Below are 57,671 nucleotides of genomic sequence, written 5' to 3'. Positions count from 1 at the left end.
AACAGGTGTCGGAGACTGGTTCAGTGATCTGGGTACAGGACTGGTAGAAGGAGCCGTAAATGGTGTAGTTGGCTTAGGTGAAACACTTTATCAGGTTGGCCAGGATCCCGTAGGCACTGCTGAAGCATTGGGCGGAATGGTAAGTGACGGATGGAACGCAGCTACCGAAGGGGTCGGAAATGCATGGGATTGGGCCAGCAAGGGAGACAACTGGAGCAATGCTGCTGAAGGAGCCTGGAACTGGGCCAGTGACGGACAAAACTGGGCAGATGCAGGAAGCGCAGCCTGGGAAGGCACCAAAGATGCTGCAAGCTGGGTAGCTGAAAACCCAAGAAAGATAGGAACCACTGTTGGAGAATTTATTCCGGATGCAGTAGCTGCGGTATATTCTGGGGGAACTTCATTAGCTGCAACTGCAGGAAAAACAGTTCTAAAAGAGGGAGGTGAAGCGGTTGTAGAACAAACCGTTAAAAATGTTGCAGAGGAAGCTGTAGAGCAAGGTGTAAAAAAAGGAGCAGATGATGTAGTAGAAGCTGGAGCCAAAAGAGGAATTGCGGAAACCATGGAACAGCTAGCCAAAAAAGAAGGTGGTGATATTGCTAAGGTTACAGATGGTGTTGCAGATGATATAATAGAGTTAGCGCCAGGTTCTAAAGGAAATTGGAATAAAGCATTAAACGGAACGTTAAAACCAAATTCTAAATATAAAGTTGGAGATAAAATTTATGAAACGGATGAACTTGGAAGGGTAAATAGAGTTTCTGGAAATTTAGAACTAGGAAAAATTGGTAGAAATGAATATCAACAAGGAAAATCCGTAACTTTAAAAGATGGAACAAAAGGAGTTGATGAGGGTGGACATTTAGTAGGTCATCAATTTAAAGGAGCTGGGGAACAAATTAATTATGTGCCTATGAAAGGATCACTAAACCAAGGCGCATGGAAACAAATGGAACAAGATTGGGCAAAAGCTCTAAGAGATGGAAAAAAAGTAGAAATTGATATAAATCCTATATATGAGGGCGTAAGTAAAAGACCCTCTGAAATTGAAGTTTTTTATAAAATAGATGGTAAAGAATATATAAAAACTTTCCCAAATAACTAAATTTAAAATATTATGACAGTAGATGAAATTTATTTAAACATTGGACAAAGCATAGTAAATGCTATTGAGGATGAAAGTTGGAGTGAAGCAAAATTAAATATCGAAGTTGTAGGAACAGGTGTGGTAAGCTACAATGGAGAATATATCACGGATAATAATGAAACAAAAAACATATCTGTCAGGAATATTTCCAGAGATATTCGAAATTGGATCAGAGAATTACATGATATTACGACAGAAGGAGATAATAATAAATGGAATAAAGCCATTTTTAATCTAAATGCACAAGGCAAATTTAATATGGAATTTATTTGGGATCAGGAGCTGCACGATGAAATAGTAAGATTATCAAAAGAATAAAATAATATATAAAGGGGTTTCAAATTGAAACCCCTTTTTAAGTTTAGCAAACAATTGCTGAAGGCCTAGACAAAAAGACGGTAAAAACCTCACAACAAATTATTCTTCATTAAAAATTCAAATTTTATGATAGTAGATGAAATTTACAGCTCAAAATATAAGGTTTCATATTGAAACCTTTTTTTATTCATGATTCAAAAGCCATCTTCATTATCCGGCCTAAAACTCATTAATCATCACATAAAAATGCCCGGAATACAAACTTTCAGGTCCGCCTGAGATATTTGTGAGATTAATTGTAACACTTGTAGTAGAAGTCATTCTTGGATTGGATACCGAAAAAGAAGTATTGCCTGCAAAATCGCCCGCCGGAGAAACTACAATTGCTGCTCTTACAGAACCCGGCTGCATATTCACAGGAACAGGAATTTCGAGCGTAACAGATTTTCCGGGAGGCAGATTATTCACAGAAACCGATGGCCAGGATTCAAAACTGATCTGGTTTTTTTGTACACTCCCCTTTTCCCCCAGTTTGTATCCACCATTTACATCCAATTTAGCAGATGTGTTAGGGAATCCTGTACCTATTCCAACATTAGCATTATTATTTCCAATGACAATTGCATTAGCTTGGGAAGTCGCCGCTCCATATCCAATCGCTGAAGAAAACTGCCCCAAAGCATTCGCTCCCGATCCTATTGCCGTAGAATTCTGATTATTGGTCACTGTATTATATCCTACAGCCGTTTCACTGTTAGAACTTGTTTTTGCATTATATCCTATTGCAGTAGACTGAAAGCCTGATGCTGTTGAATTTTTACCTAAAGCCGTCGCATCATTTGTTGTTGTTTTGGCATTATACCCTGCTGCGATCGATTGAAAGCCTGATGCTTCCGCATTATTTCCTATTGCTGTAGCTTCATTCATTGTTACTTTGGCATTGAATCCTACTGCTGTTGACTGATAACCGGAAATTTTAGTATTGCCTCCCAAGGCTACCGATTCATTGGCCGTAACAGATGTATTTGTTCCGATGGCAATTCCCTGGTAAGCACTGCTGGAATTACCCAGAGCAATACCATTCTGATCTGCATGAGCTGCCATACCAAAACTTATTGAGTTATTTACACCCAAATGTCCTACTGTGGTAGAATTTACTTTAAAAATAAGATCATCTGAAGTATTGGTCCCTAAAGAAAGATTGGTATTAGCTCCAGCCGAATTACCACTGTTTGTTGCCGAGCTATTCCATGCTGAAAATGGAGCGACACTTCCTCCACCTGCTCCGTTTCCGTTCGTTCCTGAAATGGTGGCAAGCATATTCCATTTGCCCTTATTCCAGTAATAAAACCCGGTCTCCGTTAAACTTCCTTGTCCATTATTCCAAACAATGAGCCCTTCAGCCGGATTTCGAATAGTTAGCTGATCTATATTGGATGCTAAAGACACACTTGGAAAAAGCACTCCTTTATTTTTTGAACTGATGTGCAGCATAGCAGAAGAATCAGGCTCAGGTAAACCAATCCCCACCTGTGCGATAATAAAATTATTAATCAGTAAAAAAAGAAGAAAGAGCTGAAGTTTGAATTTGCTTTGCATCGCCTTATTGCTATAGTTTATTTTTTGAGGATGCAAATATACGAATTTAAAACAAAATGGCCCTATTTTTTATCAAATCAATAAATATACACTTAATAGTGATTAAATCCACCGTTAATCACTTATAATTGAAACATTATCATGAATTAAAAAGCATAAAACCTAATAACAACACAGTTCCAAAGGCATTATATCTTCTATCATATAAAAAATTAAATTACATTATATATAAAAAAATCACGTAAAAATGAATAAAATAAAATTTATTTTTGTCTTACGAAGCAGCTTTCAATATGATCGTTCACCATTCCGGTAGCCTGCATATGAGCATAAACCACTGTAGATCCCACAAATTTAAAACCTCTTTTCTTCAGATCTTTAGATAAAATATCAGAAATATCTGTTACAGCCGGAACATCACCTAAAGTTTTGGGACAGTTATCCACCGGCTTTCCACCTACAAAACCCCATATATATTCTGAAAAGCTTCCAAACTCTTTCCGAACTTCCAGAAACTTCTGCGCATTGGTTACTGTAGCCATTATCTTAAGCCGGTTTCTTATAATGCCGGGATCGTTCATAAGCTCCTCCATTTTCTCTTCCGTATAAGCTGCAATTTTTTTATAATTGAAATCATCAAAAGCTTTTCTGAAATTCTCTCTTTTAGAAAGGATCGTATACCAGCTCAGTCCCGCCTGAAAACTTTCAAGGATCAGAAATTCAAAAATAGTTTCATCATCGTATACGGGCCTTCCCCATTCCTCATCATGATATTTTCGGTACAGATCGTCTTTCTCACACCAGCCACATCGTATTTTTTCCATAATAGTAATTTTTTATACTGTACTAAAGATAATACTGATTTGAAAAGTATAACAAAAGATTAAGAAAAGTTTAACAGCATTTCTGGGTTTTAGGAATAGTTATTGTTTATTTACGTATACACAACAATAAAATATTATATATTATGAACAATTCAGAATACAACAAAGCGGAAAATGCAGTAAATAACACAGAAAACTCTTTAAAGAATGCAGCAGACAATGCTAAATGGAAAATCGATGACCTGGCAGCCAAAGCAAAAGATTACATCAATGAAAAGAGGAATAATGATGAAGAGGCACAGCAGGAAGACTGGTTTGAAAGAGTAAAGAATAATGCTGCAGATGCATGGGATGACATAAAAGATAAAGCAAACGAAGCTTGGGAAAAAACTAAAGATGCTGCGGAAGATGCAAAAGCAGAATGGAATAAGAAAACCAATTAAAATTTCAGTCATATAAATATTTCAAGAAAATGGAGTCTTAAATCAATAAGGCTCCATTTTTATGATGTTACAAACACAAATTATTGCTACATTTGTATTCAAATAAACATTAAAAAATTATGTCATACGGTTTACTTAAAGGCAAAAAGGGAATTATTTTTGGAGCCCTTAATGAGCAATCAATCGCATGGAAAGTTGCAGAAAGATGTCATGAAGAAGGTGCTGAATTTATCTTATCAAATGCCCCTATTGCTTTGAGAATGGGAGAACTTAATGGTTTAGCAGAAAAAACAGGTTCTGAGGTGATTGCTGCAGATGCTACTTCTATAGAAGATCTTGAAAAACTTTTTGATGCTGCGACAGCAAAATTCGGGAAAATAGATTTTATCCTTCACTCTATAGGCATGTCCGTAAATGTAAGAAAAGGAAAGCATTACACTGAAATGAATTATGACTGGTTGGAAAAAGGCTGGGATATTTCAGCGGTTTCTTTCCACAAGGTAATGCGTGTGGCTTGGGAGAAAGACTGCATGAATGAGTGGGGAAGTATTTTAGCACTGACTTATATTGCAGCTCAGAGAACTTTCCCTGACTATAATGATATGTCTGATAACAAGGCTTACCTAGAAAGTATTGCAAGAACATTCGGAAATTACTGGGGTGAGAGAAAAGTACGTGTCAACACGGTTTCCCAATCTCCTACACCTACTACAGCAGGTAGCGGTGTGAAGGGTTTCGGCGGCTTCCTTGGATACGCTGAAGATATGTCTCCGCTTGGAAATGCTACAGCTCTTGACTGTGCCAACTATTGTGTAACTTTATTCTCTGATCTTACTAAGAAAGTGACGATGCAGAACTTATTCCATGATGGTGGTTTCAGCAGCTCAGGAGTTACTCAGAAAGTAATCAGCAAATATGATGTTGAATAACAGCATTAAAAATATACTGTAAACATAAACCGGCGGCCTCTACGAGGCCGCCGGTTCTATAAAAATGTTAATATGAAGTTACAGTATAACAGTCTGTATAGAATGGGCCGGCGCAGATAATTTCGCAGCCATTCCTTCGATCCACAGATTTGTTTCAATATCATTCCCGGAATCATTCATAATCACAGTAACCAGCTGGCCGTTTTCATTCATGAAAGTGGTAGATGTAAGAGCCGCTCTGTTTGAAGAACTTCCGATTCTCTGGGCATTAGGCTTGATAAATTTTGAAACATGGCCTACATAATAATATTCATAAGTATAATGTACCTCTCCTGTTTTGGTATCAGCAATGATAGGGGCAAAACAGAAGTTTCCGACATGGTTTGGGCCTCCGGTTTCATCCAGCAACACATTCCAGTCTGTCCATAAAGCTGTTCCTTTATTGAAATCATTAAGCATATTTCTTCCATAAAGTTCACCAAGACTCACATCATAAATTCCGGACATATTGAACTGTTCTTTACAACCTTCGGTAAAAGCCAGGAACTTATCCGGGAAAGCTCTCTGCGTTTCAGATAAATTATCGAAAAGCTGCGTTTTATTATTCCAGGTTTCATACCAGTGATACCCAATTCCGCTGGCATATTTCGAGGTTTCAGGATCGCTTAAAGTAGTAGTGGCTCTCTGGTAGATTAAATCCCGGTTGTGATCCCAGATCATTACTTTTTTGTCTTTGTAACCATTTTTCCAAAGTGTCGGCCCAAGGTTATTCTTAAGAAATTCGCCTTCCTCTTCAGCTGAATAAATGCAGGACTCCCAGGTCTGTGTCGCCATAGGCTCATTCTGTACAGTCAGACCCCAGATGTTGATTCCTCTTTTTTCATATTCTTTGATGAATTTAATGTAATAATCTGCCCAGGTCTGATAAAATGCATTTTCCAACCGCCCTCCTTTCAGCATACTTTTATTAGATTTCATCCATGCTGGCGGACTCCATGGGGAGAAGTAAAATGTGAAATCTTTCCCTATCGCTTTCTGAGCTTCTTTAATCATCGGGATCTTATACTTTTCGTCATGGGCAATATTGAAAGTCTTCAAAGCCGTATCATTATCTTCCACATAAGTATAAGAATCACTGGAAAAATCGCAGGAGTTCATATTGGTACGGACTACGGTGTATCCCAATCCGTTTTTTCCAAAGTAAGCCTCTATAATCTCTTTCTGCTTGTCCTTCGGCATTTTATAAAAGGTTTCTGCAGACGCATCAGTGATGGCCCCACCAATTCCGATCAGCTTCTGATATTTAAAATCAGGATCTACAAAAATACAGGCATCGGTTTCTTTGGGCTGTCCAAACTTCTCAAACTTAACCATTCCTTTATCTGCCATTTTCTCATTGGCCTTGGAATTGGTAAGAATAACCTTTGCTGTTTTCCCTGCGTTCTTTTTCCAATAGTTCTGTGCATTAGCATTCAGAAACGCTCCTACTGCCAAACAGCTTACAATTAGTTTTTTCATAATTTTTTCTTTCTGTTTTTGGACGTAACTGCCCTCTCTTCATTATTTATTTTGATAAACCCTTACATAGTCTATATAATATTTTTGCGGAAATATGCTGTCATCTATTCCTTCTTTTCCGCCCCAGAAACCGCCTACTGCCAGATTTAAAATAATAAAATAAGGCTGATCGAAAGGCCATGCTTCATAAGTTTTTTCTTTATTTTCATACGTGAAAAACTTTTTATCATCAATATAGACATCAATTTTTTCCGGCGTCCAGTCTACTTTATATACATGGAATTTTTCACTGGCATCTTTTACAATCAGAGTATCCGTTTTCTGTGTTCCCTGAATATGATTATACTTTTTGGTATGAACCGAAGCATGGATATACCCCTGATTGAAACCTACATGTTCCATGATATCCAGTTCGCCGTCATCCGGCCATTTTTTCATATTCTCACTCATCATCCAGACGGCTGGCCATGTTCCCCTGCCTTTGGGAAGTTTTGCCTTTACTTCTACTGTTCCGTATTGGAAAGAGAATTTCCCCTTGGTCAAAAGCCTTGCAGAAGTATACTTATTCTTATCCCAGTTTTCTTTTCTGGCCTCAATAACAAGATTTCCACCTTCCATTCTGCCATTTTCAATTCTTTTCTTTGTATAAAACTGAGCTTCCTGGTTTCCGTATCCGTCTCCACCTACATCATAATTCCACTTTAATGAATCAGGAAGACCTTTCCCATTAAATTCATCGCTCCAGACCAGTTTTCTGCCGGAGCCTGCTTTGTTTGAGGCGCAGCTTGCCACAGAAAGAACTAATATTCCGGCCGCACAGAGTTGAATGATATTTCTAAATTTGATTTTCATGAATGTGGTTATAATCTAAGTCGTTTCCTATTTTATTATGTTAAACAGGCTAAAGCCCCCGCTTGTATTGAATATTTTATTTACTCCATGTGATTCTTTTCGTCTGAACATCCTGAGAGTTGGTTCCAACCATAATATCGAATTCTCCACTTTCCCAATCATAATTCAGATCATTATCAAAAAATTTCAGGTCTTCCGGAGTCAGTTTGAAGTCTACTTTTTTGCTTTCTCCTTTTTTAATGGATATTTTTTGGAAACCTTTCAGTTCTTTCACAGGCCGTACTACTTTCCCAAAAAGATCTCTGATGTAAAGCTGTACGACTTCTTCTCCGTCAAATTTTCCTGTATTGGAAACCGTTACGCTGATATTTAAAGTCTGGTTTCCTTTAAGACTGGTTGAACTTAAGACCATGTCAGAATATTTAAAATCCGTATAGCTTAATCCGTAACCAAATGGAAATTTTGGATCATTATCCAGATCAATATAAGCTGAAACATAATTTCTATCTGTGTTATTTTTCGCAGGTCTTCCTGTATTGTAATGATTATAATAAATAGGAATTTGTCCTTCGGTTCTTGGGAAGCTCATTGGAAGTTTTCCTCCGGGATTTACTGCACCGAACAGAACATCGGCAATAGAATTTCCTGCTTCGGTTCCCAGCCACCAGTTATAGGTGATGGCAGGAATATGATCTGCTGCCCAATTAAAGATCAAAGGTCTTCCAGCGTTAATCATTAAAACAACAGGTTTTCCCGTTTTAGCTATTTCTTTCAATAAATCTTCCTGTACGCCGGAAAAACCGATACTGCTTCTGCTTTTGGCTTCACCGCTCATCGCATGGCCTTCTCCTAACGTCATGATTACCACATCAGCTTTTTTCGCAGTTTCCACTGCTTCCGCAAACATAGATCTGTCCTGATCGTCTACATTACATCCTTTTGCATATAATAAGGTAGAATTTTTATCGAGCTGATTTTTAATTCCGTCAAACTGAGAAACGATTCTTTGGTTATCGTCTTTAAATGCAATGGACCAAAATCCGTGGTTAGCAACTGTTTCTTTCCCGAAAGGTCCGATCAGTGCGACTGTTTTCACTGTTTTTGAAAGTGGAAGAATATTTCCTTTATTTTTCAGAAGAACAATACTTTTTGAACCGAATGCTCTGCCGAATTTCCGGTGTTCCTGATTGTCGGTCTGTTCTGTCTGTCTTTTTTCATTGCTGAATCTGTAAGGATCATCAAAAAGCCCCATTTCGAATTTCTTGGTTAAAATTCTTCCTGCGGCATCATCTACTAATTGTATATCAACTTTTCCTTCTTTAACCAATTTTGGAAGTTCTGCCATATAAACGCGGCTTTCCATATCCATATCACTTCCACCTGATATAGCTTTTTCAGCGGCCTCGTTAGCGTCTTTGGTATAACCATGAGGAATCATTTCCCCGATGCTTCCCCAGTCTGACACCACAAAACCTTTGTAATTCCATTTTCCTTTTAAAAGTTCTCTTTGAATATATTGATTGGCTGTAGCAGGAATTCCGTTGATATCGTTAAAAGAATTCATGAATGTGGCTACTCCAGCCTCAGCTGCAGCTTTAAACGGAGGCAGATAGGTTTCATTGAGCTGTCGTAAGCTCATATCTACAGAATTGTAATCTCTTCCGCCGACAGCTGCTCCATAGGCCGCAAAATGCTTGGCACAGGCCATTACCGCATCAAGGCTTCCTAAGCCCTTTCCCTGGAATCCTTTAATTCTTGCCAGACCAATCTGCGTTCCCAGGTAAGTATCTTCTCCGGAACCTTCCATTACCCTTCCCCATCTCGGATCTCTTGCTATATCTACCATAGGTGCAAAGGTCCAGTGGATCCCATAAGCAGAAGCTTCTGTGGCTGCAATTCTCTCAGACTTTTCAATCATTGCCAGGTCCCAGCTTGCTGCCTGACCCAGGTTAACAGGAAAAGTCGTCCGATAGCCATGGATAACATCCTGTCCGAACAGTAAAGGTATTTTCAGCCTTGATTGCTGAGCGAGTTTCTGAAAAGCCCTGGTTTCATCAGCGCCCGCTACATTGAGCATGGAGCCTACTTTCCCTTTCTTTATTTCTTCCAGTACTGCTGCTGAATTGGATTGCTGAGGCCCTGTGGCATATTCAAATCCGCTATACTGAACCATCTGTCCTACTTTTTCTTCGAGTGTCATTTTAGACAGCAGTTCCGCTACTTTCTGATCAATCGTTTTCTGCCCGTGGATATTGATACCTAATGCTGTAATTGCAAGTAAGAAATAAGTTTTTTTCATGATATTAAATTAAAAAACATAAGTCGCTGCCGAGTGTCCTGAAAGGGTAACCGGAGCAGTCTTTCCGTTATATTTGATATTAAAACTTTCATCTGTACTGTTTCCGTTCTGGATAATAAGTACAGTTTTTCCGGCAGGGGTTTTAAAGGCTGCCGTAGAAAGTGTTTCTGTCTGTGAGGAGGCAATACGCCGGGAACCTGCAGGTACAAATTTGGAAGCGTGTGCAATAATGTAGTAGGAGACATTTCTGGTGAAGTTTTCACTGTCCGAAACTGTTATTGCCCCTTTACATTCTGTACATCCTCCGTCTGTATGCGGTTTGTACTGCGGATCATTTGCTATATTCCATTCCAAAGCAATTTTGCTCCAGTTTCTCATGGAACCGATGATTACATTTTTAACATGCCAGTTCAGGTCTTCATTAAAAGTTCCCTTCGATCCCGTCCACTGCTCGGTAAAATACAAATTTTTATCGGGAAATGCGTTGTGAACCGTGCTTAACGCCGAAATGTCTCCTTCATACAAATGGAAAGCCGAGCCGTCAATATATTGATACGCCTCCGGATCTTTCAGAATATCAAGGGCATATTCCGGTTTGTTGCAGTTATGATCGTAAACAACAATTTTTGTTTTGATGTTGTTGGCTTTAAAAACAGGACCCAAATGACTTTTGATAAAGTTTTTCTGTTGCTCAGACGGCATATACAGGCTCGGGTTGTTTCCGGGATGGAGAGGTTCGTTCTGAGGCGTAATGGCATCAATGGTAATCCCTTCCTTTTGCATTCCCTGAATATATTTTACAAAATATTCTGCATAGACTTTATAAAATTCAGGTTTTAAGCTTCCTCCTTTGGATTTTCCGTTGTCCTTCATCCAAACCGGAGACGACCATGGAGCGGCAATAATTTTGATACCGGGATTGATGGCCAAAATCTCTTTCAGCATCGCAATCAGATCTTTATCCTTTACCAGGCTGAATTTTGAAAGTGTCGGATCTGTCTGGCCTTCCGGAAGATCGTCGTAAGAGAAAACTTCACCATCGAGATCGGAAGCTCCAATACTTAACCGCAGATAGCTTATGGAAATTGAATTTTTATCTTTCCCAAAAAGTTCATCCAGAAGCGCTTTCCGTTTTGAAGATGAAAGCCTGTTGATCACCTCAACACTTCCTCCTGTCAGGGTATAGCCAAAACCGTCAACATATTGAAATTTCTGGGTATCATCAATTTCAATATTCTGCCAGTTATTGACATTTGCTGTAAACCTAACCGGACTCTGCTGCTGTAATTTTACACTTCCATTTCCTTTCGTCAGCCAAGATTGAACACTTTCTTTATCATTATTTACTGACGCACATGATACAGGAAAAAGTACCACGCCGCAAAGCAGCGCAGTACCTTTAAAAAAGAAACTATATAAACTGTGAAACTTCATGTTTTAGTAGCCTGGGTTTTGTTTTAAAGCAGTATTTGGCAATTCATTGAACGGAATTGGAAGAATTTCATTTTTATTTGCTTTAAATCCTTTAGAGGCAAGCTTAGAAGGAGCATCTCCCCATCTGACAAGATCGAACCATCTGTGTCCTTCTCCGGCAAGCTCTCTTCTTCTTTCGTCTTTAATAGCCTGTAGAGAGACAGGAACTGATGCTAAACCTACTCTTGCTCTCACGGCATCCAACAGAGCCTGTGCTCTACCTCCGGCACCGCCTAAGGCTTCTGCTTCCATCAGGTAAGTATCTGCCAGTCTTATGGCTACATAATTTTGTCTGAAATTCAATTCAGCCGGTCCTGGAAGTGAGCTTTTCAAATCGTTCGTAGGTAAATATTTGTTTAAGAAATATCCTGTATCTGCAAAGGCAGGGCTGTAAGAAATTTTACCATCAGCGACCAATTGTTTCGCATTGAAAACGGTTACATTTAATCTGGGATCCCCCTGCATGAAATTAACGAAGTCATTCGTTACTGTATTAAAAGCCCATCCGGAATAAATATCCGGTGCATTATTATTCGGAACATTTTTTAAAGAATAAGAACGCGGTCCTACCATTACGTTGATAGAGTTACCTTCATCTTTTCCCTGTCCCCAGAATCCCCAGTCGGAGTTTCCTTTGTTGGTATGCATAACTTCCAGAATTGATTCTGTTGAAAATTTATATGGATCTGCAGTTTCCGGTCCCACTTTGAATAGATCGGCATAGTTGGCCACAAGTTTATATCCATATTGGCTGGTTCCTCCCGGTGTACCATTCACTGCTGCCAACTGTGTTGCCGCTTCGGGCATTTTTTTATCGTAAAGATAAATTTTACCTAATATTGCCCTGGCTGTTCCTTGTGTAATTCTACCCTTGTCATTGCCGCTAGATGTCATCATTAAATCTGGAATGGCCGCATTGATGTCACTTTCTATCTGCGCATATACATCACTTGGTTTCGCCTGTGGTATATTCCAGTAATCATCACCGAACTGAATAGTTTTGAGCACTAACGGAATATTTCCAAACATTCTTACCAATTCGAAATAATATAAGGACCGGAGTACTTTGGCCTCTGCAATATATCTCTTTTTAATATCTTCACCCATAGTAGCTCCCGGAACTTTTTCTATTAAGAGATTAGCACGTGCTATCCCTTGATAAAAATCTTTCCAGTAACTCGCAGGCATGGTATTGGGATTAATTGTAAAATTATTCATTCCCTGGATTCCTGCTCCATCATTGGAGTTTCCACCTCCGGAATAAAAGTCATCAGATCCTGCATTAAAAAAAGTGACCGTATTCTCGAATCCTCCGGAATATTTTCTTAAAATATCATATACGGAAACCAATGCACTGAAAGACTGTTGTTCATTCTGAAAATACAGATCGGTATTAAAAGACCCTGAATTCTTTACGTCATCCAGATATGAATCACTACAGGCAATATTACTAAAACTCAGGCCTGTAAGAAACGTAATGGCAAGCCCTTTATATAAAAAATTCTTATTTTTCATTTTGTTCATTATTAAAATTGGATATTAGCACCTAACAAAAATGTTCTGGCTTGTGGATAGTAAGCTCTGTCAACTCCTATTATATCTTGTTCGGAATTGTTTCTTCCTGCGATTTCCGGATCGTAGCCCGTATATTTCGTAAAAGTAAAGACATTTTCTCCCGTTACGTACAGTCTTACTTTGCTCATCCCAAAACGGTTTGTAACATCCTGAGGAAGTGTATAACCTAACTGGATGATTTTTAAACGGACATAATCTCCTTTTTGAAGATAATAATTTGACATCCAGGAATAGTTATGGTTAGGATCATCCCTTGTAACTCTAGGGTTACTATTGGTGGAACCTTCCCCTGTCCATCGATCTAAAACCCTTGTCTGATAATTAGCATCAAGCATATCTAATCTTCTTAAACCCTGGAAAATTTTATTCCCTGCTTGTCCTTGTGCAAACATCATAAAATCGAAATTTTTATAATTTAAATTGACGGTCAGTCCAAAAGTATATTTCGGGATAGAGCTTCCTAAGTTTACTTTATCATTGTCATCAATTTTACCGTCGCCATTATTGTCCTGCCATATAAAATCTCCTGGTTTCGCATTAGGTAATAACTTGTTTCCAGTTGCATTGACGTAGGAATCAACCTGTGTCTGATTCTGGAAAACACCACTATATGTGTATCCGTAAAATGATCCGTAAGGCTGCCCTACTGCTACTCTGGATACCGCTCCCATGGTCTGAAAAGAGGCAAGGTTGAAATAATCTATATCATCTTCCAATCGTAAAACTTTGTTTTTAATAGTAGCAAAGTTACCGTTAACCGAAATGCTAAAATCTTCCCAGTTCTTTTTGTAACCTAGCTCAAGTTCTAATCCTGAGTTTTCCATATCTCCAACGTTTGCCCAAGGCAAATTAGGAACACCTACATAACCAGGGATATTCACCTGTCTTAAGATATCAGATGTTTTCTTTTTGTACCAGTCTGCTGTAAAAGTGAAGTTGTTGAAAAGTTTCAAATCCGCTGCAATATTCAGCTGGCTGGTCTCTTCCCACTTCAGGTTCGGATTTTCCAGTGTACTTGGTGCATATCCTATGATAATATTATTTCCGGCAGTGGTATAGTTGCTTCCGGAAACCATGAAACTTGCAAATCTGAAGTTATCCATTTCATCATTTCCTAAAACTCCGTACCCTCCTCTTAATTTCAAATTATTGATCACTTTATTTTGAGGCCAGAAGTTTTCTTTATGAACATTCCATCCTAATGACATGGAAGGGAAAGTTCCCCAATGCTGATTCGTGGCAAATTTTGAAGAACCGTCTCTACGGATAGTTCCAGTAAATAGATATTTATCTGCATAATCGTAAATAATTCTACCAAAATAAGATGCTTTACGGGTCTGTATTCCATCCCATCCTGTAGCCGTAATATCATCCTGAGGGATATTAAAGTTGAAAGATGCATCCTGCCAGTTATCAATAGGCAGATTACTATAGGTCAAACTTGCCCCGCCAGCAATATTATATCGGTAAACTCCCTGTCCCAACAATACACTTAAATTATGATCGCCGAATTTATTCTGATAGGTCAGAGTATTTTCCATACTCCATTCGAATTTATTTTCGTCTACCTTATTCAGACTGTTGAAGCTGGTATTGTTAAAATTAGGGCTCAAATAATATTTCGGCGTAAAAGTGCGGCTTCCCCAATACGACTTCTTACCATTTAAACTTGTTTTGAAAGTGAAGTGATCAAGAAATTTAAGCTCAGCAAAAACATTCCCGACAAAGTCATCCGACCAGCTATAATTTCCCTGTTGGATGTGGCGGAAAGCTTGTGGATTGGTCATTTCCTGATTGACATAACGGGAAATTCCATATGGATTACCATTTTCGTCACGGATAATATATGGGTTGGTATAACCGTTAGGATCTACTAAAGACCAGTCTGTAACGACTACCGGAGTGGTAGGATCTAAATTAACTGCTGAAGCTAATGGACCACCGAATTCTTCGTTGGCACTGATTCCCTGAGATTTTACGTGTGTATACGCAAAGGTTTGGCCTATGGTCAGGTAGTCTGTAACTTTATGTGTTGAATTAAATCTGGCATTTATCCTTTTATAATAAGAGATATCGCTCATGACAATACCCGTTTGATCAAAATATCCAAACGAAGTATAATAGGTTGACTTTTCATTACCACCTGTAATACTTATTTCGTGAGAAGATTTTTCACCGGTTCCGAAGATAGCATCCTGCCAGTTTGTTCCCTTTCCAAGTGATCCGGGATTGGCATATCTAGGTGTTCCCCCATCATTTACAAACCCTTCATTAATGATGTTTGCATATTGAGTAGCATCTAAAAGGTCTAATTTTTTGGAAGTATTTGAAAAACCATAAAACCCATTGTACGAAAGACTCAGTTTTCCTTTCTTTCCTTTTTTTGTCGTAACCAGAATTACTCCCTTTGCTGCAGAAACCCCATAGATAGCAGATGATGCCCCATCTTTCAGGACTTCCATACTTTCTATATCAGATTGGTTCAGCCATCCGATATTGTCTACTACAATACCATCCACCACCCATAAAGGGCTGTTACTACCTGCACCAAAACTGGTAATTCCACGCACCCGTACCGTAGCAGCAGCTCCGGGCTGCCCGGAATTCGTCACTACAGAAACACCCGCAGCTCTTCCCTGTAATACCTGCTCAGGTTTACCTGCCGGAATGTTTTCTATGTCGCTTGCTTTAATACTTGCAATAGCTCCGGTCACATTACTTTTTTTCTGTGTACCGTAACCGATCACAATAACCTCCTCTATTTTATTCTCTTTCGGAACAGTGTCTTGTACGCTGGTCTGTGCACTGAAATTAGCTGTAAAATACAGCACAGCAACTACTCCCAGACTTCTTGATACTCTTAGATTCATATACAGTTAGTTTTTTAATTCTCAAATTGAGACAATAAAAATATATTTTTTTTTAATAAATTAACATTCTATTCACAATTATTTTAATTTTTCGTTTATTTTTGGGAGTTGAAAGCCTTATATCTTCTTCATAATTCATAAAAAAATCGTAAAAAAACAATAAAAAAAGTCCCCAAAATGACAGCCAAGCTTTCCAAGATCTCTCTTCCTCTAAAACTAACCTTCCTTATTTTTTCAATGGTCTTGAACTGCATGGGTATTGTGATCCTTCAGCTTTCAGAGGCAAAGATCACCTATGAAAAATTAGGTTTTTTAGAATCTTTCAAAGATATTCCCATTGCATTTATTTCACTTTTTGCAGTGAATTTTATAAGCAAGACGGGTACTAAAAAAGCATTGGTTTCTGCTTTAGTCATTGTTGGAATCTGCTCATGTTTCCTTCCATTTATAGAAGATTTTTGGTTCTATAAAGTCTGGTTTGCTATTATCGGGACCTGTTTTGCCGTAGGAAAGATCTGTGTTTTCGGAATTATCCGGAACAATATTTCAGATGAAAAGTCTCTTGCCAAAATGATGAACAGCGTGGAAGCCTCATTTATGGTCGGTATTTTTATAGTAAATACCGGTTTCGGGTGGCTCATTTCCAGCCGCTATTCCGAATACTGGAAGTTCGGTTTCCTTTCTATAACAGTACTCTGTGCTGTAACGATATTTCTTTTTTCAAAGCTGAACATCTCAGAAGCGAAAAAAACGGAGAATAAAAGTCTTATGGCTGAACTTTCAGTATTTGTAAAACCCGCAACAATCATGTTCCTTGCTGTAGTTTTTTTTATTGTTTTTGTTGAGCAGGGATTTAATTCATGGCTGCCTTCTTTTTATAAAAATCACCTGAATGTCAATTCATTTTTTGCTTTACAGGCCACTTCTTTTCTTGCTCTTTTTTCTTATGCAGGCAGAACAGCAACAGCTAATATCATTCACAGATTTTCACTGTCAAAATATTATATTCTGTGCATTTCTTTAATTATTGCTGTGCTGGTAATTATCGTGGGAATACAGTATTTTGATTCTGTGAATTCCGGTATTATTCTATTTTTATTTCCGGTGATTGGACTTTTCCTTTCGCCGCTCTACCCTGTCATCAATTCAAAGATGATTGCACAGATCGACAGGGAAAAAATCAACCTGTTTACATCCCTGATTGTCATTTTTTCATCGCTTGGCAGCTCTGTCAGTTCAATTATTATGGCAGTTCTGTTCGGAAAACAACTGTTAAACTACTATCCGCTTTATATATTACTTGCTGTTTCTGTGCTTTTTACAGTGAGTTTAATATATTTTAAGCTTGCAGGAAAGAAATTATAGAAAATAATTTTATTTTTACTCCCATGAAAATCAAAGACACCAAAAACAAAGAAACCCTTCAGGAACTTATTGATACAAAAGATTTTGTAGCACACGTATCTGTTGACTGCACAATATTTGGTTTTCACAATAATATTTTGAAGGTTTTGCTTCTGAAGTACCACGATCTGGATCTGTGGTCGCTTCCGGGCGGTTTTGTTTTCAATGATGAAGACCTTCGTGAAGCCGCTGCAAGAGTACTGTATGAAAGAACCCATCTCCAGGACCTTTTTTTAAAACAGTTTCACACGTTTGGGAGAATTGACCGAACGGAGAATAATGTCCATCAAATCCTTCTTAACAATAAAGGAATTGAAGTTCCGAAAGATCACTGGATCTTCCAGAGATTTATTACGGTGGGCTACTGTAGCCTTATTGATTTTTCCGTCGCCAATACTTTTCCGGATGCATTCAACGAAAGCTGTGAATGGTTTGAGGTTAATAAACTTCCCAAGATGGCCTTCGATCATGACAGAGTTATAGAAACGGGCCTTGAATACCTTCGTATGAATATCAATACCGAAGTGGCAGCCAGTAATCTTCTTCCTGAAAAATTTACGATGAAAGATCTTCAGTCACTGTATGAAACTATTCTGGGACAGAAATTCAGGAGAAATAATTTCCAGCGTAAAATATTAAGCTTGAATATTCTGGACAGACTGGAGAAACTGTATGACGGATCTGCCAATAAGGCTCCATATCTGTATAAGTTCAAAAGTAAGGTACACAATGCTGCCAATCAGTATCCTATCTCTAATGATGAGGAATCTTAGGAGACTGTATTTTAACTGAAATCCTGTATGTTCCCATTTATCTTACTGAAAATCAAACGCAACAAAGATTCGTAAAAAAATTTTTCAAACCAACGAAAAGTATTACTTTTAAGCAAATCAAAAAAATCATGTCATATTATCCTCTTACAAGCATTCCAGACTACTACGGAATTGATGCTTTACTTACTGAAGAACATAAACTGATCCGTCAATCGGTAAGAGATTGGGTGGAAAGTTTTGTAATGCCGCAGATTGACCAGGCCGCGCAAAATCATACTGATATTCCGGGCTTAATGAAAGAATTGGGAAAGATTGGAGCTTTAGGTCCATACATTCCTGTTGAATATGGCGGTTCAGGGTTAGATCAGATTTCTTACGGTCTTATTATGCAGGAGCTTGAAAGAGGAGATTCTGCGGTGCGTTCTGCTGCTTCGGTACAGAGCTCGCTGGTGATGTTCCCTATCAACGAATTCGGTTCCGAGGAACAGAAGAAAAAATACCTTCCGCATCTTGCTGCAGGGGAAATGATCGGTTCTTTTGGATTAACTGAGCCTAATCACGGTTCAGATCCAAGTTCTATGGAAACGTATTTCAAAGATATGGGTGACCATTATCTTCTGAACGGAGCCAAAATGTGGATCACGAATTCTCCTCTGTGCGATATCGCAGTAGTCTGGGCAAAAAACGAAGAAGGAAAAATACAGGGCTTAATCGTTGAAAGAGGAATGGAAGGCTTTACTACGCCTGAAACTCATAATAAATGGAGCTTGAGAGCTTCAAAAACCGGAGAGCTGGTATTTAATAATGTAAAAGTTCCTAAAGAAAACCTACTTCCGGGGGCTACCGGATTAAAAGGACCTTTATCTTGTTTAAACTCCGCAAGATACGGAATTTCATGGGGTGTAATCGGGGCAGCAATTGACTGCTACTGTACAGCTGTTCAGTATTCTAAAGAAAGAAAACAATTTGGCAAGCCGATTGGTTCTTTCCAGCTTCAACAAAAGAAATTAGCTGAATTCTTAACAGAGATCACAAAGGCACAGTTATTATGTCTTCAGTTAGGAAATCTTAAAAATGACCACAAAGCAAGTCCTGCACAGATCTCAATGGCTAAGCGCAACAACGTGAAAATGGCTATTGATATTGCCAGAGAATCCAGACAAATCCTTGGCGGCATGGGAATCATGGGCGAATTCCCGATGATGAGACACGCAGCCAATCTTGAGTCGGTAATTACGTATGAAGGTACACATGATGTTCATTTACTGATCACTGGCTTAGATATTACAGGAATCAACGCTTTTTAAATAAAAGCTCAAAAATATACTGAAGAGGAGTCCGGCCGAATGGCCGGACTCCTTGTTTTACTCACTTTGCAGGGAACTTATATTCAATGAATAATTATTGATGTATTAACATTATCCATTTTTTATTAAAAACAATTAATTTAATAACATCAAAAAATATTGATATGAGAAAATTATCTACACTTTTATTAAGTTTCACTGCTCCGTTCTTTTTTGCCCAACAGGCAGGAGATGTTGTGAGTTTTGAACAAAAATTGGATCTGACTCCACAGGGAGTTACCAATTTCATCGCCAACAGTCTAGGCGAGCAGAACGCTCCGGATTTTGTCAGCTATCTCAATGGATTCAATGTGGGGCTTAAGGGCTATAAAATCACTTATTATACCAAAAATGAAAAGAATGTCTTAGTAAAGGCTACAGGACTTCTGATGTATCCGAACGTTAATTTTAAACTTTCCACGGTGGTTTCTGATCACGGAACGACCGACAGCAGAGATAATGTCCCTTCTAACTTCAAAGGAGCCTTAACCGCAGGGTTCGTAGTTGAATTATCATATGTACTTAACGGCTATATTCTGATGGCACCTGATTACGTAGGAATGGGAAGCGGAGACGGCGTTCATCCATATGTAGACGCTGCTACGGAAGCTGGCGCAACGATAGACTTTGTAAAGGCAGCCAATAAAGTGCTGGGTCAGTTAGGAATAAAAAGATACGATGAATACTTTCTGGCAGGCTATTCACAAGGTGCGCATGCCGCCATGTCCACTTTAAAAAGCCTGAATACCTCCAACCCTACCAATCTGAAGTTCAAGTATGCTTACATGGGAGACGGACCATATGATTTTTCAGGAGTTACCCTGAATAAAGGAGTCCTGGAAAAGGATTTTTATCCTTTCACTTCTTTCCTTGCCAATGTATTGCATACCTGCAATAATACAGGTTATAAAACCTACAATACGAGCATTTCTGAGGTCATTTCTCCGGAATATCTGGATAAATACAATTACCATGTGGTTCAGGACAACGGAGGCCTTCTTTGGGGACCTGTGATCTGGAGAAATCTTTTCACTCAGAATTTTGTTAATGATGTTACCAATAATCCCAACAATAACCTCAGACGATGCATGAAACCTAAGGATGTGTATGACTGGTACAACAAAACCCCTATGACCCTGGGACATTCCTCAGTAGACCTGGCTATTCCACCGGAAAACACTTCTAAAACCATTGATGTACAGCGGGGATATTATGCATGGTGGGATCTGAACAAATATAAGCTGGAATCATTATTTTGGGGACCTTTAGGCCATGTAGGGGGAATTGTTCCTTTTACATTAGCCTCCAATGCCAAATTCAATACACTCAGAAGCGGAGGTTTTCTGAATGAATGGGCCATACTGACTTCAAAACAACAGGGAAACAGCCAGCCTGAGACCCATACACTCTATTCTTCTCAATTAAAGCCGGATCTTGGAAAAATGCAGCTTGTAGGAGTTACAGATTTCAATCAGGAAAAAGCAGTAAGCAAATCAGGAACAAACGGCAGTTTATCATCATTAACAGATGGCGTCTATCTTTTAAAAGTACAGGAAAATAACAATCAGAAATTAATTCCATACGTTAAAAGCACACCCGTAGAAGTTCCTGAAAATGAAATTGTACAGTCTGAAAACAATAATATTTTAAAACTGAAAATACCACAGGAAGAACTGATCACTGTCAATATTTTTGATGGCAATAAAAATCTTTTAAGAACAGTTTCTCAGAAAGAGTATGCAGAAAACAATGGAATTGACATAAAAGGTCTTAATAATCAGAACACTTTTGAAGTGGTCACTCAGTTTTATAATCTTCAGTTCAGAAAAGCACTGGAAAACAGCTCATTATCTGACAAGACTGAGATATTTACGAAAAACCGCCAGATCGTCGCCAGAGCAGGCAATGGCATTAAAAACATCAGCATCTATAATATTTCGGGAACATTGATTATTCAGCAGGAAGTCAATAAATCAGAATTTGAATCAAAAAGCTTGGAACCAGGCATTTATATAGTTCAGTTCACCGGAAACGACGGGAAAACGGTGAATAAAAAAGTAAAATTATAAGACAATAGTACTAGTATATCTTCATTTCAAATGAGATGCACTTCAGCAATGAAGTGCATTTTTAATTGGAATAGGGCTTGATATTCTCAATAAAACTGAGATCAGGGTTCAATATTTCCAGAATAAGGTTCTTTACAGACTGCATGGCATCATCAATATTCCCTTTATCAAACTGCAGAGAAATGACTCCTTTTTTAGCTTCTGCAAAGCTCCAGATTCCCGTTTCTATAGGAAGTCCCCAAAATTCCGGAAGATTTTGTACCACATAATGATAAATGCAAAGCTGTAGAGCCTGTTTCCTTTCGCTGTTATGGAAATATTCATCTACGTTATTTTCATCTATTTTTACCGTGAGGTTTTTGATCTTTGCCGTTTTATAATCAATAATTCTTAGGGTCCCGTTAAGGCGGTCTATCCTGTCGATAAATCCGAAGAAAGAAATTTTGTCGTTGCCATCAAGATAAAAATCTACATTTTCGAATCTTTTTTCAATGTCCAGAATCTCCAGGGTATTACCATTTCTCACCAGTTCAAGATCATGATTCAGTACATTCTCTATCACTTTTTTAGCAATAGCCCTGTGAATAAAATTCATGCCTTTTTCATAGAATTCAGGCTGATGCTTCAGCTTTTCAATAGCAATATTAATGTATTGATCTATTTCTTTAATTGAATTTTGTAAATCCTTTTCTTTTAATACTTTACCTTTAAGTAATTCATATACTTCTTGAAGTGAATAATGAACCAGATTTCCGTAATTTTTAACAGACAGTTCTTCTTCTATTTCATCCGTTTCCGAGGTCTTCAATATCTTGGAAAGATAAAAATCTATAGGATTATAAAGATAGCTGGTCAGGTGTGATGCAGATACTTTTTCCTTCCATTTCTGCAACCTTTCCATCACGATTTCCGTCTTCAGAATTTCTATTGGTTGCGAAGCAATAGGTTCGGAAGAATTCTCAATAATAAGGTGCTCTATCTTATGGGAGCTCTCCATTTCTATCTGTGTGATAAATCTGCTCTTCTCTCCAGTATTCACTCCGGAACTGAGTGCATTGTACAGAAGATGGACATTTCGGGAATCCTGGATCAGCCTGTAAAAGTGATAGGCATAAATACTGTCATTTTCCAGGAACGTATGCATATCAAAATACCTTCTTATATCAAACGGAATATAAGTATTCTGTGAATTTCCTAAAGGCAGCTTCCCTTCATTCACAGAAAGCATGATTACATTTTCAAAATTCAGAAGACGGGTTTCCAGAAGACCCATAATCTGAAGTCCGCGGAGCGGTTCCCCCTGGAAATCTATACTTTCGGAATTGACATGCTGGTTGATCAGGATTTCCAGTGTTTCCATTTTGATTTCAAAATCATATGGACTGAGCTGGTTTTTAATAATTCTGAACGCATTTTCAAAATGGGAAACGTTTTCATATTGGATATCATCTATTTCCAGCCATTTGATCCGTTTACAGAAAGCGATAAGCATATCCAGGTAAACACCCGTATGATCAGCTTTTCTAAGAAGTCCATAATAAGAAAGCCCGCCCAGAAGCTCTTCTAAAAGCTTTTTTGATATATAAACGATATTCCTCTCCTCTATTTTTGTTCTGAAATTACCGATAATCAACTCATCTTCAGAAGACTTCGGAAGCTCTTCAAGGATCGGGAAAATATCTCTGTAGTAATAGGAAGATTTATTTTTCTCCAGCTGTTTCTGAAGATAGAAAAGCTGCTTTACGGCATTGGAAAAAGAAAGATTCTTCAAAGGAAAACCCATGGTAATATTCAGGTTTTCAACACCGTACATCACATCCAGACTTGCAGGAAGAAGATTTTCATCCAATAATACCACTGCGGTGTTGGAATAGGTCTTATTTTCAATTTCCTTAAATATTTCAGGCAGAACTTTAGTTTGCGTTACATTTCCGGAAACCTCATAAACTTTTATATTTTTTGGCTGATTAAAATCATCTTCTATCCACTGAAAAGCCCTGTTGTCATCAAATTCTTTCCATGTTTTATGGTTCCTGAGGAATTTTCCGGCTTCCTGTCTCTCATCATCAAAATAATAATGATCCGCCTGAAAGAAGCACTGTGCTTTATTCCGACGCAGTAAGCTCCTTACGAGCTTTTCTTCCACCGGTGTGAAAGCATTGAAGCCACAGAATACAAAATGTTCGGAAGTATTTTCGGCAAAAGCTGAGATCTTGGCCTTCGCAGTTTCATGAATCATCCCGGAAGTCGCCCAGTTTCTTTCCTGTAGTTTTTTCTTTAGAATTGGAAGAAAAACGTTCATATTCCGCCAGAAATTAAGGAATTTTTTACGTGGAACATCATCATCTTCACCCAGATCCTGAGCCCATTCTTTGATCCTTTCTTCATCAAACATATACTGTAAAACAGCTTCATCACTTTCAGAGAACTTCAGGATATCGTCCCAGTCCTTCTGAAGGGTCGGAAACCACTTTAAAAAGTCTGCAAAATCATCTTTCGGGATTAGACCAAGACTCCGGTAGACATCAAAGGCAAAAAGCCAAAGAGAGATTCCCTGAACAGGCTGTTTGCCTGCAATCCTGTCGATCAGCTCTTCTATGGTAAAGAAATTGGGAAGAAATCCTGAATAATTGTTTTCTTCCAGGATCTGCCTGATGAATACGATGGGACGTTTTCCGGGCAGAACAATATTGAACTCCGAAAGATCCTGGTTTTGGGCCAGCAGTTCGTGGATGATTTTATTGAGAAATTTCAAGAGGCTTTATAGCTTTTTAAATGGTCCAGTTCTTCAGCAATGAGAGCATTGTATTCTGCTTGCTTTTCTTTATTCATTCCATGTTCCGTAACCCTGTCGTAAGACATCTGGAAATTTTTGTAATCGTTTGATATTTTGCTGTAAACTGCATTAAAACTTTTATTGTAATCACCGGAAGTTTTGATCTTCTCTCCTATCTCTTTCCTGAATTTTCTGACAAACAATTCTGCAATATCAAAATGCATTTGCTCATGCAGCAGGATATAATCATTTATTTTTTTGACATCTTTCCAGGATCTGTCTTCATTAAAAATAGCAGTGATCTCAATTTTAACCGGAGATTTAGGATTGGTGGATTTCACTACAGAATATTCCCAGCCGCAGTGTGTATAGGCAGCTACATCGGGATGATTTTTTCTATTTATGGGGCTTTTAAAGTTACCCCAGACCAGCTTATGATCTTCCTGCCAGATAATTTTCTGCCCAAAAAGAGCATTGGCAAAAAGAAAAAAGCAAAGTGAAATCCATTTCATTATTATTCTACTACAATTTTTTTGGTGATCCAGCTGTTACCGCCATTCCAGAATTTAAAGGTATACGTTCCTGTCTGGCGCGGACTGAAGTTGATCTGGTTGGCTCCCACATGGGTTTCCTGTGTACAGGGACCGTCCGTAGTATATTTATAAGCGGTAACAGATCTTTCCAGGCTGCTGTCATGAATATAATCATATCCATAAAAACCCTCACATTGGGACGAATAGGTAGAATACGTCTTAATACTCTGTATTGAATAGACATCCATAGTATCCTGCATGATCTTTACACTGTCGATTTTGATCTTACCTATAGATTGTACAGTCTGGTAATCATCGTCTTCGCAGGAAACAAAAACCATTCCTGAAAACAATACAGAAAATCCAATATTTAAAAGTTTTTTCATAACCTTAAATTTACTGATTATTAATAAAAATTCAGCAAAAATTATTCCCTAATTCATCAAAATTAAGAATTAAAATTGCCTTTTGATACATAAATCACTTTTTTAGTATCAAAAAATTCTTCATCAAAATAGTTTTTAAGATTGAAGATTTCACATTTAATTCCGGCTAATTCTTCTGCAAGGTCGCCGCCTTTTAAATATAAAACCCCGTTATGTTTGGGATTAAACTGTTCTTTCTCAAACTTTCCTTTCAGCCATCTGAGGAATTCCGGCATCTGAGTTACAGCACGGCTTACCACAAAATGAAACTTTTCTTTTACTTTTTCCGCTCTTCCGTGAATGGCCGTTAAATTAGTTAACCCGATTCCTTCTGCCACTGCTTTCACCACAGTAATTTTTTTTCCGATAGAATCAACTAAAGTAAATTCCGTTTCCGGAAATAAAATTGCCAGGGGAATCCCCGGAAAACCTCCTCCTGTTCCTATATCCAGCACTTTTGTTCCGGGTGCAAATTCCATTATTTTTGCAATTCCTAAGGAGTGAAGAACATGCTTCTCATACAGCGATTCCATATCTTTTCTTGAGATCACATTGATTTTTTCATTCCACTCATTATACAGTTTCTCCAACTGGGAAAACTGCTCGATCTGCTTCTCCGTAAGATCAGGAAAGTATTTTAATAGTAACGATGCTGCCATATGAATTATTATAATCTACAAAAATAAGTTTTATTTCTGTTGTATTCAAATGAAGTTGTCCGGATCAGATTTTAAATTTCAGCTTCTTTAGTCGATATTATTTCGCAATCCCCGGAATAACAGGTACACTTAAATTTCCGGCCTGATTAATCGTCTGAACGGCAAAAATATAATTGTCTTTTGAAAGTGGGATTTTAATGGAAAGCTCTTTAGTGAATATCTTTTTTTGCCAAACGGGACTATCCGTTTCTCTTACAAGAATATAATACCCCGCTGGTGTTCCGGATTTTGGCTTTTCCCATCTTACTGAGGTGGAGTTGGTAAGCTCTTTAACCATTACTTCTACCCGCTCAGGTTTTGAAGCAGCTTTGGCAAGACTTGCCAGAACAGCAATATTTGCCGCAACGTTTCTTTTCAGATAGTTAAAATCTATAAATTCAGGAAGATCTCCGTACTGCTTATTATTTTCAACTCTTATATCCTGATGTTGATGATCATAGTTTTCATAATATTCAGTGAGCCTTACGGAAGGAAATCCCTGACTGACAAAGCTGGAATGATCTCCGCCACGTAAAAACCTGTCGTTCCTGTAAATCAGCTTCACTTCTAGTCCTTTTACATATTGTTCTGCAATTTCTTTAATATACCGGGCCAGTTGCCGGGATTCACTGTCGTTTTCAAGTCCCAGGTTCCTTATACCCATTGCTTTTTTATCGAGTTCTGCATAAGGCAGCCCTTCGCTAAAAACCCTTAATGTATGGTTATTGATCTCTCCTGTTTCTCCTGCTTTAGAATTTCCGATCATGTCATTGTTCAGAACTGCTTCTATCTGCAGGTTCTCTTTTTTGGCTTTATCTGCCAAAAGCTTAGATCCAAGCAAAGACTGTTCTTCTCCGGAAAAAGTAACGAAAATAACGGATGCCGGAAAAGAAGATCTGCTCAAAATTCGCGCAGCTTCTATAACAGCACTCACTCCGCTCCCATCATCGTTGGCACCCGGCGCGTATGAAATTCTGTTCATTACATCAGTAACCCGCGAATCCAGGTGTGCAGAAATCAGGAAAATTCTTTTATCATTAGGATCTGTACCTTTTAGAAAGGCTATAGGATTTCCCAAGTTGGTAACCCTGTCTATCCGTTTTCCATCCGGCTGAATGTTTTCCTGCTGTAAGTAAACATCCATTCTTCCTCCGGAATTCTTTGCATAGTCTTTAAATTTTCCAAGTACCCAGTTCCTTGCCGCTCCTATTCCCTGATTTTTATCATCAACAGAACTTAAAGTATGCCTGGTATGAAAGCTTACAAGCTTGCCGATATAGGATTTTAAAGAATCCGAGCTTACTTCAGAAACGTATTTTTTTATTTCATCATCTTTTGTTTTTGTTTGGGAAAAACTTACAAAAGGAACCAACAATAAAAGGAGAGAATATTTCATACCCACTGAATATTTAGATAGCTAAATATACAAAAACATAATATTGGGCACCGCTTTTCATTTCCATGTTCTTAGGAACTGAATATTTCGGCAGAAAAGTATAAAAGACTATACTTTAATGATTAAAATTTAAAAAACCTGACAAAAATCTTTTTTCCTGCCCTACTTTTATTTCCCGGCAAAACGTTTTTATTATATATTTGTTAAAATTCAAAAAGACCCACATGGATAAACTTTCAGATAGAGTAAAGAGATTAGGTTACTCACAGACTTTCGTAATGTCAAACAAAGCAAGAGAAATGAAGGCCGCCGGCATTGATGTGATTAGTCTGACACTTGGCGAACCGGATTTCGATGTTCCGGACAATATCAAACAGGCAGCTTTTGACGCGATTAACCAAAACTACAGCCATTACTCTCCTGTTCCCGGGTTTCTTGAACTTCGTGAAGCGGTTGCCCACAAATTAAAAAGAGACAACAATCTTGATTATAAGCCAAGCCAGATCTGTGTTTCCAACGGAGCTAAACAAGCTATTTTAAATGTATTGGCCTCCGTGGTCAATGATGGTGACGAAGTTCTTCTTCCAGCACCTTATTGGGTAAGCTATGATGAAATGGTAAAAATGATGGGGGGAACTTCAGTAATGCTGCCGACTTCTTATGTTACAGATTTCAAGATCACTGCCGAACAACTTGAAGAATCCATTACAGATAAAACAAAAGCTATTCTTTTCAGTTCTCCATGTAACCCTTCCGGTGGATATTATACCTATGATGAGTTAAAATCGATGGCGAAAGTTATTGCCAAATATCCTCATGTAACGGTTATTTCGGATGAGATCTACGAGTACATCAATTACGAAACAAAAACAACATCCATCGCTCAATTCCCTGAAGTATATGAGCAGACTGCTGTGATTAACGGAATGTCTAAAGCATTTGCCATGACAGGATGGAGAATCGGGTATTCTGCCTGTCCGGAATGGCTGGCTAAAGCCTGCGAAAAGGTTCAGGGACAAATGACCAGCGGAGCCAATACAGTGGCTCAGAGAGCTTCTATTACTGCTCTAAAAACAGATCCTTCCGAGTACAAATACATGATTGATGCGTTCCAGAAAAGAAGAGATCTGGTGTATGACCTGATGAAAGAAATTCCAGGATTCAAAGTATTACTTCCAAAAGCTGCATTTTACTTCTTCCCGGATATCTCCCACTATATCGGAAAAACACTGAATGGCACTGAAATCAAAGACTCTGATGATTTCGCGATGTTCTTATTGGAAAATGCCCATGTTGGATGTGTAGGCGGTGTTTCCTTCGGAAGCCCGGAATGTATCAGATTTTCTTATGCAGCTTCTGAAGAGGATCTTAGAGAAGCGATGAAACGAATTAAAGATGCTTTAGCTCCATTTAATTCATAAATTAGACTGAATAAAAATTAGTATAAAGTAAACAAAAAAGCTCTGATTTCAGGGCTTTTTTCTTATAGTTCCATTAAAAACAATTATAGATTTTATTTATCGATATTGATTTGTTTGATAGATGGAATATTTATATATTTGCACAAGAAAATTTAATATAAAAACAGAAAATTATGTCTTTAGTAGGAAAAAAATTCCCAAATGTAACAATCGATGCTATGTCTGAAATGGGTGATGATCTTAGAATCAACATTCTTGAAGAAGCTACTTCTAACCAGCAAAAAGTAATTTTATTCTGGTATCCGAAAGATTTCACTTTCGTATGTCCTACAGAGCTTCACGCTTTCCAGGATGCTTTAGGTGAATTCGAAAAAAGAAACACTAAAGTAATCGGTGCTTCTTGTGATACTAATGAGGTACACTTTGCATGGTTGAACACTCCAAAAGATAACGGAGGTATTGAAGGAGTAACTTACCCACTTTTAGCTGATACTCACAGACAATTGGCAAACATCCTAGGAATTGTAGATCAGGATTTCGAATACAATGAAGATGGAGAGGAAACTTTCACAGGTTCTAATGTAACATACAGAGCAACATACCTAATCGACGAAACTGGAAAAATTTTCCATGAGTCTGTAAACGATATGCCTCTTGGTAGAAACGTGAAAGAATATTTAAGACTTATCGACGCTTACACGCACGTTCAAAAACATGGTGAAGTATGTCCTGCCAACTGGGAAGAAGGAAAAGATGCTATGAAAGCAGACAGAACTTCTACAGCAGAATACTTAGCTAAGAACTAAATTTAATATAACAATGTAGCAATCTAACAGTATAACAATTTTAAGATTCGTTTTTTAATTGTTAGATTGGTAAATTATTAGATTGCTACATTGTTTATTTTTTCTAAAAATAAACTTATGTACACAGAATTAACAGAAGATACTTTACAGAATATCGTGAACGACAATGAAAAAGTAGTTGTTCAGTACGGTGCCACATGGTGCGGAAACTGCAGAATCATGAAGCCTAAATTTAAAAAATTAGCATCAGAAAACGAAGAAATTCCTTTCTTATATGTAGATGCTGAAAAGCTTCCTGAAAGCAGAAAATTAGCAACCGTTGATAACCTTCCTACTTTTGCAGTTTTTAAAAACGGTGAATTGGTAAACCAGGTACAGAGCAACCAGGCTGAAAGTTTAATTAATCTTTTTAAAGAAATACAGTAATGAAGTTACCCGTAATCCGACAGTTTTATCAGAATCAGACGTCTGAAAATCTTGAAAAAACATTAGAGGTTTTAGAAAGCTTCTGCGAATTCAGAGGAACCAGCGAAGAAGATCTGAATGTAGCAGGAGAGCTGATCACAAATATCTGCGGCGCTTTGGAAGTGCACGCCAGCGTTCAGAACGGAATGAGCGAAAAAGACGCTTTAAATTCTTTTGCACAGAAGGTCTTAGGATCCATTGACAAGTAATTTTTTCATTCGATCGATTTTAATTAATAGTAAAAAATTACAACAAAAACACAGTACTACTGAGGCTTTCCTCGATACTATATTTTCTCAATTCTTTAGTTTTTAATTTAAACACACGCTTCAAAGCTTCTGTAATATGCCATTGCTGACGCTGCTGCTTCTGTTTATATAGATTAAAGAATCCACTAAAATTCCAGTGATATTTTCACCGGGATTTTTTGGTTAAATGGCTGAATTAAAATTAAAGTATTTTTTTTGAAAACATTTGTGCCATTTGTGTAAAAAAATACAAAAAATAATCCCGGTGAAAATATCACCAGGATTATTTATAAGATAGAATCCGAATTTACAATTCTTCTCCTTTCATTTTTAAATTAACTAGCTTCTTCTGCTCATTAAGATTCTCAGAATATACCAGAACAAAAGCATAATGGATGCAAAAAGCTGCAATGAAGCACCTACATACTGCCCTGTAGAATAAACATCTTTAAGCTTACTTGTTTCATAAAGAATACTTGCAGAAGCCAAAAGCACCATTCCTACTGAGAACCAAAGTCCCAGATTGAACCCAAAAATCGCTCCGGCTACAATAAGCCCTATCGAAAGAAAACCTCCGATAACAATAATATTTCTTAGGAACGAAAAATCTTTTTTTGAAGTAAATGCCACTGCCGAAAGTCCGGCAAACAGGGCAATCGTAAGCATGGCAGCCTGGAATATAATATTTCCTCCACCCTGCATTCCTGCTGCGATATAGATCATAGGCATGAAAATCACCGCTTCCAGAATAATATAGAAGCCTAATCCGAAATACTGTGTTGTTCTGCTCTGCGAAAGTGACCATTTAGAAGCCAGCATCGAAGCCAGCCAGAAAACACCGATAATCAGTAGCCATGTGTATTTCTGTCCGAACATCATAGCAATGATCTCCACAGGAACCGTTTTCAGTAAAATAGTTTCAACCCCGATAAATGCCAGGATTGATAAAGCGACATGCAGGTAAGTTTTTCTGTAAAAAGCTGCTTTTTCCACATCGGAGGAATGAGCAACTAAAACATCTGTCATCATAGTTAGTATTTTTATTGTTTTAAATTATTTATCTTTTTTTGCCGGCATTACCCCAATAATCTTTCCATCCTCTTCAAAAACAGCCATAATTACCTCTTTTGAAGAAGAATCTCCTGCATATTTGTAGTTGATGCTTGGCAAACTGGAACCATCCATCAATCTGTGGTATCCCGTTTTTAAAATTTCCAGCTTTTTATTCACATCAAAGCCTTCTTTTACTTTTTTAAGAACATCGTCCGTAACAATATCTTTTACCTTATCGGAAAGAAGTGCATCAACGCCTGAACGATCCGAAGATTTAAGTGCTTCAACAAACTTAAGAAAGTTGTCATTATACAGATTAATCTTCTCTTTGCTTAACTGCACAGGAATTTCTTTCTGAACTTTTTCAACCTTCACGCCTGTTACTTTCTGAGCAAACATCAGCTGTGCGGCAAGAACTGTAAGTCCTAAAAATATTTTTTTCATAATCTTTTTTGTTATTGGTAAAATAGTGAGTTAAGATACGAAAATCAGACCACTTCCAAAAATTTCATCGTATCTACATTATCGGCATACGTATCCAAAGCAGGGTGCTGCGCTTCTCCGAAAGGAATTGAATCCAATCCCAGCTCATCTTTTGCCACAATACACTGGATATTCTCTTCATTTTCGGCAATGAAATTTTTAACATCATCCAAAGATGAATACCTGCTGAAATGGATCACGGAAAGCGGGCTGAAAAGCTTATCATCCTCTTTCAGCATAACAAAATTATTATCCCAGAATTTATCCTGGTTCAGGAGATAAACTGCCCTGTTATAATCATAGTTATTTGCATATTTATTATGATTAATGATATCCTGGAAGCCTATAAAACTTTCAAATAGCCTGTCGATAAGAAAGTCTTCAGGAATAAAAATTCTGGTTACATTTCTGCATCCCAAACCGAAATACCTGAAAATATCTTCCGCCAGAAGCTGAAGTTCTTCAGGAGTCTCATCACCTTTCAGAACCGCCGCAGAGGTTCTGTTTTTTCTAATAATGCTTAAATGGTCCTTGAAATAATATTCCAAGTACCTTGCCGTATTATTGCTTCCTGTTGCAATCACAGCATCAAAATTCTCCAGTCTTTCAACAAATTCAAACTGGACAGCTCCATCTGACAATTCATTCCATTTTTTCAGCAGGAACGGGACCATCTGTTTATCTTTTGAAGACAGCTTAATCAAAGGAATGTGTCCGCTTAAAACAACAGATATCACATCATGCAGTCCTACCAATGGAATATTTCCGGCCAGGATCAATCCTACTCTTTTTGAAGTTTTGGAAACGGAATAGTTTCTAAGCCAATTGTTTATATTTTCCTGAATAAGCAAATGAGTCCATTCTGTAAGAGCAAATTTCTGATTCTCAAGGGTAAACCAGGGATTCTCTATTTCGGATCTTCTCAGCAATAACTCAAAATCCGTATCATGATCATTATAATCCGCAGGATTCTTTGCTAAAAACTCTTTTATATATACACTTAACTTAATAAGTCCTAAAACTTTATTTTCGATATTCATAATTACTTTTAAATTGGGGAATATTTTGTAATTTTGTGCAAATTTAAAAAAAATTAGCGATGGCTATTAAAATAACTGATGAATGCATTAATTGCGGAGCCTGCGAACCGGAATGCCCAAATAATGCAATATATGAAGGGGCCGTAGATTGGAAAGCTTCTGAAGGTACTGCCCTTACAGGTACTGTGACCATGCCGTCAGGACTTACTGTAGATGCAGATTCGCCGCAGGAACCGGTAAGTGATGATGTATATTTCATTGTAACAGATAAATGTACGGAATGTAAAGGCTTCCATGAAGAACCTCAGTGTGCAGCTGTCTGCCCGGTAGACTGTTGTGTTCCGGACGAAGACCACGTAGAATCTGAAGAAACCCTGCTTAATAAAAAAGCATTCTTACACGGTGAATAATAAAAGCTCCGTCTCAGCATAATGAGGCGGTTTTTTTAACCATAAACTTAAAGGAATCTAGTAAAATATCAATAATAAACCGCAAGTCCATAAAATTCTTGCACAACCAAAAAAGTAAAAATATGAGCAAAAAGCACAACTTCAGCGCAGGACCATGCATCTTACCTCAGGAGGTATTTGAAAAATCAGCAGAAGCTATTTTAGATTTTAACGGAATCGGACTGTCTCTCCTTGAAATTTCGCACAGAAGCAAGGATTTTGTTGCTGTAATGGACGAAGCACGTGCCATTGTGAAAAGACTGATGAACCTTGGTGATGATTATGAAGTGCTTTATTTAGGTGGCGGTGCAAGCCTGCAGTTTGCGATGGTTCCCTACAATCTGCTGAAAGTAGGCGGTAAAGCAGCTTACCTGGATACAGGAACATGGGCGGCAGGAGCTATTAAAGAAGCTAAGAAATTAGGAAATGTGGATGTGGTAGGCTCTTCCAAAGAAGAAAACTATTCTTTCATTCCTAAAAATTATACGGTAGGTTCAGAATACGATTATTTCCACTGCACCTCGAACAATACAATCTACGGAACTCAGATGAAATCTTTCCCCGAGGTAGATACTTTGATGGTTTGTGATATGAGTTCTGATATTTTCTCAAGACAACTTGATTTTTCAAAATTTGATCTTATCTATGCCGGAGCTCAGAAAAATATGGGACCTGCAGGAGTTACCCTGGTGGTGATTAAAAAAGAAATTCTTGGGAAAACAGGAAGAGAGAACATGCTTTCTATTCTGGATTATTCCCAACATATTTCAAAAGAATCCATGTACAACACCCCTCCGGTTTTCCCTGTCTATGCTTCCCTTCTTACTTTACAGTATCTTGAAAAGAACGGAGGAATTGCGGCAGCAGAAGCCAGAAATGAGGCAAAGGCAAAACTTTTATATGATGAGATCGACAGCAATCCTCTATTTGAAACATTCTGTGTAAAAGAAGACCGTTCTTTAATGAATGTTTCTTTCAACATCACAGATGAGAGCAAAAAAGAAGCATTCGACGCTGCATGGAAAGCCGCAGGAATAAGCGGACTGAATGGACACAGAAGCCTGGGTGGTTACAGAGCAAGTTTATACAATGCTTTACCTATTGAAAGTGTGCAGGTTCTTGTTGATGTTATGAAATCTATTAAATAATTGAGCATTAAAAATTCAAAGATTGAAAAATTTAGAGCAGTTAATTAAAATTTATTAATTTGCGCCCCGATTTAAAATTTTTAAATAATTAAATTTTTCAATCTTTAAATCTAAATAACACATGAAAGTTTTAGCAAACGACGGAATCTCGAAAACAGGAGAACTGGCCCTTACGGAGGCAGGATTTGAAGTCCTGCCGAACAGAGTGGCACAGAATCACGTGATCAATTTCATTAATGAAAATAACGTGGATATTCTTTTGGTAAGGAGCGCGACGAAAGTAAGACAGGACATAATCGATGCTTGCCCAAGCCTGAAAATCATTGGACGCGGCGGTATCGGAATGGATAATATTGATGTTGATTATGCTAAAAGCAAAGGTATAAAAGTGATCAACACGCCTACAGCATCTTCAAAATCAGTAGCTGAGCTTGTTTTCGGACACTTTTTTGCACTGGCAAGATTCCTTCACGAATCGAACCGGCTGATGCCATTGGAGGGGGAAACCCATTTCGATGCTATGAAAAAGTCATTCAGCAAAGCGTATGAACTTTCAGGAAAAACACTTGGAGTAATCGGCTTTGGAAGTATCGGGCAGGAAGTTGTAAAAATGGGGATAGCATTGGGAATGAAAATTAAGGTGCTGACAAAAAATCCTAAGACAAGAGTTCTTACCCTGGACTTTTTCGATGGACAGAGTCTGAACTTTGAGATCACTTCCACCAATGATATGGATGCTTTCCTTAAAGATACAGATTTCATCAGCATCAATACTCCAAAAACGAATGAATATATTATAGACACACCTCAGTTTGAAAAAATGAAAGATGGAGTCTACATAGTAAATACTGCAAGAGGCGGTGTAATCAATGAGGTAACCCTTATAGATTTCATTGAATCTGAAAAAGTAGCGGGAGCCGCACTGGATGTATTCGAAAACGAACCGACTCCGGAACTCCCTTTACTGATGAATCCTGCATTATCTCTTTCACCTCACGTAGGTGGAAACACCATAGATGCACAGGAGAAAATCGGAGCAGAACTTGCAGAACAAATTATTAAGCTACAAAAAGAAACCATAAGATAAAATATGCCTGTTTTTAAACCTTTCCGTGGAATAAGACCTCATAAAGACTTTGAGAGCACTTTCCCTACCCATCCGCTGGACAATTTCACCCAAGAGGAGATTGCAGAGAAAGCTCAAGTTGAAAATACTTACATCAATATGATTAAACCTTATGTTGTAAGTAAATCCAAAGATATTGACCGGAATTTAAGGAAGATCCGTTCAACATTTGAAGAACTTCTGGAAGAAAAGAAACTGATCCAGGACAGTTCATCATATTACCTTTATGAGCAAATCTATCCCAACAAACAGGTTTTCAGAGGCTTGCTGGGATTAGCAAGTATTGAAGATTTCTGGAACGGAAAGATCAAAAGACACGAAAGTACCATTCCACAGAAAAAAGAAAAGCTGGCCCATTATCTGGACAAAGTAAGTCTTCAGGCTGAACCGGTGCTTCTTACCTACCCTTCCAATTCCAAGATTGAGCTTCTGATGAATCATGAAGAGAAGAATGTTCCTATTTTCAACCATGTGGATTCTATCGGGATCAGACATAAAATCTGGAGAATAGATAACCGTCTGAAACTTCAGCAATTCAAAGAGGTAATCGATCAAATTGATTCGTTTTACATTGCAGATGGTCACCACAGGATCGGATCTACTGCTCTGAATGCTAAATATCACAAGGAGAAAAATAAAAGACACAACGGTACAGAAGCCTATAATTTTGTCTATAGTTTTATCGTCTCCAACCAGTCGATCAAGATTCATGATTACAACAGAATTCTGTCCGATCTTAACGGGCTTTCCAGCGAAGAGTTTTTAAAAGAGCTGGACCAGTATTTCCTGATTCATGAAAAAGGTGAAACTTCTTATTTCCCTTCACAGAAATTCCACATCTCGATGTACCTGGATGGTAAATTCTACTCACTTCACGTAAAGCATGACCTACGTTCAACGGAAATGTCCCTTGACAACCTTGACCACCATCTTTTAGATAAATACATTTTCAAAAATATCCTTAAAATAGAAAATTCAGACAGTTCTGAGAAAATATCATACGCCAAAGGAACATCCAATATCCAGGGAATCAACTATTTAAAAGAAAAAATAGACAATGGTGAGGGCAAAGTAGGGTTCGGAATCTATCCAGTGAGTTTCAACGATATGATCAAAATTTCTGATCTTAAGCTCAGTATGCCTCCAAAATGTACATTCATTGAACCAAAATTGGTTACAGCACTGTTAATGTACGATATGAAACCTTAATAAATTCCTAATTTTTCCCTACTTTTATCTTCGGAAAAAGAAAGGTAAATAAAAAATGAAAAAAATCTTCATTATACTTCCACTCTTTTTGAGTGGATTTTTATTTTCTCAAAAAAAGCCACAGAAAAAACCGGTAAAAAAAACAACCGTGGCTAAGTTCAACTATCATGATGAATTCAAAAGAATCTCAGACGAGGTAATGACCAATGGTACCGCTTACGAAAATCTTGGGGAACTTACCAAAGGGATCGGTCCCCGTTTCAGTGCTACTCCCGGTTATATGAAAGCGGTGGAATGGGCAGAAAAAAAACTCAAATCTATCGGTATTGAGATGATCTGGAGAATGGAAGCCAAAGCTCCGGTCTGGATAAGAGGAAGAGAATCTTTGCAAATAAAAACAGCGAATGGAGATTGGAAAAATATCAGAATGCTGTCTTTCGGGAATTCTGAAGGAACTGGCGGGAAAGATCTTACAGGCGAAATTGTTTTAATTAATTCAACTTCTGAGCTTAATGCTATGTCGGTTGGACAATTGAAAGATAAAATCGTTTTCGTCAATCTTCCGATGGATCCGAAGATCATTAATACAAATGATTCTTATTTAATTACCGCAAAATCTAAATTAATTTCTGCTTCCGTGATTGCTAAAACAGGAGCAAAAGCTTTAATTATAAGATCTTTAACAACAGCTATGGACGATACACCACACGCAAAAATGGTGTATTACGAACCTGATGACAAAGTAAGAATTCCTGCCGTGTCCATTGGTGTAAAATCCGCTGATGAATTAGAAAAATTATTAAAAAATCAGAAAGTTGCCGCCAAACTGAATATGACGGCGCAATCAAAAGGCGATACTACCAATCCGAATATTATTGCTGAAATTCAGGGTAAAAAAGATTCTAAAGTGATTGTTTTAGGAGCTCAATTAGATTCGTGGGATTTCGGTGAAGGGGCTATTGATGACGGAACCGGTGTTGCACAATGCATTGAAGTTTTAAGAACATTCAAAGCTCTTGGGATCGAAAATAATCATACGATAAGAGTTGTTTTTTATGCAAACAGCGAAAACGGGGGACAAGGACGTGAAATGTATGCAGCCTATGTGAAAAAGAAAGGAGAAAAACATGTTTTTGCTTTAGGAACAGATGCAGGAGGATATTCTCCAAGAGGATTTTCCTTAGATATGTCTCCACAAAGACGAAGACAGATCTTCGAATGGAAAAATTATTTCCTTCCTTACGGTATTTATGATTTTGACCAAACTGAAGCTATTCAGGATATTTCTCCGCTGAAAAAATTGGATATTCCTTTAGCTGAACTGGTTGTAGATACACAAAGATATTTTGATTACCACCACTCTGAACAGGATACTTTCGATAAGGTGAACAAAAGAGAGCTACTGTTAGGGGCTACAGCAATGACGCAACTTATTTTTATCATCGATAAAAACTGGTAAAATGAAAAAAACCGTCACTCTTTCACTTTTAATGGTAAGCATGGCCGTTTTCGGGCAGTCTAAAGAGGATTCAATACAGTTTAGTAAAATTTCTACAGAAATACTGAATAATGGGAAAGCTTATAATGAACTGAAAGACCTTACCAAAAACATTGGAAACCGTTTAAGCGGTACCGAAGCGTATGAAAAATCTGTAAAATGGGCAGAACAGAAGCTCCGTGATGCCGGCGCCGATAAAGTTTGGCTTCAGGAGGTAATGGTTCCGGTCTGGACCCGCGGAAATGAATCCCTGCAGATCAGAACCTCTGAAGGCAAATGGAAGAACCTGAAGATGCTTTCTCTCGGAAACTCTGAAGGAACGGGCGGAAAAGATGTTTCCGGCGAGATCATTATGGTAAGATCATTAGAGGAATACAACAGGCTTCCCGCAGATCAAGTAAAGGATAAGATCGTGTTCTTTAACTACCCTTTTAATCAATCACATGTTCAAACCTTCATTTCATACCGGGAAGCCGGAGCATACAGAAGGTCTGCAGCCAATTTAACAGCTCAGAAAGGTGGAAAATTTGCCATGATCAGATCTTTATCTTCTGCTTTTGATGATGTTCCTCATACAGGTAATATGCGGTATGACGACAACGTCTCCAAAGTACCTGCAGTAACTATCGGAAATACAACCGCAGATGAACTGGAAGCATTGTTAAAAAACAAAAAGATTATTGCCAAGCTCAATTCCAACTGCGGAATGAAAGGGGAGAAACTCTCCCATTCTGTGATTGGTGAGATTACCGGGAAAAAAGACCAGAGCGTCATCGTAGTCGGTGGACATCTGGATTCATGGGATGTGGGTGAAGGTGCACATGATGACGGTGCCGGAATTGTACAAAACATTGAAGTTCTGAGAACATTTAAAAAACTTGGAATTAAAAATAACCATACCATCAGGGCTGTTTGTTTCGCCAATGAAGAAAACGGAACCAAAGGCGGAAAGCAATATGGAAAAGCAGCAAAAGAAAGCAATGAAAAACATCTTTTTGCGATAGAAACGGATGCGGGAGGCTTCTCACCAAGAGGCATTTCCCTGGAAATGGATGATAAAAACAGAAATCAGATCAAAAGCTGGGTGAATCTGTTCCTGCCTTACGGAGTATATAATTTTGAAGGCAAATATTCCGGATCAGATATCGCTCCACTGCATGAGATGGGTGTTCCTACCGCAGAACTGGTTCCAGATCCGCAACGTTATTTCGACATTCACCATACAGAAGAAGATACTTTTGAAAAAGTAAACCGCCGAGAATTACTTCTCGGTGCTGCGGTAATGACACAACTTATTTATATGATCGATAAAAATTGGTAAACTATGAAAAAGATAATTGGAACTTCATTATTATTCCTGGGAATGGCTGCTTTTGGCCAGTCAAAGGAAGATTCTGTCCAGTTCAGCAAAATCTCCACAGAAATCCTGAACAACGGAAAAGGCTATACAGACCTTAAAGATTTGACTAAAAATATTGGACATCGCTTAAGTGGTTCTCCCGCTTATGAAAAATCTGTAAAATGGGCAGAACAGAAGCTCCGTGATGCCGGCGCCGATAAAGTTTGGCTTCAGGAAGTAATGGTTCCGGTCTGGACCCGCGGAAAAGAATCCCTGCAGATCAGAACCTCTGAAGGCAAATGGAAGAACCTGAAGATGCTTTCTCTCGGAAATTCTGAAGGTACCGGCGGAAAAGATGTTTCCGGCGAGATCATCATCGTAAAATCTATGGAAGAATATGACAGACTTCCGGCAGATCAAGTAAAAGATAAGATTGTATTCTTTAACTACCCTTTCAGTCAGTCTTTTGTAGAAACATTCAGAGGCTACAGCGATGCTGCAAAATACAGGGTAACGGCTGCTGCTTTAACGGCTAAAAAAGGAGGTAAATTTGCCATCATCAGATCTCTTTCTTCTGCTTTTGACGATGTTCCGCATACCGGAGCCATGCGCTATGAAGATAAAGTTTCAAAAATTCCTGCCGTAGCCATTGGAGCAACAACTGCGGATGAACTTGAAGCTCTTTTAAAGACACAGAAAGTCACTGCAAAGCTTAATTCCAACTGTGGGATGAAAGGGGAAAAGCTCTCCCACTCTGTCATTGGCGAAATCACCGGCAAGAAAGATCAAAATGTGATTGTAGTCGGTGGACATCTGGATTCATGGGATGTGGGTGAAGGTGCTCATGACGACGGAGCAGGAATTGTACAAAGTATTGAGGTTTTAAGAACATTCAAAAAACTGGGGATTAAAAATAATCATACGATCAGGGTTGTTTGCTTTGCCAATGAAGAAAATGGCGTAAAAGGAGGCATTCAATATGGAAAAACGGCCAAGGAAAAGAACGAGAAGCACCTTTTCGCCATAGAATCCGATGCGGGCGGCTTTGCTCCAAGGGGAATTGCCCTGGAAATGGATGATGTGAAAAGAAACCAGATCAAGAGCTGGGCTGGTTTATTCATTCCATACGGAGTATATAATTTTGAAGGAAAATATTCAGGGACTGATATCTATCCGCTTCATGATATGGGAGTCCCTACGGCAGAGCTGGCACCGGATTCCCAAAGGTATTTTGACATCCATCACACGGAAGAAGATACATTTGATAAGGTGAACAGAAGAGAGCTTCTGTTGGGTGCTGCAGCTATGACACAGATCATTTATATGATTGATAAGAACTGGTAAGGTATTGTTCTAAACTTGCTTTTTACCGCAAAATTACGTCAACAAGTTGATTCAAAGGGGAAGTTTTATTTTCTTTCCTAATCAACTTGTTGACTTCTTATATAGGGACCCAATTTTTGCATACCTCCCATAGGTCTCTCAGATTACACATACTTTTTATCAAATCTCTGATTTTTTTAAGCTTTTGTGATAATTCTATGTTAAGCTTTGAACCTGAAAATTCTAAAGTACTCCACAATTTTTGTAATTTTTGTTGCTTTAAAAAAAATTGAATTCAATTCTTTTTGTCTTTCAATTTCTATATTTCTCTGTTAATCATCTACAAACTTAAACCTACTTAATGCTAAAAACAAGCAGGAAAATTCACTTTGGCATGAAATTCGCAAGCTAAATCATTGAAAAAAAATTATTTAAAACACAGACGATGAGAAAAGGTTTCCGTGGGAGCTTCAGTTTCCATTGAGTCGAATAAAGGTTTCATATTTTAATATGGCCTTTTCTTTAGATACCGTATGCATCGGAAAAGATAGTCCCTTATCAATTCCATTTACGATGATGATTGTGTACGGTGTCATAAAGCTCATGAATTCCTTCCGGAATTCAATACTGTTTTTTAATTAAAACTTTCTGGGCAGCTTAAAGCATACCCTGATGTAAAACAATCAAACGGCCATAAGATCATAACCTTAGCCAAGTTTAACTATGATCCGTATGCCATTTAATTTATATCGGAAAATGATTCCGGACCGTTCTATTGAAGAACGGAAAACAGATGTATAACCCTTAAAAAGTGATTAATGATGAGAGACTTTTTTGAAATGATTTTTAAGAGAAATGAAGATGCTGCAAAAATGAATATCTGGAGCCTGATGCTCCTGTTGAGTTTTGCTGTTTTTTCCGTGCTGGTGTATTTTATATATGCCTCAAAACCAGATTTTAACAGCTTAATTGTATACCTTACCGCGTTTGCGGCATACCTCGGCTTTGGAATTGTATTTATCAGCTCCCTTGCCGGAAAAATGAATTCTTCCGATACAAGGAAGAAATCGAGACACGCATAACTTTAATTTCTACTTTACTAGAAAGCCGTTCAATGTATTGAACGGCTTTTTCTTTATTAAAATTACTTTAAATAAAAACCTATAATCAGCTGTTATTCAAAGTCTATAGGATTAATAGTAAAAAAAATAAAAGCTCTTACACTGAAACAGTATCTATACACTTCCTGTTCTCAATTCTAAAAACTCTAAAACTCTCTAAACTCAAATTTAAACCCCTACTTTCAAAAACTCTTTTCTATCCAGCTTCACCTGCATTTCTTTTCCGTCTCTCCTGATTTTAAGATCAATTGAATTCTGCCCGTTTTCTACTCTATTAAGAAAATAATGACAGGCACTTTCTTTGTTAAGGTTATCCAGATTAATGTTATTGATGCTGATAATAGCATCTCCAACTTTCAATGGAAAATTTTCTTCCTGAAATACAAAGGCCACTGTCGGTTTTGAATCTATAAAACGGTAACCGAAACCGAAAGACTCCAGTTTAGCAGGCTCATTTTTGATCCGTTTCATATAGATCTTATTTCCTGACCAGTCGAGGATGAATACAAAATTTTTAAAGAAATCATTCCCGATCAGGTTGGTCCCCCCTGTGGCAATTATTTCATTAAAGAAGCTTTTATTACCTAATGACAGAGCTGCGGTCCGGAAAATATATCCCGGTGCAGGTTTTCCGGCCCCATAAGCGCCGATAGAGTTTGTTCCATAGACTTCTATACTCTTTAATGCCTTTTGAGCCTCATATGCACCATCTGTGATCTTCATCCTTCCGGAAAATCCGGTATCGAAGGTAAGCTCTATTTTTTTTCCCTGCAGATCAGTTTCTACAACGGGTGTTTTTTGTGTTCTGGGGCTGAAAGGAATGACAATATCATAATCTGCCGGGTTAAACTGCGCAAGATCTTTTGAAGCTTCAAGTAAGTTTTCCGAATAATTAATTTTCCAGAAAAGTTTTGCCATCTGATTGGCTCCAAGAATCCCATCGATTTTGAAGCAGCTCAACTCAGAAACACTGAAATCCATCACGACAACTCCCACATCTTTGAAAACAGCTTTATCAACGGTCATTTCCGGCAGAATAGTGAAGATCTGTTCCTGTTTGTTTTTCTGTGAATCCTTTACGTTACTTTTATGTTTTTTCTCCAATCCCAGCTCAGTGTATACTGCTGTAGAGATCACCGTTGGCGCTCCGGTATCAAACAGAAAATTGTAAGGCTTCCCATTAATGCTGACCTGTACAAAAGGTAGATCATTGGCATATCTCAGGTTGATCTTTTCTACTGGATTCTGAAGCTGTACCTCACCGCTTTTGAAGAATTTTTTTCCCTGTGCGGAAAAAGTGGTTGTGGAAAGAATAAGAAGGGTGTAGAAGATTTTTTTCATTGAATTACTTTACACGAAAATAGAGAAATTACATTAAACTAAAAGTATAAGCTTTTACTTTAACTGAATCTTTATATAATTTTAAATCTCCAGCGGATAAAAAAAGCCGTCCTCACGGACGGCTTCAGTATATTTTAAAACTTCAATTACTGTACTTTCACAAGCTCAACATCGAAGATTAACCAGGCATTTGGCGGAATAACACCTCCTGCTCCTCTTTCTCCATAAGCCATTGCCGGCGGAATCAATAAGGTAGCCGTTTCGCCTTCTTTAAGTAACAGGATCCCTTCATCCCATCCTTTGATTACTCTTCCCATTCCGATTGGAATTTCGATAGGCTCATTTCTTTTGAATGAAGAATCGAATTCTGTACCGTCGATTAATTTACCTGCATAGTGTACAGATACGTTGTCACCAGCTTTAGGAGCCTTTCCAGCCGGAGCTGTTTTAGTGATCTTGTAATATAATCCTGATTCAGTTTTCTGCATTCCGGCTTTCAGGTCTTCAACCATTTTTTCCTGGTTAGCTTTGAATTCCTCTTCTTTTTTCTTTCTGTCAGCTTCTTCTTTAGCAATGTAAGCTTTATTGTTTTCTGCGATTTTAGCTTTTCCTTCTGTGAAAGTTTTTGCTGCATCGTAGTTTTTGTATTCGTCACCTTTGCTGAAAACAGAAACTTTTTCTAAAACGATATCTGTTTTAGGCTTATCCTGAGCTCCTTTTTCTACGTTAGCAATGGCATCGATCACATCGTTACCTTTAACTACTTTTCCGAAGATGGTGTGTCTTCCATCTAACCAAGGTGTAGCCACTTCAGTGATGAAGAACTGAGAACCGTTTGTGTTAGGTCCGGAATTCGCCATAGAAAGGATTCCTTTTCCTGTATGCTTAAGATCGTTTTTCTCGTCTTCGAATTTATATCCAGGATCTCCCATTCCTGTTCCCTGAGGATCACCTCCCTGGATCATGAAATCTTTGATCACTCTGTGGAAAATAGTCCCGTCATAATAAGGAACTCCTTTCGCCTTAGCTTTGTTGTCTATTTTTCCTTCTGCAAGACCAATAAAATTGGCTACAGTTACCGGTGCTTTTTTGTCTTCGAACTGCACGATCAGGTTTCCTTTAGAAGTCTGAAGATTTGCATAAAGTCCGTCATGAAGACCTTCGTAAGTTTCTTTGTCTACGTTCATTTTTTTATAGATTGGGGTACAACTCATCAGCGAGATACTTGCCGCTGCCAGAATTATATTCTTGTTAAACAATTTCATTATTTATAGCGCTTTTAATTTTATGATTAATGGTATATCGTTGTCTATATTCTTTTCGTCTCCAAAGGTTCCATAGGCCAGTGAAGAAGGTACCAAAAGCGTCACTTCCTCTCCATCATGCATAAAACGCAAAGCATTCTCTACCGCTTTCAGTTCATCAAAATGCCCGAATCTGGCATCTCTTCTTTCAAAAGGTTTGTCATAAATTTTGGTTTCATCAAAATCATAGAGATCATAAGAATAAGAGATGGGTGTATTATCCGCTCTTCTTTCTCTCTGATCAAAACCTTCAACACTTACCCAGTAATTAAGCTGTGTAGGATAATATTTTACAGGCTGACCACTAATCCAATCCTGGATCTGGCCACGCTCTATGGTATTGAGATTTCTCATTCTCTCCTTGGAAACATCCAGGTCTTTCTGGCTCAATACTCCACCTACGGGAGGATGCGCCGTGGGTGCATTCCGGTTACAGCTTAGCAGGCTTACTGCTGATATGAAGAGTAATTTTTTCATAAACTTTTGCGAAAATACGCATTTCGGGGAAATATTGTTCAATAGGTTTTAAAAAATTTTGGAGAAAATAGTGAAGTATTTCCGGGGGATGGAATTATGGGGATTTAAAAATTAAAAATTCAAGGATTTAAAAATTTCAACCACAAAAGTCACAAAAGATCTGAAACACTTAAGTGTATTTAAAGTTTAAAATCCAACTGCAAAAAGTACATTTAAATTCTTATGAAAATTTTTGATTTTCTGCTTATGTAATCTTATTGTTTCCGGGATGGCAAGACTTTTATAACTAAAAAAGCTTTTGTGACTTTTGTGGTTAAACAGATGGGGATTTAAAACAAAAATCACCCCGAAAAGAGGTGATCCTATATTTGATATTCAAGTATTATTGAATCGTCACTTTAATCATCTGTGGAAGTGACGGAAGTGTATTGAACTGGTTCGGGTTGGCAAGCTGCTGTACCGGCTGGCTTTCAGCCTCAGCCGGCTCCGACCCTATGTGGGCTCCCGGAAAAGAGCTCACCAGCGTTCCACTGTCAAAAAGCCCAATGATCGAAGAGATATCGCCACGCGTTGAGCCGTCTACCCCGTTATTCATGGCTGCAATAAACCAGTCATTGGATTGTCCGTACATTGTTGCCAGTGCAATACGGTCTCCTTTACGTGCAGATATTACCTGTGAAGCCTTGCCGCCGTTATTTCCGTTTATTCTAGGTCGTAAAACACCTGTAGCCGGATCTTTAAGGACGAATACTTCTTTTATTCCCGGCTTGCCTTTAAGGAAAGCTGCCAAAACATCAGCATTACCCTGCTGAGAAAGCTCCTTCAAACCTTCTCCACGGTCATTCTCTCCGGTTTTAAAGATAGGATTATCGTTACCGCTGTATACTACGACCAGTACCGGTGAAAATGCAGAATTAGGACCTGTTATACCTGTAAGGTATTGTTCCAGAGGCGTTGTTTTTCCGGTTTCAGCAAGGTCTGTCAATCCGTTAGCTGATGGCTTTCCTGGTGAAAAAATAGGATCTTCCTTCAAAAGTGTTGTCCCTGAAATATGGGAAACAGCCCAGACTCCGGCACTTATTGGCGTTTCATTGGCTGTACCGCCTGAAGTATTGGTTAATTTCAAAGTAAATTTGGTTCCTCCCTCATGAGTCAATTCCGCTTTCAGCAATTGTGAAGCGGGTGTTGCCAATGCAATTTCTGTAACATTCAACGGAGTATCTTCTGCAACACCGGGATGAGTAACACCAGGGCCCGTAGGTTCATTTTTACGTGTCCCGTTATCCCAAAGCTTGATCTGTGAAGAAACATTTCCTGTTACCGGATCTCCGTTATCCTGATACAGTTTCAGTCCCGGGTTGGCCGGGGCAAAAAATAAATCGTTACTGTTTCCATACATGGCAGCAAAACTTACCGTCTGTCCTTTTCCTGCATAAAATGTAAATGAGGCTGATTCCCCGGGATTAATGACAGGTGATGACCCTGCATTCCGGAAAGTTCCGAATTGTGTCAATGCTTTACTTTCAATTATATTTTCTACAGTTATTGTGGCCGCATCGTTTACCAACATTTCTCCGTCATCATCTTTACTGCAGGAGGAAACAGCTAAAAGACTGATCACAGAAAGCAGACCAAGAGGTAATTTGAACTTTAGGAATTGCATAGTATTCTAAATTTTGTGAAAAATTACCAATAATTGGCGAGAAAATAAAAAAACCGGCAGAAATAAATTTCTGCCGGTCGTATCATGAATCAAATAATATTGAAATTAAACAGTTTCCAAAACGTCTTTTTCAACCATAACTCTCCATCCGAAAGGATCTTCGCTAAGGTTGTTCTGAAGGTCTGTAAGATCTTTTTTAAGAAGAGCTGCAAAGCTTTCCTCATCCGACAATTTAGGAAGTTCAAGCTTTACGCCCTGGTATCCTAAGGCTTGGAATACAGTAGTTACAACAGCTGTTCCCACTCCCCAAACTTCTTTCAGCGTTCCGTTCTTCTGAGCTTCTATAACTGTTTTCACAGCTACAGGCTCTATTTTTACCTCGATTCCTCTTTTGTTGGCAAGCTGGATGAAGCTGTCTCTTGTTACCCCGTCAAGGATTTTTTCGGAAGTAGGCGGTGTATAGATCGTATCGTTAATTCTTACGAATACGTTCATTGTTCCACTTTCTTCAAAATATTCATGAGTAGAATCATCAGTCCAGATGATCTGCTCATACCCTTCTTCAATAGCAAGCTGTGTAGGATAGAAAGAAGCGGCATAATTTCCTGCTGCTTTAGCAGAACCTACTCCTCCGTTGGCAGCTCTTGAATAATGATCTGAAATTTTCACAGAAACCGGTTCTGAATAATAACTTTTCGCTGGTGTCGCAACGATTGCAAACATATATTTATTAGCAACTCTTGCTTTCAAAGCTTCCTCTGTGGCAAAAATCAATGGTCTGATATATAATGACATCCCTTCTCCCTGCGGGATCCAATTTCTGTCGATATCTACTAATGCCTTCAATCCGTCTAAAAACATTTCTTCAGTCACTTCAGGCATTGCCAGACGTTTTGCTGATTTATTGATACGTTCAAAATTCTTTTCCGGCCTGAAAAGGAAAACCTGCCCGTCTTTGTCTTTATAAGCTTTCATACCTTCAAAACAAGCTTGCCCGTAGTTTACACCCATCATGGCTGGCGTAAATGGTATTGGACCATAAGGAACCAATTTCACATCACCCCATTTTCCATTTTCATACTCACATATAACCATATGGTCGATAAAAGTATTTCCAAATGAAAAATTGTCCGGATCAAAGTCCGAAAGTCTGGAGTTTTCAGTTTTTTGAATTATCATTTTTTAAAATTTTTACGATGTTCTACAAATTTAATATAATTTTCTAAATATAAAAATTTTAGAGTAAATTTGACAAAAAAATAGCTTGAAAAGAGAGATCAAGACCACAAACGACGGTAGTAAAACATTGTTTATCAATGATTTAAATGAAAACTACCATTCTCATCATGGGGCGCTTCAGGAAGCAGAACATGTGTTTATTAAAAATGGACTAAATCAACTAAATGATTACGAAATTAATATTTTAGAACTCGGTTTTGGAACAGGTTTGAATGTTTTGGTGACAATTAATGAATATTTAAAAACTGACAAAAATCATGTCATCAATTATTTTTCTCTTGAAAAATACCCGATAAATGAAGCTGAAATGAATGACCTTGCCTATTTTGAGCATTTTGATAACCCGGAATTCAAAAATATTTATCAAAAAATTCATCAGGCAGAATGGGAAAAACCATCTGAAATCATTAAAGGCTTTACCCTGAAAAAGATCAAATGTGACTTTTTCGACCTGAAAGACATAGACTTACCTAAAATCAACCTGGTTTATTACGATTGCTTTGGTGCGAGAGTACAGCCTGATCTGTGGGAAAAACCGCTTTTTGAAATGGTTTCCGACAAAATGTCCGTTAACGGATTGTTAACAACCTATTCTTCTAAAGGAAGTGTAAGAAGGATTCTTCAGGAACTGAATTTTAAAGTAGAGAAAAAGCAGGGCCCTCCCGGAAAGAGAGAAATGATTAATGCGGTAAAGATGGAAAGTGAGGAAAACAGAGAAAATTAGAAAAGGGAAACAACAGATTATATAAGAGCTAATTTGCAAATGGGTTTATTGGCTCTTTCTACTAAATTCCTTATTTTAGCTATACAAAATATTACATATGATTGATAAGATCAACATTCGGGTGTATGCCTGTGCAGTAAAGGATAAAAAAGTACTGACGCTGTTTGAAGAGTATGCCGGTGAACAATTAATGAAATTTCCGGGAGGAGGCCTGGAATTTGGCGAAGGGCTTATAGAATGTCTTCACCGCGAATTTGATGAAGAGCTGAATGTAAAAATTGAAGTTGTGGAACATTTTTATACCCAGGAAGATTTTCTGGTTTCACGTTTCAGAGAAAATGAGCAGCTGCTTACCATATATTATATAGTCAATATTACAACAGAGGAAGATTTTCTGATCCTTGATCCATGCATTGAGAAAATAGAATGGATCGATATCAACAGACCCGATAATCCTTTTCCGCTTCCAATAGATCAAATTGTATTCGATAAATTAAAAGAAAAATTCCTGTAAAAATTTACAGGAATTTTATATTTAAAGTCTGCTCAGATTTATTTTTTAATAAGCTTAAACCGGTTCTTATTTTCTTACCTTAAAATCGGAGGCACCGGGATAAGGCTGTAAATAACCGGAATTCCAGTTGGACTGAAGCAGGGATTCTATAAATTCATCCGTTCTGTTTTTGTGCGGGTTGTATTGGTCTTTCAGGTCTATATCTGCCACCTTCCCTTTTACATTCCACCAGAAAGCGATCCATCCGCCTCTCATCTCTTTAATAATCTCATAAACATTTTTTCCCGTTGCTCTGTTCATCAGCTTGGCAAAAACCTGGCCTTCTGTTGTTGTAAGATCTCTCAGCTGTTTTTCATACTGATCCGCAAGTATATTCTGCCTTTCTCTTATAAATTTCCTTTTGGCTTTGCTGTCCATATCTGTCATATCCGCCTGGATACCTCTATATTGCTCAAGCGCAGTGACAAATAACGGATAAACCCTGTTCAGCTTTTTATTAAGAAAATAATAGTAATTTTTATCCAGCTGATTATTAAACCGCGGTTTATTAACCAGGACCAGCTCATCCAGCACTACCACAGGCTCACCGTTAATTTCATAAATCTTTACCTTTTGACGTTCGTCATAATAGTACTTATTACCGAACTCATCCGTTTTTAAAGATTCAGCAGGATATTGGTTGAGGGGTTTCGCAATGATAGAATCCTTCTGACCAAAAACACTGACTCCAAAAAAGAGGATAAAAAGACAGACAATCTTGCTAAAATTCATTATTTTTACACTTCTAATAACAAAAATTACCCGCAAAAATCATTCCCTTTTATGAAATTTGAAAAGAAATCTTTGAAATTTTTAGAAAAATACTTAAACACCTCTTCACCAACAGGTTACGAGCACAAAGGTCAGGAAATCTGGATGGATTATATCAGACCGTATGTAGATAAAATAGAAATAGATCATTACGGAACTTGCTATGGGATAATCAATCCCGATGCTGAATTTAAAGTAGTGATTGAAGCCCATGCTGACGAGATCTCATGGTATGTGAATTACATTACAGATGAAGGATTGATCTACGTGATTAGAAACGGAGGTTCAGATCAAACGATAGCTCCTTCAAAAGTTGTTCATATTCATGGTGAAAAAGGAATAGTAAAAGGCGTGTTTGGATGGCCTGCAATCCATACAAGAACCAACCAGAACGAACCGACCCCGAAAATTGAGAATATCTTTATCGACTGTGGAGCCATTTCCAAAAAAGAAGTTGAGGAAATGGGAATTTATGTAGGATGCATGATCACTTACCCGGATGAATTCTTTGAAATGAACGACAGGTATTTTGTCTGCAGAGCACTGGATAACAGAGTCGGGGGCTTTATGATTGCGGAAGTAGCAAGACTTTTAAAAGAAAACAAAAAAACAATTCCATTCGGATTGTATATCACGAATTCTGTACAGGAAGAAGTAGGACTTTATGGGGCAGATATGATCGCTGACACCATTAAACCTAATATCGCCATCGTAACAGATGTTACCCACGACACCACCACTCCAATGATTGAAAAGAAAAAAGAAGGCGATCAGAAATGTGGTGACGGACCTGTGGTCTTCTTTGCTCCAAGCATTCATCATACCATCAGAGAATTGATCATTGATACAGCAAAAGCTAAAAAAATTCCTTTCCAAAGAGCTGCCGCAAGCAGAGCAACAGGAACAGATACCGATGCTTTTGCGCATTCTAACGGCGGAGTACCAAGTGCATTAATTTCCTTACCTTTGCGCTATATGCATACCACGGTAGAAATGGTGTCTAAAGAAGATGTAGGCAATGTAATCCAGCTGATCTATGAAACCCTTCTGAAGATTAAGCCGGAAATGAAATTGAAGTATCATTAAGAGAATCAAGATGCAAGACACAAGATTCAAGACGCTTAAAATCAAGTAATAAGGATAGCTAATATCCGCTTAGTTCCGATCTTGGCTCCTGGTTCTTGGCTCTAAATATCTAATAAAAAGTAAAAATGAAAACGAAGCTTATTGCTCCTTCCCTTTTATCCGCAGACTTCGGGAACCTGCAAAGAGACATTGAAATGCTGAACAATTCCCAGGCAGACTGGTTCCACATTGACGTGATGGACGGAAGATTTGTTCCCAACATTTCATTTGGCTTTCCTGTAATGAAAACGGTACAGCAGCATGCCAAAAAATTTGTGGATGTCCATTTAATGATCGTAGAGCCTGAAAAATATGTGGATGAATTCATCAATCATGGTGCAGACCTTATTTCTGTACATTATGAGGCATGCACACATCTTCACAGAACGATTCACTATATCCAGAGCAGAGGGGCAAAGGCAGGGGTTGTTTTAAATCCTTCCACTCCCGTACTGATGCTTGAAGATATCATTGCTGATGTAGATCTTGTTCTTTTAATGAGTGTAAACCCTGGATTTGGAGGTCAGAAATTTATTGAAAATACATACAAAAAGATTGCGGAGACTAAAGATCTTATCCTGAGCAATAATTCCACAGCGCTTATCCAAATTGATGGCGGAGTTAATCTAGACAACGCTTCAAAACTTTTCGAAGCGGGAGCAGACGTCCTGGTAGCAGGAAATGCTGTTTTCTCTGCAGAAAGTCCTGAAAGAACAATCGAATTGCTGAAGATCTAATCTCTTCAGATTGATCTCACATAAAAGGCAGCTTCATCGGCTGCCTTTCTTCTTTAAGACGAGTCTGGATCTTTTATTGCATTAAGTAGAGAATCAATAAAATACTCCTTTGGTAACAGTCTAAAAAAATAAAAGGCAGCCCTTGGGAGACTGCCTTTCTTCTTGCGGAATTTGAGCTTATGTGGTTATTAGTTTTTGTCTTAAAACTTTAAATGCTTAATATTCCTTGTGCTATTGCTGATGTAAATTTGCAAATAAAATCATATATAAGACATCCGTATAAATACTGAATTTCACCATTAAGTATTTCTACGCATAGATCAAATTATTTGGGTAATTCCCCGTTCCAGATACATGCGCAGATGACCAGAACAATACTTATTACCGAAAATGCAGTTCTGATGTTATTTAAAAGGTTCCATCTGTTCTCAAAACTTTCCCGCATCTGTTTAACTGCTTCTGCTGTTGAGTTACTGATATCAAATTGATCCAGCATATCATTCAAAGGGACATTTCCAACAATGGTCACTCCAAAAACACCTATCAGATAAGCGGCAGTTGCTAGCAAAAGAAAAAGAAACCCCGGCTGCTCTCCCCTGTACAGAAAAGTAGTTAACGGAAATAGTACAGCAGTTCCCATAAAGCTCATAAAAAACACAGGATTAAGGATTTCGCGGTTGATGCTCTGCATGGCCCTTAAATATTCCGTATCAGAAAGTTTTCCCAATCCCAGAACCACAGAGCATGAATAGGCATAGAAGAGCCCGGCGATCAAAGCCGTAAGCACGGCCGTAATTAGTAAAAATACCGTTGTCATTTTCATATATTTTGATTTGTGATGTATTGAAAAAAGTCATTAGTAAGGGTTCCATTTTTTGATAATTTGCTGTGCAGTCGTAATCATTTCTTCATCCCAGTTTTCAGGTTTAAAATAATGAAAATCATGTTTCTTTACAGAATGAATCTGGATTCCATCAAACAGCATTTTAGTTAGCTCAGTCTGCTCATCATACAACAGCAGATCTTCAAGAGGTACTGAAGGTTCTTCATTTTTTTTATGCCAAACCCTTTTATTCCCTGGGAGAGAATCTGAAGCCTGGATGATCTTTTTTACACGGTTAAAATCATCAAAAAAAGCATCTTTCTCTGAATCTGTATTTAACGTATGCCCCAGTCTTTCAATAATGATGTATTCCAGATTGTGACATTGGGATAAAACTTCAGGAAGTATATTTAGTATTTCTTCTGGAATGCTTTCATCATGAGTATCCCTTCTTACCGGTTTTTTTCCGTAAGCACTTTCCTGCCAGCTTCCACCTGAAAGATGAATTTCCTTCACCTTTTCCAAAGGATACAGTCTGATAATTTCTTGCATACTGATCTCAAAGTTCCATGACTGGCAGTAGATATTATGAAGATCAAGAATAAGAAAGCCGTCAATATCTTCTATAAGTTTATCAAGAAAATCTCCCTGCTCTTTCACATCATCTATGGAAAACGAAAAGGCAAGATTTTCTACTCCGACAGGAATTTCTACAGCATCCTGAAGCCTTTTGAGCCTGTCCTTCCCTATTTGAAGTGTTTTAGGATGAAGTGGTACGGGCAATGGAACCCCCTGATGAAAATTTTCAGTATTCATAAATCCGAAGTGCTCGGTAATATGATTGTATTTTCTATGTCTGAACTCCTCTTTTAATTTTTTAAGCCAGCCTTCCTGTCTTTCAGTCCATTTGGCATCAAAAAGAGAATAATAAACACCGTGACCAAGAAGCCTGTTATTTGCTGAATAAAAATCCAAGAGTCCGGAAAGCCATTCCGGTTCCTGTGCATCATAAAATGTATCGAAAGACCATTCCAATACATCTACAGAATTATTTTGTAGAATAGGAAGGATAGCGGAAACAAAATCTGCTTCCGGCATCATAGATAATCCTAACAACGGTTTTTTCATATCTTATCCCATTCCACAGGCCGGACAGTAACCACCGCCTCTAAGAATAGTATCTTTCTTCGGAACAAACTTAGTTTCGGCTGTTTTTATCTGCTTGGGAGATTCTGTTTTTTTAATTTTACTTACCGGTTTTTTCGCTTTCCTGACCGGCTTCGTAGCCTGTCCTGATACACTTACGGCTAATAAACTGGCCATTACTAATGCTGGAATTTTCATAACATTTCTTTTCAAGGAGTTTACAATAAGTATTCCGTTTATGATAATGCTAAAAATACAACAATTTATTAGAGATTATTTCAGAATCTATATCAAAATTTTCCTCTTTTACTATGGTATTCGGATTTAATCCATTTCTCTAAAATTAGACCTTCTTATTATTATATCTCAAAAAAGCTATTGTAACGATTTACACTCTGCCATTTCAGACATTTTGGCATAAAAAAAACCAGAGAAAATTCTCTGGTTTTATATTTTTTGAGGTGGGTTTTCTTAGAAAATCTCTCTTCCTGAAAAATGGAATTGAGCTTCGATAAGAGCGTTCTCGTCAGAATCTGAACCATGAACTGCATTTTCACCGATGCTTCTTGCAAACATTTTTCTAATTGTTCCTTCTGCTGCATCAGCAGGATTTGTAGAACCAATCAATGTTCTGAAGTCTTCTACTGCATTGTCTTTTTCTAAAACTGCAGCTACGATAGGACCTGAACTCATGAATTCTACCAACTCACCATAAAATGGTCTTTCAGCATGTACTTCATAGAACTTTTTAGCATCAGCAACTGTAAGTTGAGTTAATTTTAATGCTTTGATCTTAAAACCTCCTTCAGCGATCTTACCTAATATAGCACCGATATGTCCGTCTGCTACTGCATCAGGCTTAATCATAGTGAATGTAATGTTAGACATAAATGTATATTTTTTTAATGCCGCAAAATTACAAAAAATATCTTTCATTTTTATTTTAATTTTTTTTTAACATAAAAATAACTTTTATTAAGAAATGGCGTAAAAGTTTTGGCACAGTAATTGTTAATTCTATTACGATTCTCATGTTTAATTTGAGTTTTCATGGTTATTAGTTTTTACCCAGCCTCGGCTGGGTTTTTTATTTGCAATAAAATCAAGCTTATATTGCGAATTTAATAATTTAAAAACCACATTAAAATCATATTAATACCTTATTGCTTCAATTGCAATCAATGAAATAAAATTAATTTTTTGATATTTTTTCATGACTGATTTTTGAACAGAATTCAAATTCTTCAAAATAGTCATATTTGGCAAAAATAATTAAGACAAAAAGTAGAGTTATTGTAAAAGTGGAAGCATTTTTATTCTAAGGAAATATTATTCTAAGAAAAAAATCATTTTTTGACAGCTGTAAAAAATGTAAATTTTATTATAAATGCTTAAGCTTTATGCTAAAGTATCTGGTCGGGATTACCGCAAAAGTTTATATTATTAAAAATCAGGGTTACAGACATAAAAAACCTGAGGAAGTTCTATTTTTGGGAAGCTTCTTCAGCCTCTTCCATCAGCTTTACATAGTTGGCATAGCGGGAATATTGGATTTCTCCGGTTTCAAGGGAAGCAAGAACCGCACATTTCGGCTCATTAATATGAAGACAGTTATGAAATTTACATTCTTCCCTTTTTTTGAAGATCTCAGGAAAATAATGCTGCACCTCTTCTTTCTCAATATCTATCATGGCAAACTCACGTACACCGGGAGTATCGATAACGTTACCACCAAAATCCCAAAAATGCATCTGGGCAAAAGTTGTAGTATGTTTTCCTTTGAGGTGAGAGTCTGAAATTTCAGAAGTTTTTAAATTTAAACCGGGTTGTAATGCATTAACCAGTGTAGATTTCCCACATCCTGAATGCCCGAAAAAAACAGAAGTTTTATCTTTAAGAAGTTCCTGAAGCTGATCAAAATTGAGTTTGGAGTAGGATGAAATTTCCAAAGTATCATAATCAATTTCCTGGTAAAGAAATTCGATGTCTTTCACAAGCTCTATTTCCTCTTCGTTCAGAACGTCGATTTTATTGAAAAGAATCAATGGAGTAATATTGTAAGCTTCACAGCATGCCAAAAAGCGGTCAAGGAATCCAAGTGAAGTTTCCGGGTGCTTCAGGGTAAAAATAAAACAGGCCAGATCTATATTAGAAGCAATGATATGAGCCTCTTTTGAAAGGTTAACGGATTTTCTGATCAGGTAATTGGTACGCGGCTCTATTTTAGTGATCCAAGCGATGCCATCCTGTTCTAACTGAAATTCCACAAAATCTCCTACAGCAAGCGGATTGGTAAGTCTGGTCTTGATCAATTTAAATTTGCCGCGGATTCTGGCCTCGAAAATTTTGTCTGTTTCGAATTCCATAACCTGGTACCAGCTGCCTGTAGATTTAATGATTTTTCCTTTCATAGATAATATGGATGCAAATATAAGGAATTAGGGATTAGGGTTCAGGATATAGTTGAAGACATATTAATAATTCTCCTCTGATCATGAAATTTCAAGCTCCATTATTTATATAATATATGGGTAAAAACTTTAAGAAAGTCTCTCCAGCTCTAAATTCCTAATCCCTAATTTCTATTATTATCCTATTATCTATCAATCATGATACTATTTTGTACTTCAATAGATTCTTCGTGGATTGCTTTGAAAACTTTCTCAATAAATTCCTGAGACATCCCAGTTTCCCTGGCTTTCTGCGTAGCATATTCTGTGATCACTTTCCATCTTTCAGGCTGGAAGATCGCAATATCATTTTCCTTTTTAAGCTTACCGATCTTTTCGGAGATCTTCATTCTTTGGGAAAGAAGCTCGATCAGCTGGAAGTCAAGATCAGAAATCAGTGTTCTGTGTCTTCCCATCTCATTGTCGAAGCCTGCCAAACCTGAATTTCTTACTTTTAAGTTTCCGATCAGTTCTGCCAATACCTCAGGAGTGATCTGCTGTGAAGCATCGCTCCACGCTTCATCAGGATTGCAGTGGGTTTCAATAATTGCTCCCTGGTATCCTACGTTGAATGCTTCCTGTGTAATATCAGCCAGACCTGTTCTGTTTCCGCAGATGTGGGAAGGATCTATCAGCATTGGAATATTAGGAAACTGGCTTTTGAAGTCAAGGGCAATCTGCCAGTTCGGGTTATTTCTGTATTTTGTTTTCTGGTACGTTGAAAATCCTCTATGAATTACCCCCAGATTTTTAATATCCTGTCCTAAAAGTCTCTCTAACGCACCGATCCATAAAGCAAGATCCGGGTTTACAGGGTTTTTAACGAATACAGGCTTATCAGTTCCCCTTAAAGCCATTGCAATTTCCTGAACGGTAAAAGGATTTACTGTAGAACGCGCCCCAATCCAAAGGACATCTACATCTGCTTCTAAAGCTGCAAATACGTGGTGGGCGTTGGCTACTTCTGTAGCAGTCTTGAATCCGTATTCTTCCTTTACTTTCTTCAGCCAGTTCAGACCGATAACCCCTACTCCTTCAAATCCGTTCGGCTTGGTACGCGGCTTCCAGATCCCTGCACGGAAAATAGGTACCTGAGCATTGGTTTCTTTTATCCTTCTAGCAGTTTCAAGCATCTGAGCTTCACTTTCCGCACTGCATGGCCCTGCGATCATTAATGGCTGCGAAAGCTCGTTGATCCACTCGTTTTTTACATCTTTTAAATTCATATTTTTAAATTTATTGTTTTTATTTTTCTTGAATTAACAGCAATAGTCCTTTGATTATAAAATTGATTTTTATAATTCTTTTCAAAAAATGCCGTT

The 57,671-nt window shown here is 37.9% G+C and carries 52 protein-coding genes (1 of these 52 running past the window's edge); 24 read left to right on the top strand and 28 right to left on the bottom strand.

What is annotated here, in order from left to right; translation table 11 throughout:
• Together ACTJIV_RS12625 and ACTJIV_RS12620 are read left to right on the top strand one after the other, a co-directional pair.
• Positions 1-1,105 carry the 3' portion of a DNA/RNA non-specific endonuclease gene (locus ACTJIV_RS12625; protein WP_440627884.1) on the top strand. Its footprint begins 473 nt before the window's first position, so 1,105 of the gene's 1,578 nt are visible here — the last part of the coding sequence; its start codon lies beyond the left edge, outside the window; the stop codon is at positions 1,103-1,105.
• Positions 1,106-1,117: 12 nt separating this feature from the next.
• Positions 1,118-1,465: an immunity protein YezG family protein gene (locus ACTJIV_RS12620; RefSeq protein ID WP_440627882.1), complete on the top strand. Its 348-nt coding sequence runs from the start codon at positions 1,118-1,120 to the stop codon at positions 1,463-1,465.
• A gap of 219 nt (positions 1,466-1,684) precedes the next feature.
• Here ACTJIV_RS12620 and ACTJIV_RS12615 read toward each other — a convergent pair whose 3' ends face one another.
• Both ACTJIV_RS12615 and ACTJIV_RS12610 read right to left on the bottom strand, forming a co-directional pair.
• Entirely contained in the window at positions 1,685-3,064 is a 1,380-nt protein-coding gene (locus ACTJIV_RS12615; RefSeq protein ID WP_440627880.1) for a hypothetical protein, read from the bottom strand.
• A gap of 263 nt (positions 3,065-3,327) precedes the next feature.
• Complete coding sequence (locus tag ACTJIV_RS12610; RefSeq protein ID WP_111953014.1) at positions 3,328-3,888, bottom strand: DNA-3-methyladenine glycosylase I; 561 nt, start codon at positions 3,886-3,888, stop codon at positions 3,328-3,330.
• 143 nt (positions 3,889-4,031) lie between these two features.
• Here ACTJIV_RS12610 and ACTJIV_RS12605 point away from each other — a divergent pair, with 143 nt between their 5' ends.
• A complete protein-coding gene (locus tag ACTJIV_RS12605; protein ID WP_111953012.1) occupies positions 4,032-4,331 on the top strand; it encodes a hypothetical protein in 300 nt (99 codons plus the stop codon).
• A gap of 119 nt (positions 4,332-4,450) precedes the next feature.
• A complete protein-coding gene (locus tag ACTJIV_RS12600) occupies positions 4,451-5,260 on the top strand; it encodes an enoyl-ACP reductase FabI (RefSeq protein WP_111953010.1) in 810 nt (269 codons plus the stop codon).
• A gap of 78 nt (positions 5,261-5,338) precedes the next feature.
• Here ACTJIV_RS12600 and ACTJIV_RS12595 read toward each other — a convergent pair whose 3' ends face one another.
• The 6 genes from ACTJIV_RS12595 to ACTJIV_RS12570 all read right to left on the bottom strand — a co-directional run bounded on the left by ACTJIV_RS12595 (position 5,339) and on the right by ACTJIV_RS12570 (position 15,847).
• Positions 5,339-6,778, bottom strand: a complete 1,440-nt coding sequence (locus ACTJIV_RS12595) for a glycoside hydrolase family 30 protein (RefSeq protein ID WP_440627877.1) — start codon at positions 6,776-6,778, stop codon at positions 5,339-5,341.
• Positions 6,779-6,820: 42 nt separating this feature from the next.
• Positions 6,821-7,630 carry a glycoside hydrolase family 16 protein gene (locus ACTJIV_RS12590; protein WP_440627875.1) on the bottom strand — a complete coding sequence of 270 codons (810 nt, stop codon included), beginning with the start codon at positions 7,628-7,630 and terminating at the stop codon, positions 6,821-6,823.
• A 76-nt stretch (positions 7,631-7,706) separates the two neighbouring features.
• Positions 7,707-9,929 (bottom strand): beta-glucosidase BglX, encoded by a 2,223-nt coding sequence (bglX, locus tag ACTJIV_RS12585; protein ID WP_440627873.1) that lies wholly within the window; start codon positions 9,927-9,929, stop codon positions 7,707-7,709.
• 9 nt (positions 9,930-9,938) lie between these two features.
• The gene (locus ACTJIV_RS12580; RefSeq protein ID WP_440627871.1) at positions 9,939-11,363 is read right to left on the bottom strand and encodes a glycoside hydrolase family 30 protein; all 1,425 of its coding nucleotides are present in this window, start codon (positions 11,361-11,363) and stop codon (positions 9,939-9,941) included.
• 3 nt (positions 11,364-11,366) lie between these two features.
• Positions 11,367-12,917, bottom strand: coding sequence for a RagB/SusD family nutrient uptake outer membrane protein (locus ACTJIV_RS12575; RefSeq protein WP_111953585.1), 1,551 nt, complete (start codon positions 12,915-12,917; stop codon positions 11,367-11,369).
• Positions 12,918-12,928: 11 nt separating this feature from the next.
• Complete coding sequence (locus ACTJIV_RS12570; RefSeq protein ID WP_223559687.1) at positions 12,929-15,847, bottom strand: SusC/RagA family TonB-linked outer membrane protein; 2,919 nt, start codon at positions 15,845-15,847, stop codon at positions 12,929-12,931.
• Positions 15,848-16,024: 177 nt separating this feature from the next.
• On the opposite strand from ACTJIV_RS12570, the gene ACTJIV_RS12565 reads away from it, so the two are divergent.
• The 4 genes from ACTJIV_RS12565 (at position 16,025) to ACTJIV_RS12550 (ending at position 21,439) form a co-directional block, all read left to right on the top strand.
• Complete coding sequence (locus ACTJIV_RS12565; protein WP_440627868.1) at positions 16,025-17,212, top strand: MFS transporter; 1,188 nt, start codon at positions 16,025-16,027, stop codon at positions 17,210-17,212.
• Positions 17,213-17,235: 23 nt separating this feature from the next.
• A complete protein-coding gene (locus tag ACTJIV_RS12560; protein WP_111952996.1) occupies positions 17,236-18,024 on the top strand; it encodes an NUDIX hydrolase in 789 nt (262 codons plus the stop codon).
• A gap of 128 nt (positions 18,025-18,152) precedes the next feature.
• Positions 18,153-19,331 (top strand): acyl-CoA dehydrogenase family protein, encoded by a 1,179-nt coding sequence (locus tag ACTJIV_RS12555; RefSeq protein WP_111952994.1) that lies wholly within the window; start codon positions 18,153-18,155, stop codon positions 19,329-19,331.
• A 164-nt stretch (positions 19,332-19,495) separates the two neighbouring features.
• Positions 19,496-21,439: a T9SS type A sorting domain-containing protein gene (locus tag ACTJIV_RS12550; protein ID WP_440627865.1), complete on the top strand. Its 1,944-nt coding sequence runs from the start codon at positions 19,496-19,498 to the stop codon at positions 21,437-21,439.
• Between the two features lie 61 nt (positions 21,440-21,500).
• Here ACTJIV_RS12550 and ACTJIV_RS12545 read toward each other — a convergent pair whose 3' ends face one another.
• From ACTJIV_RS12545 to ACTJIV_RS12525, 5 genes are all read right to left on the bottom strand, one after another.
• A complete protein-coding gene (locus ACTJIV_RS12545; RefSeq protein ID WP_440627863.1) occupies positions 21,501-24,194 on the bottom strand; it encodes a PD-(D/E)XK nuclease family protein in 2,694 nt (897 codons plus the stop codon).
• Positions 24,191-24,727, bottom strand: coding sequence for a DUF922 domain-containing protein (locus tag ACTJIV_RS12540; protein ID WP_440627861.1), 537 nt, complete (start codon positions 24,725-24,727; stop codon positions 24,191-24,193). Before ACTJIV_RS12540 ends, ACTJIV_RS12545 begins: the two co-directional genes overlap by 4 nt.
• Before the next feature lie 2 nt (positions 24,728-24,729).
• Positions 24,730-25,134: a hypothetical protein gene (locus ACTJIV_RS12535; protein ID WP_440627859.1), complete on the bottom strand. Its 405-nt coding sequence runs from the start codon at positions 25,132-25,134 to the stop codon at positions 24,730-24,732.
• Positions 25,135-25,196: 62 nt separating this feature from the next.
• Positions 25,197-25,832, bottom strand: a complete 636-nt coding sequence (gene rsmG, locus ACTJIV_RS12530; RefSeq protein WP_111952984.1) for a 16S rRNA (guanine(527)-N(7))-methyltransferase RsmG — start codon at positions 25,830-25,832, stop codon at positions 25,197-25,199.
• 97 nt (positions 25,833-25,929) lie between these two features.
• Complete coding sequence (locus tag ACTJIV_RS12525; protein ID WP_440627857.1) at positions 25,930-27,267, bottom strand: M20/M25/M40 family metallo-hydrolase; 1,338 nt, start codon at positions 27,265-27,267, stop codon at positions 25,930-25,932.
• A gap of 224 nt (positions 27,268-27,491) precedes the next feature.
• Between ACTJIV_RS12525 and ACTJIV_RS12520 the strand changes: the two genes are divergently transcribed.
• From ACTJIV_RS12520 to ACTJIV_RS12505, 4 genes are all read left to right on the top strand, one after another.
• Entirely contained in the window at positions 27,492-28,688 is a 1,197-nt protein-coding gene (locus ACTJIV_RS12520) for a pyridoxal phosphate-dependent aminotransferase (RefSeq protein WP_440627855.1), read from the top strand.
• 173 nt (positions 28,689-28,861) lie between these two features.
• Positions 28,862-29,494: a peroxiredoxin gene (locus ACTJIV_RS12515; RefSeq protein ID WP_111952978.1), complete on the top strand. Its 633-nt coding sequence runs from the start codon at positions 28,862-28,864 to the stop codon at positions 29,492-29,494.
• A 117-nt stretch (positions 29,495-29,611) separates the two neighbouring features.
• Positions 29,612-29,920 carry a thioredoxin family protein gene (locus ACTJIV_RS12510; protein ID WP_034707328.1) on the top strand — a complete coding sequence of 103 codons (309 nt, stop codon included), beginning with the start codon at positions 29,612-29,614 and terminating at the stop codon, positions 29,918-29,920.
• The gene (locus ACTJIV_RS12505; protein ID WP_440627852.1) at positions 29,920-30,168 is read left to right on the top strand and encodes a DUF6952 family protein; all 249 of its coding nucleotides are present in this window, start codon (positions 29,920-29,922) and stop codon (positions 30,166-30,168) included. The genes ACTJIV_RS12510 and ACTJIV_RS12505 overlap by 1 nt, the downstream gene beginning before the upstream one ends.
• Before the next feature lie 378 nt (positions 30,169-30,546).
• On the opposite strand, the gene ACTJIV_RS12500 is transcribed toward ACTJIV_RS12505, so the two are convergent.
• Genes ACTJIV_RS12500 through ACTJIV_RS12490 form a run of 3 tightly spaced genes read right to left on the bottom strand, consistent with a single transcriptional unit; the run spans position 30,547 to position 32,783 of the window.
• Entirely contained in the window at positions 30,547-31,236 is a 690-nt protein-coding gene (locus tag ACTJIV_RS12500) for a Bax inhibitor-1/YccA family protein (protein WP_440627850.1), read from the bottom strand.
• Positions 31,237-31,260: 24 nt separating this feature from the next.
• Positions 31,261-31,704 carry a peptidylprolyl isomerase gene (locus tag ACTJIV_RS12495; protein WP_111952974.1) on the bottom strand — a complete coding sequence of 148 codons (444 nt, stop codon included), beginning with the start codon at positions 31,702-31,704 and terminating at the stop codon, positions 31,261-31,263.
• 44 nt (positions 31,705-31,748) lie between these two features.
• Complete coding sequence (locus ACTJIV_RS12490; protein ID WP_440627848.1) at positions 31,749-32,783, bottom strand: acyl-CoA reductase; 1,035 nt, start codon at positions 32,781-32,783, stop codon at positions 31,749-31,751.
• A 59-nt stretch (positions 32,784-32,842) separates the two neighbouring features.
• On the opposite strand from ACTJIV_RS12490, the gene ACTJIV_RS12485 reads away from it, so the two are divergent.
• The 8 genes from ACTJIV_RS12485 (at position 32,843) to ACTJIV_RS12450 (ending at position 41,957) form a co-directional block, all read left to right on the top strand.
• The gene (locus tag ACTJIV_RS12485; RefSeq protein ID WP_040999034.1) at positions 32,843-33,193 is read left to right on the top strand and encodes a 4Fe-4S binding protein; all 351 of its coding nucleotides are present in this window, start codon (positions 32,843-32,845) and stop codon (positions 33,191-33,193) included.
• Between the two features lie 122 nt (positions 33,194-33,315).
• A complete protein-coding gene (gene serC, locus ACTJIV_RS12480; protein ID WP_440627845.1) occupies positions 33,316-34,380 on the top strand; it encodes a 3-phosphoserine/phosphohydroxythreonine transaminase in 1,065 nt (354 codons plus the stop codon).
• A 121-nt stretch (positions 34,381-34,501) separates the two neighbouring features.
• Positions 34,502-35,467: a D-2-hydroxyacid dehydrogenase gene (locus ACTJIV_RS12475; RefSeq protein WP_111952968.1), complete on the top strand. Its 966-nt coding sequence runs from the start codon at positions 34,502-34,504 to the stop codon at positions 35,465-35,467.
• Positions 35,468-35,470: 3 nt separating this feature from the next.
• Positions 35,471-36,715 carry a DUF1015 domain-containing protein gene (locus ACTJIV_RS12470; RefSeq protein WP_111952966.1) on the top strand — a complete coding sequence of 415 codons (1,245 nt, stop codon included), beginning with the start codon at positions 35,471-35,473 and terminating at the stop codon, positions 36,713-36,715.
• Positions 36,716-36,770: 55 nt separating this feature from the next.
• Positions 36,771-38,174: a M20/M25/M40 family metallo-hydrolase gene (locus tag ACTJIV_RS12465; RefSeq protein WP_223559697.1), complete on the top strand. Its 1,404-nt coding sequence runs from the start codon at positions 36,771-36,773 to the stop codon at positions 38,172-38,174.
• Position 38,175: 1 nt separating this feature from the next.
• Positions 38,176-39,534, top strand: coding sequence for a M20/M25/M40 family metallo-hydrolase (locus ACTJIV_RS12460; RefSeq protein ID WP_440627842.1), 1,359 nt, complete (start codon positions 38,176-38,178; stop codon positions 39,532-39,534).
• Between the two features lie 3 nt (positions 39,535-39,537).
• Positions 39,538-40,896 (top strand): M20/M25/M40 family metallo-hydrolase, encoded by a 1,359-nt coding sequence (locus ACTJIV_RS12455; protein ID WP_440627840.1) that lies wholly within the window; start codon positions 39,538-39,540, stop codon positions 40,894-40,896.
• A gap of 797 nt (positions 40,897-41,693) precedes the next feature.
• Complete coding sequence (locus tag ACTJIV_RS12450) at positions 41,694-41,957, top strand: hypothetical protein (protein ID WP_146896919.1); 264 nt, start codon at positions 41,694-41,696, stop codon at positions 41,955-41,957.
• Between the two features lie 207 nt (positions 41,958-42,164).
• On the opposite strand, the gene ACTJIV_RS12445 is transcribed toward ACTJIV_RS12450, so the two are convergent.
• From ACTJIV_RS12445 to ACTJIV_RS12425, 5 genes are all read right to left on the bottom strand, one after another.
• On the bottom strand, positions 42,165-43,337 hold the full coding sequence (locus tag ACTJIV_RS12445; RefSeq protein ID WP_440627838.1) for a retropepsin-like aspartic protease: 1,173 nt from the start codon (positions 43,335-43,337) through the stop codon (positions 42,165-42,167).
• Positions 43,338-43,483: 146 nt separating this feature from the next.
• A complete protein-coding gene (locus ACTJIV_RS12440) occupies positions 43,484-44,524 on the bottom strand; it encodes a peptidylprolyl isomerase (RefSeq protein ID WP_223559865.1) in 1,041 nt (346 codons plus the stop codon).
• A gap of 81 nt (positions 44,525-44,605) precedes the next feature.
• On the bottom strand, positions 44,606-45,118 hold the full coding sequence (locus ACTJIV_RS12435) for an FKBP-type peptidyl-prolyl cis-trans isomerase (RefSeq protein WP_223559702.1): 513 nt from the start codon (positions 45,116-45,118) through the stop codon (positions 44,606-44,608).
• A 382-nt stretch (positions 45,119-45,500) separates the two neighbouring features.
• Complete coding sequence (locus tag ACTJIV_RS12430; protein ID WP_440627835.1) at positions 45,501-46,781, bottom strand: spondin domain-containing protein; 1,281 nt, start codon at positions 46,779-46,781, stop codon at positions 45,501-45,503.
• Positions 46,782-46,886: 105 nt separating this feature from the next.
• Positions 46,887-47,960, bottom strand: a complete 1,074-nt coding sequence (locus ACTJIV_RS12425) for a branched-chain amino acid aminotransferase (RefSeq protein WP_111952950.1) — start codon at positions 47,958-47,960, stop codon at positions 46,887-46,889.
• Positions 47,961-48,045: 85 nt separating this feature from the next.
• Here ACTJIV_RS12425 and mnmD point away from each other — a divergent pair, with 85 nt between their 5' ends.
• A complete protein-coding gene (gene mnmD, locus ACTJIV_RS12420) occupies positions 48,046-48,744 on the top strand; it encodes a tRNA (5-methylaminomethyl-2-thiouridine)(34)-methyltransferase MnmD (protein ID WP_223559704.1) in 699 nt (232 codons plus the stop codon).
• 97 nt (positions 48,745-48,841) lie between these two features.
• Positions 48,842-49,258, top strand: a complete 417-nt coding sequence (locus tag ACTJIV_RS12415; RefSeq protein ID WP_111952946.1) for an NUDIX domain-containing protein — start codon at positions 48,842-48,844, stop codon at positions 49,256-49,258.
• 66 nt (positions 49,259-49,324) lie between these two features.
• Here the strand turns inward: ACTJIV_RS12415 and ACTJIV_RS12410 are convergent, their stop codons facing one another.
• Positions 49,325-50,029: a DUF4294 domain-containing protein gene (locus ACTJIV_RS12410; RefSeq protein ID WP_111952944.1), complete on the bottom strand. Its 705-nt coding sequence runs from the start codon at positions 50,027-50,029 to the stop codon at positions 49,325-49,327.
• Positions 50,030-50,080: 51 nt separating this feature from the next.
• Between ACTJIV_RS12410 and chrP the strand changes: the two genes are divergently transcribed.
• Positions 50,081-51,154 carry a chryseobasin maturation metalloprotease ChrP gene (gene chrP / locus ACTJIV_RS12405; protein ID WP_440627832.1) on the top strand — a complete coding sequence of 358 codons (1,074 nt, stop codon included), beginning with the start codon at positions 50,081-50,083 and terminating at the stop codon, positions 51,152-51,154.
• Between the two features lie 125 nt (positions 51,155-51,279).
• A complete protein-coding gene (rpe, locus tag ACTJIV_RS12400) occupies positions 51,280-51,930 on the top strand; it encodes a ribulose-phosphate 3-epimerase (protein WP_336379329.1) in 651 nt (216 codons plus the stop codon).
• 325 nt (positions 51,931-52,255) lie between these two features.
• Here the strand turns inward: rpe and chrI are convergent, their stop codons facing one another.
• The 6 genes from chrI to ACTJIV_RS12370 all read right to left on the bottom strand — a co-directional run bounded on the left by chrI (position 52,256) and on the right by ACTJIV_RS12370 (position 57,575).
• Complete coding sequence (gene chrI / locus ACTJIV_RS12395) at positions 52,256-52,753, bottom strand: chryseobasin maturation helper ChrI (RefSeq protein WP_440627829.1); 498 nt, start codon at positions 52,751-52,753, stop codon at positions 52,256-52,258.
• Between the two features lie 33 nt (positions 52,754-52,786).
• Complete coding sequence (chrH, locus tag ACTJIV_RS12390; protein ID WP_336379328.1) at positions 52,787-53,881, bottom strand: MNIO family chryseobactin maturase; 1,095 nt, start codon at positions 53,879-53,881, stop codon at positions 52,787-52,789.
• A gap of 3 nt (positions 53,882-53,884) precedes the next feature.
• Positions 53,885-54,097, bottom strand: a complete 213-nt coding sequence (chrA, locus tag ACTJIV_RS12385) for an MNIO class RiPP chryseobasin precursor ChrA (protein ID WP_440627827.1) — start codon at positions 54,095-54,097, stop codon at positions 53,885-53,887.
• Between the two features lie 273 nt (positions 54,098-54,370).
• Positions 54,371-54,787: a nucleoside-diphosphate kinase gene (locus ACTJIV_RS12380; RefSeq protein ID WP_034707297.1), complete on the bottom strand. Its 417-nt coding sequence runs from the start codon at positions 54,785-54,787 to the stop codon at positions 54,371-54,373.
• Positions 54,788-55,383: 596 nt separating this feature from the next.
• Positions 55,384-56,310: a ribosome small subunit-dependent GTPase A gene (gene rsgA / locus ACTJIV_RS12375; RefSeq protein WP_440627825.1), complete on the bottom strand. Its 927-nt coding sequence runs from the start codon at positions 56,308-56,310 to the stop codon at positions 55,384-55,386.
• A gap of 185 nt (positions 56,311-56,495) precedes the next feature.
• Complete coding sequence (locus ACTJIV_RS12370) at positions 56,496-57,575, bottom strand: chorismate mutase (protein WP_111952932.1); 1,080 nt, start codon at positions 57,573-57,575, stop codon at positions 56,496-56,498.
• Positions 57,576-57,671 lie beyond the last annotated feature (96 nt).

It is taken from the genome of Chryseobacterium sp. 22532, assembly GCF_052044665.1.
GTDB classification, from domain to species: Bacteria; Bacteroidota; Bacteroidia; order Flavobacteriales; family Weeksellaceae; genus Chryseobacterium; species Chryseobacterium lathyri.
Note: the sequence above shows the minus strand (reverse complement) of the source record. Positions and strands in the feature narration are given on the sequence as shown.

Bases quoted from the DNA above. Each gene is read 5' to 3' on its own strand.
- ACTJIV_RS12535 (WP_440627859.1), bottom strand. From the start codon at position 25,134: ATGAAAAAACTTTTAAATATTGGATTTTCTGTATTGTTTTCAGGAATG.
- ACTJIV_RS12590 (WP_440627875.1), bottom strand. From the start codon at position 7,630: ATGAAAATCAAATTTAGAAATATCATTCAACTCTGTGCGGCCGGAATA.
- ACTJIV_RS12565 (WP_440627868.1), top strand. From the start codon at position 16,025: ATGACAGCCAAGCTTTCCAAGATCTCTCTTCCTCTAAAACTAACCTTC.
- chrP (WP_440627832.1), top strand. From the start codon at position 50,081: ATGAAATTTGAAAAGAAATCTTTGAAATTTTTAGAAAAATACTTAAAC.
- ACTJIV_RS12450 (WP_146896919.1), top strand. From the start codon at position 41,694: ATGATGAGAGACTTTTTTGAAATGATTTTTAAGAGAAATGAAGATGCT.
- bglX (WP_440627873.1), bottom strand. From the start codon at position 9,929: ATGAAAAAAACTTATTTCTTACTTGCAATTACAGCATTAGGTATCAAT.
- chrA (WP_440627827.1), bottom strand. From the start codon at position 54,097: ATGAAAATTCCAGCATTAGTAATGGCCAGTTTATTAGCCGTAAGTGTA.
- ACTJIV_RS12495 (WP_111952974.1), bottom strand. From the start codon at position 31,704: ATGAAAAAAATATTTTTAGGACTTACAGTTCTTGCCGCACAGCTGATG.
- ACTJIV_RS12620 (WP_440627882.1), top strand. From the start codon at position 1,118: ATGACAGTAGATGAAATTTATTTAAACATTGGACAAAGCATAGTAAAT.
- ACTJIV_RS12550 (WP_440627865.1), top strand. From the start codon at position 19,496: ATGAGAAAATTATCTACACTTTTATTAAGTTTCACTGCTCCGTTCTTT.
- rsmG (WP_111952984.1), bottom strand. From the start codon at position 25,832: ATGGCAGCATCGTTACTATTAAAATACTTTCCTGATCTTACGGAGAAG.
- ACTJIV_RS12490 (WP_440627848.1), bottom strand. From the start codon at position 32,783: ATGAATATCGAAAATAAAGTTTTAGGACTTATTAAGTTAAGTGTATAT.
- ACTJIV_RS12600 (WP_111953010.1), top strand. From the start codon at position 4,451: ATGTCATACGGTTTACTTAAAGGCAAAAAGGGAATTATTTTTGGAGCC.
- ACTJIV_RS12455 (WP_440627840.1), top strand. From the start codon at position 39,538: ATGAAAAAGATAATTGGAACTTCATTATTATTCCTGGGAATGGCTGCT.
- ACTJIV_RS12575 (WP_111953585.1), bottom strand. From the start codon at position 12,917: ATGAAAAATAAGAATTTTTTATATAAAGGGCTTGCCATTACGTTTCTT.
- ACTJIV_RS12605 (WP_111953012.1), top strand. From the start codon at position 4,032: ATGAACAATTCAGAATACAACAAAGCGGAAAATGCAGTAAATAACACA.
- ACTJIV_RS12560 (WP_111952996.1), top strand. From the start codon at position 17,236: ATGAAAATCAAAGACACCAAAAACAAAGAAACCCTTCAGGAACTTATT.
- ACTJIV_RS12540 (WP_440627861.1), bottom strand. From the start codon at position 24,727: ATGAAATGGATTTCACTTTGCTTTTTTCTTTTTGCCAATGCTCTTTTT.
- ACTJIV_RS12445 (WP_440627838.1), bottom strand. From the start codon at position 43,337: ATGAAAAAAATCTTCTACACCCTTCTTATTCTTTCCACAACCACTTTT.
- ACTJIV_RS12500 (WP_440627850.1), bottom strand. From the start codon at position 31,236: ATGATGACAGATGTTTTAGTTGCTCATTCCTCCGATGTGGAAAAAGCA.
- ACTJIV_RS12440 (WP_223559865.1), bottom strand. From the start codon at position 44,524: ATGAACGTAGACAAAGAAACTTACGAAGGTCTTCATGACGGACTTTAT.
- ACTJIV_RS12410 (WP_111952944.1), bottom strand. From the start codon at position 50,029: ATGAATTTTAGCAAGATTGTCTGTCTTTTTATCCTCTTTTTTGGAGTC.
- ACTJIV_RS12415 (WP_111952946.1), top strand. From the start codon at position 48,842: ATGATTGATAAGATCAACATTCGGGTGTATGCCTGTGCAGTAAAGGAT.
- ACTJIV_RS12615 (WP_440627880.1), bottom strand. From the start codon at position 3,064: ATGCAAAGCAAATTCAAACTTCAGCTCTTTCTTCTTTTTTTACTGATT.
- ACTJIV_RS12580 (WP_440627871.1), bottom strand. From the start codon at position 11,363: ATGAAGTTTCACAGTTTATATAGTTTCTTTTTTAAAGGTACTGCGCTG.
- rpe (WP_336379329.1), top strand. From the start codon at position 51,280: ATGAAAACGAAGCTTATTGCTCCTTCCCTTTTATCCGCAGACTTCGGG.
- ACTJIV_RS12595 (WP_440627877.1), bottom strand. From the start codon at position 6,778: ATGAAAAAACTAATTGTAAGCTGTTTGGCAGTAGGAGCGTTTCTGAAT.
- rsgA (WP_440627825.1), bottom strand. From the start codon at position 56,310: ATGAAAGGAAAAATCATTAAATCTACAGGCAGCTGGTACCAGGTTATG.
- ACTJIV_RS12460 (WP_440627842.1), top strand. From the start codon at position 38,176: ATGAAAAAAACCGTCACTCTTTCACTTTTAATGGTAAGCATGGCCGTT.
- ACTJIV_RS12505 (WP_440627852.1), top strand. From the start codon at position 29,920: ATGAAGTTACCCGTAATCCGACAGTTTTATCAGAATCAGACGTCTGAA.
- ACTJIV_RS12370 (WP_111952932.1), bottom strand. From the start codon at position 57,575: ATGAATTTAAAAGATGTAAAAAACGAGTGGATCAACGAGCTTTCGCAG.
- chrI (WP_440627829.1), bottom strand. From the start codon at position 52,753: ATGAAAATGACAACGGTATTTTTACTAATTACGGCCGTGCTTACGGCT.
- ACTJIV_RS12465 (WP_223559697.1), top strand. From the start codon at position 36,771: ATGAAAAAAATCTTCATTATACTTCCACTCTTTTTGAGTGGATTTTTA.
- ACTJIV_RS12520 (WP_440627855.1), top strand. From the start codon at position 27,492: ATGGATAAACTTTCAGATAGAGTAAAGAGATTAGGTTACTCACAGACT.
- serC (WP_440627845.1), top strand. From the start codon at position 33,316: ATGAGCAAAAAGCACAACTTCAGCGCAGGACCATGCATCTTACCTCAG.
- ACTJIV_RS12485 (WP_040999034.1), top strand. From the start codon at position 32,843: ATGGCTATTAAAATAACTGATGAATGCATTAATTGCGGAGCCTGCGAA.
- ACTJIV_RS12525 (WP_440627857.1), bottom strand. From the start codon at position 27,267: ATGAAATATTCTCTCCTTTTATTGTTGGTTCCTTTTGTAAGTTTTTCC.
- ACTJIV_RS12380 (WP_034707297.1), bottom strand. From the start codon at position 54,787: ATGTCTAACATTACATTCACTATGATTAAGCCTGATGCAGTAGCAGAC.
- ACTJIV_RS12515 (WP_111952978.1), top strand. From the start codon at position 28,862: ATGTCTTTAGTAGGAAAAAAATTCCCAAATGTAACAATCGATGCTATG.
- ACTJIV_RS12430 (WP_440627835.1), bottom strand. From the start codon at position 46,781: ATGCAATTCCTAAAGTTCAAATTACCTCTTGGTCTGCTTTCTGTGATC.
- ACTJIV_RS12555 (WP_111952994.1), top strand. From the start codon at position 18,153: ATGTCATATTATCCTCTTACAAGCATTCCAGACTACTACGGAATTGAT.
- ACTJIV_RS12435 (WP_223559702.1), bottom strand. From the start codon at position 45,118: ATGAAAAAATTACTCTTCATATCAGCAGTAAGCCTGCTAAGCTGTAAC.
- ACTJIV_RS12570 (WP_223559687.1), bottom strand. From the start codon at position 15,847: ATGAATCTAAGAGTATCAAGAAGTCTGGGAGTAGTTGCTGTGCTGTAT.
- ACTJIV_RS12470 (WP_111952966.1), top strand. From the start codon at position 35,471: ATGCCTGTTTTTAAACCTTTCCGTGGAATAAGACCTCATAAAGACTTT.
- ACTJIV_RS12510 (WP_034707328.1), top strand. From the start codon at position 29,612: ATGTACACAGAATTAACAGAAGATACTTTACAGAATATCGTGAACGAC.
- ACTJIV_RS12425 (WP_111952950.1), bottom strand. From the start codon at position 47,960: ATGATAATTCAAAAAACTGAAAACTCCAGACTTTCGGACTTTGATCCG.
- ACTJIV_RS12610 (WP_111953014.1), bottom strand. From the start codon at position 3,888: ATGGAAAAAATACGATGTGGCTGGTGTGAGAAAGACGATCTGTACCGA.
- ACTJIV_RS12475 (WP_111952968.1), top strand. From the start codon at position 34,502: ATGAAAGTTTTAGCAAACGACGGAATCTCGAAAACAGGAGAACTGGCC.
- chrH (WP_336379328.1), bottom strand. From the start codon at position 53,881: ATGAAAAAACCGTTGTTAGGATTATCTATGATGCCGGAAGCAGATTTT.